39 protein-coding genes (1 of these 39 running past the window's edge) are annotated in these 57,671 nt (G+C 43.5%); 20 read left to right on the forward strand and 19 right to left on the reverse strand.

Annotated elements, in window-relative coordinates; translation table 11 throughout:
* The first annotated feature begins 87 nt into the window (after positions 1-87).
* From N483_RS03095 to N483_RS03115, 5 genes are all read left to right on the forward strand, one after another.
* Complete coding sequence (locus N483_RS03095; RefSeq protein WP_023398939.1) at positions 88-846, forward strand: class I SAM-dependent methyltransferase; 759 nt, start codon at positions 88-90, stop codon at positions 844-846.
* Positions 843-2,108, forward strand: coding sequence for an MFS transporter (locus tag N483_RS03100; protein ID WP_023398940.1), 1,266 nt, complete (start codon positions 843-845; stop codon positions 2,106-2,108). Before N483_RS03095 ends, N483_RS03100 begins: the two co-directional genes overlap by 4 nt.
* Positions 2,095-3,393, forward strand: coding sequence for a CapA family protein (locus tag N483_RS03105; protein ID WP_023398941.1), 1,299 nt, complete (start codon positions 2,095-2,097; stop codon positions 3,391-3,393). The genes N483_RS03100 and N483_RS03105 overlap by 14 nt, the downstream gene beginning before the upstream one ends.
* Before the next feature lie 141 nt (positions 3,394-3,534).
* A complete protein-coding gene (locus N483_RS03110) occupies positions 3,535-4,629 on the forward strand; it encodes an efflux RND transporter periplasmic adaptor subunit (protein WP_023398942.1) in 1,095 nt (364 codons plus the stop codon).
* Positions 4,626-7,715, forward strand: coding sequence for an efflux RND transporter permease subunit (locus tag N483_RS03115; RefSeq protein WP_023398943.1), 3,090 nt, complete (start codon positions 4,626-4,628; stop codon positions 7,713-7,715). The genes N483_RS03110 and N483_RS03115 overlap by 4 nt, the downstream gene beginning before the upstream one ends.
* A 164-nt stretch (positions 7,716-7,879) precedes the next feature.
* Here the strand turns inward: N483_RS03115 and N483_RS03120 are convergent, their stop codons facing one another.
* Positions 7,880-8,074 carry a hypothetical protein gene (locus N483_RS03120; protein WP_023398944.1) on the reverse strand — a complete coding sequence of 65 codons (195 nt, stop codon included), beginning with the start codon at positions 8,072-8,074 and terminating at the stop codon, positions 7,880-7,882.
* A gap of 824 nt (positions 8,075-8,898) precedes the next feature.
* Here N483_RS03120 and glmU point away from each other — a divergent pair.
* The 7 genes from glmU to thpR all read left to right on the forward strand — a co-directional run bounded on the left by glmU (position 8,899) and on the right by thpR (position 19,541).
* Entirely contained in the window at positions 8,899-10,260 is a 1,362-nt protein-coding gene (glmU, locus tag N483_RS03125) for a bifunctional UDP-N-acetylglucosamine diphosphorylase/glucosamine-1-phosphate N-acetyltransferase GlmU (protein WP_023398945.1), read from the forward strand.
* A gap of 134 nt (positions 10,261-10,394) precedes the next feature.
* On the forward strand, positions 10,395-11,639 hold the full coding sequence (locus N483_RS03130) for an HlyD family secretion protein (RefSeq protein WP_023398946.1): 1,245 nt from the start codon (positions 10,395-10,397) through the stop codon (positions 11,637-11,639).
* A 28-nt stretch (positions 11,640-11,667) separates the two neighbouring features.
* Positions 11,668-13,797 carry a peptidase domain-containing ABC transporter gene (locus tag N483_RS03135; RefSeq protein WP_023398947.1) on the forward strand — a complete coding sequence of 710 codons (2,130 nt, stop codon included), beginning with the start codon at positions 11,668-11,670 and terminating at the stop codon, positions 13,795-13,797.
* A 200-nt stretch (positions 13,798-13,997) separates the two neighbouring features.
* Positions 13,998-15,218 (forward strand): lanthionine synthetase C family protein, encoded by a 1,221-nt coding sequence (locus N483_RS03140; RefSeq protein WP_023398948.1) that lies wholly within the window; start codon positions 13,998-14,000, stop codon positions 15,216-15,218.
* Positions 15,219-15,228: 10 nt separating this feature from the next.
* A complete protein-coding gene (locus N483_RS03145; protein WP_023398949.1) occupies positions 15,229-18,375 on the forward strand; it encodes a lantibiotic dehydratase in 3,147 nt (1,048 codons plus the stop codon).
* A gap of 116 nt (positions 18,376-18,491) precedes the next feature.
* Entirely contained in the window at positions 18,492-19,013 is a 522-nt protein-coding gene (locus N483_RS03150; protein WP_023398950.1) for a hypothetical protein, read from the forward strand.
* Positions 19,014-19,541 carry an RNA 2',3'-cyclic phosphodiesterase gene (gene thpR / locus N483_RS03155; protein WP_023398951.1) on the forward strand — a complete coding sequence of 176 codons (528 nt, stop codon included), beginning with the start codon at positions 19,014-19,016 and terminating at the stop codon, positions 19,539-19,541. It abuts the gene before it with no gap.
* On the opposite strand, the gene N483_RS03160 is transcribed toward thpR, so the two are convergent.
* The 3 genes from N483_RS03160 to N483_RS03170 are packed head-to-tail and all read right to left on the reverse strand — an operon-like array spanning position 19,531 to position 22,149.
* A complete protein-coding gene (locus N483_RS03160) occupies positions 19,531-20,181 on the reverse strand; it encodes a pesticin C-terminus-like muramidase (protein WP_023398952.1) in 651 nt (216 codons plus the stop codon). The two genes, thpR and N483_RS03160, sit on opposite strands and share 11 nt — an antisense overlap.
* Complete coding sequence (locus tag N483_RS03165) at positions 20,160-20,843, reverse strand: hypothetical protein (protein WP_023398953.1); 684 nt, start codon at positions 20,841-20,843, stop codon at positions 20,160-20,162. The genes N483_RS03160 and N483_RS03165 overlap by 22 nt, the downstream gene beginning before the upstream one ends.
* Before the next feature lie 22 nt (positions 20,844-20,865).
* Complete coding sequence (locus tag N483_RS03170; protein ID WP_023398954.1) at positions 20,866-22,149, reverse strand: LysM peptidoglycan-binding domain-containing protein; 1,284 nt, start codon at positions 22,147-22,149, stop codon at positions 20,866-20,868.
* 177 nt (positions 22,150-22,326) lie between these two features.
* Between N483_RS03170 and N483_RS03175 the strand changes: the two genes are divergently transcribed.
* Positions 22,327-22,623 carry a DUF6482 family protein gene (locus tag N483_RS03175; RefSeq protein WP_023398955.1) on the forward strand — a complete coding sequence of 99 codons (297 nt, stop codon included), beginning with the start codon at positions 22,327-22,329 and terminating at the stop codon, positions 22,621-22,623.
* A 33-nt stretch (positions 22,624-22,656) separates the two neighbouring features.
* Here the strand turns inward: N483_RS03175 and N483_RS03180 are convergent, their stop codons facing one another.
* The 4 genes from N483_RS03180 to N483_RS03195 all read right to left on the reverse strand — a co-directional run bounded on the left by N483_RS03180 (position 22,657) and on the right by N483_RS03195 (position 28,333).
* On the reverse strand, positions 22,657-24,648 hold the full coding sequence (locus tag N483_RS03180) for a hypothetical protein (protein ID WP_023398956.1): 1,992 nt from the start codon (positions 24,646-24,648) through the stop codon (positions 22,657-22,659).
* A gap of 158 nt (positions 24,649-24,806) precedes the next feature.
* The gene (locus N483_RS03185) at positions 24,807-25,556 is read right to left on the reverse strand and encodes a LytR/AlgR family response regulator transcription factor (protein WP_036975918.1); all 750 of its coding nucleotides are present in this window, start codon (positions 25,554-25,556) and stop codon (positions 24,807-24,809) included.
* Positions 25,557-25,645: 89 nt separating this feature from the next.
* Positions 25,646-26,950 (reverse strand): sensor histidine kinase, encoded by a 1,305-nt coding sequence (locus N483_RS03190; protein ID WP_023398958.1) that lies wholly within the window; start codon positions 26,948-26,950, stop codon positions 25,646-25,648.
* Positions 26,951-26,953: 3 nt separating this feature from the next.
* Positions 26,954-28,333: a sigma-54-dependent transcriptional regulator gene (locus tag N483_RS03195; protein ID WP_023398959.1), complete on the reverse strand. Its 1,380-nt coding sequence runs from the start codon at positions 28,331-28,333 to the stop codon at positions 26,954-26,956.
* 211 nt (positions 28,334-28,544) lie between these two features.
* On the opposite strand from N483_RS03195, the gene N483_RS03200 reads away from it, so the two are divergent.
* Genes N483_RS03200 through N483_RS03210 form a run of 3 tightly spaced genes read left to right on the forward strand, consistent with a single transcriptional unit; the run spans position 28,545 to position 32,960 of the window.
* Positions 28,545-29,807, forward strand: coding sequence for an efflux RND transporter periplasmic adaptor subunit (locus N483_RS03200; RefSeq protein ID WP_023398960.1), 1,263 nt, complete (start codon positions 28,545-28,547; stop codon positions 29,805-29,807).
* Between the two features lie 24 nt (positions 29,808-29,831).
* On the forward strand, positions 29,832-30,533 hold the full coding sequence (locus N483_RS03205; protein WP_023398961.1) for an ABC transporter ATP-binding protein: 702 nt from the start codon (positions 29,832-29,834) through the stop codon (positions 30,531-30,533).
* Positions 30,534-30,548: 15 nt separating this feature from the next.
* Positions 30,549-32,960: an ABC transporter permease gene (locus N483_RS03210; RefSeq protein WP_023398962.1), complete on the forward strand. Its 2,412-nt coding sequence runs from the start codon at positions 30,549-30,551 to the stop codon at positions 32,958-32,960.
* 36 nt (positions 32,961-32,996) lie between these two features.
* Here N483_RS03210 and N483_RS03215 read toward each other — a convergent pair whose 3' ends face one another.
* On the reverse strand, positions 32,997-33,893 hold the full coding sequence (locus N483_RS03215; RefSeq protein ID WP_036975935.1) for an aspartyl protease family protein: 897 nt from the start codon (positions 33,891-33,893) through the stop codon (positions 32,997-32,999).
* A gap of 259 nt (positions 33,894-34,152) precedes the next feature.
* On the opposite strand from N483_RS03215, the gene N483_RS03220 reads away from it, so the two are divergent.
* Together N483_RS03220 and glmS are read left to right on the forward strand one after the other, a co-directional pair.
* Positions 34,153-34,929 (forward strand): DeoR/GlpR family DNA-binding transcription regulator, encoded by a 777-nt coding sequence (locus N483_RS03220; RefSeq protein ID WP_023398964.1) that lies wholly within the window; start codon positions 34,153-34,155, stop codon positions 34,927-34,929.
* A 30-nt stretch (positions 34,930-34,959) separates the two neighbouring features.
* On the forward strand, positions 34,960-36,780 hold the full coding sequence (glmS, locus tag N483_RS03225; RefSeq protein ID WP_023398965.1) for a glutamine--fructose-6-phosphate transaminase (isomerizing): 1,821 nt from the start codon (positions 34,960-34,962) through the stop codon (positions 36,778-36,780).
* 340 nt (positions 36,781-37,120) lie between these two features.
* Here the strand turns inward: glmS and N483_RS03230 are convergent, their stop codons facing one another.
* From N483_RS03230 to pabB, 10 genes are all read right to left on the reverse strand, one after another.
* Complete coding sequence (locus N483_RS03230) at positions 37,121-37,900, reverse strand: class I SAM-dependent methyltransferase (protein ID WP_023398966.1); 780 nt, start codon at positions 37,898-37,900, stop codon at positions 37,121-37,123.
* A 301-nt stretch (positions 37,901-38,201) separates the two neighbouring features.
* Complete coding sequence (locus tag N483_RS26845) at positions 38,202-38,375, reverse strand: hypothetical protein (protein ID WP_023398967.1); 174 nt, start codon at positions 38,373-38,375, stop codon at positions 38,202-38,204.
* An 11-nt stretch (positions 38,376-38,386) separates the two neighbouring features.
* Positions 38,387-38,941 carry a DUF6932 family protein gene (locus N483_RS03235; protein ID WP_023398968.1) on the reverse strand — a complete coding sequence of 185 codons (555 nt, stop codon included), beginning with the start codon at positions 38,939-38,941 and terminating at the stop codon, positions 38,387-38,389.
* 509 nt (positions 38,942-39,450) lie between these two features.
* Entirely contained in the window at positions 39,451-40,770 is a 1,320-nt protein-coding gene (locus tag N483_RS03240; protein ID WP_023398969.1) for an MATE family efflux transporter, read from the reverse strand.
* 301 nt (positions 40,771-41,071) lie between these two features.
* Positions 41,072-46,666, reverse strand: coding sequence for a beta-ketoacyl synthase N-terminal-like domain-containing protein (locus N483_RS03245; protein ID WP_023398970.1), 5,595 nt, complete (start codon positions 46,664-46,666; stop codon positions 41,072-41,074).
* Between the two features lie 37 nt (positions 46,667-46,703).
* The gene (locus N483_RS03250) at positions 46,704-47,027 is read right to left on the reverse strand and encodes a hypothetical protein (protein WP_155250751.1); all 324 of its coding nucleotides are present in this window, start codon (positions 47,025-47,027) and stop codon (positions 46,704-46,706) included.
* A 30-nt stretch (positions 47,028-47,057) separates the two neighbouring features.
* The gene (locus N483_RS03255) at positions 47,058-48,659 is read right to left on the reverse strand and encodes an AMP-binding protein (RefSeq protein WP_023398972.1); all 1,602 of its coding nucleotides are present in this window, start codon (positions 48,657-48,659) and stop codon (positions 47,058-47,060) included.
* 279 nt (positions 48,660-48,938) lie between these two features.
* Positions 48,939-49,673: an SDR family oxidoreductase gene (locus N483_RS03260; RefSeq protein WP_023398973.1), complete on the reverse strand. Its 735-nt coding sequence runs from the start codon at positions 49,671-49,673 to the stop codon at positions 48,939-48,941.
* 157 nt (positions 49,674-49,830) lie between these two features.
* Entirely contained in the window at positions 49,831-50,664 is an 834-nt protein-coding gene (locus tag N483_RS03265) for an aminotransferase class IV (RefSeq protein WP_023398974.1), read from the reverse strand.
* A 167-nt stretch (positions 50,665-50,831) separates the two neighbouring features.
* Positions 50,832-52,979 carry an aminodeoxychorismate synthase component I gene (gene pabB, locus N483_RS03270; RefSeq protein WP_023398975.1) on the reverse strand — a complete coding sequence of 716 codons (2,148 nt, stop codon included), beginning with the start codon at positions 52,977-52,979 and terminating at the stop codon, positions 50,832-50,834.
* A 1,399-nt stretch (positions 52,980-54,378) separates the two neighbouring features.
* On the opposite strand from pabB, the gene N483_RS03275 reads away from it, so the two are divergent.
* Positions 54,379-55,875 (forward strand): cytochrome-c peroxidase, encoded by a 1,497-nt coding sequence (locus N483_RS03275; protein WP_023398976.1) that lies wholly within the window; start codon positions 54,379-54,381, stop codon positions 55,873-55,875.
* A 353-nt stretch (positions 55,876-56,228) separates the two neighbouring features.
* Positions 56,229-57,671 carry the 5' end (the start) of an efflux RND transporter permease subunit gene (locus N483_RS03280; protein ID WP_023398977.1) on the forward strand. 1,656 nt of this gene lie beyond the right edge of the window, so 1,443 of the gene's 3,099 nt are visible here — the first part of the coding sequence; its start codon is at positions 56,229-56,231; its stop codon lies off the right edge, out of view.

The raw sequence follows: 57,671 nt of genomic DNA on the forward strand, positions 1-57,671 counted from the left end.
CGCGTAATCATCATCGACTAATTGTTATTATTGTAGTGGCCTGAGGTGTTGAACACCTCAGCCCTATCTTTTATTAAGGAGGAAAATATGATTGAGGAAAAAGCACAAGGTGATTGGGGCAGTATGCTCAACGAGTATTACCAACTTACCAGACACCCGTTGCCAGGCGAGTTAGATTTCTGGAAAGGGCAGATCAGCAAAGGGGATTCGGTGATTGAAATTGGTGCAGGGCAAGGTTTCATCACAAAACATTTAGTTGAACAGCAACCGAGTAAGCTTTTACTGGTTGAACCTTGTGAGTCATCAGCTCGTTATCTAGAGCCACTCTCAAAGCAAACTAAGTTCATTGATATTTCATATGACCTATTTGAAACATGTGAAAACTTGCGTGTATCAGATTGCATCTTATTTCCCTATGACTCGTTGCCAATGGTAAGTTTTGACTCTTATGATCAGTTTTTTGCCAAAATCAGAGATAATTTAACGGATAGCGGTAAATTTGTATTTCATATAAGTACTAAAAAGTGGAACGAAGAGTACATTAGCAAGTTTGAAAAGACATACCGTACCACAAAAACATTTCCTTCTGGCCGTAACGTAACCATTCTTGCGTGGGCTGAAAAGCATTCAGATACTGGCTACACCAAATTCTTCTGCTTTATTGATAGTGAAACCCATGAGTCTGAATACTATCAGATGACTACCAATATCATTGATGAGCAGTTTGTTCAGTCAATGTGTGACAAGCATCAACTGTCTATTTCTAATGTACAAACATCATTTGATGGCTTGCCTGGAGAGGATGATTTGGTGATCACCCTAACCAAACAAAGAGCGGCATCATGAATGCAGATATCATCAAAAAGAAAAACTTTTTCTTGTTGTGGCAAGGCAGCTTGGTCAGCTTTATCGGCAGTCAATTACATTTGATAGCCTCACTGGCGTGGCTGAAGTCACACCCTGAATATACCTCTGCGATCCCACTTTATTTAATCGCGGCATCGTTACCGATTGCATTAATGGGGTTATTTGGCGGCGCTTTGGTGGATCGTGGCTCAAGTAGAAAGATGGTTATTTTTGGCGATCTTATATCGGGTGTACTGGCCGTGCTACTGGGCGCACTGTTTATATTTTCGGACTTGTTTGACAAACAATGGTTATTGATGGCGTTAATCTTAATTACGATTGGGATTGGGGTTTGCCAGTCTTTACACAAACCAGCCACGTTAAAGCTTATCAAACTCACTGTTACGAAGGATGAGTTGTGTGATGGGCATGCTTGGTATGAGTTTTCAAATCGCATTTCTGCTCCTATCGGTCATGCAATTGGTGGCTTTTTTATTACGGTTGTGAGTTTTGGTGCGCTGTACCTAGCGAATGGACTTAGTTTCATTGCATCAGCCTGGAGTGAATCAAAGATATCGCGCTCGCTAGAGCAAGACAACAAAGCCAATGAGCAGAAAAAGTTGAGTCTGAAAGACGTTTTTTCAGGGATTGGTGAAATATTAAATAACCCACAGTACAGTGGAATTAAATCTATTATTTTATTGGTTTTTATGTTGAATATATTTGTTGCGCCTATACCCGCGTTAATGCCATTTTTGGCGGTAGATATATTAGGCATGGAAATTAATTGGATTGGTTATCTATTCTTTATCTTAGGTCTTGGTTTATTTTTTGGTGTGTTAATTTCTAGCAAAGTATATAACAAAAAGATTCTTGGTTTTTGTATTGAGGATTTGCAGATACTCATTATGTGTGGCGCGTTTTTATTGTTGTATGCTGCAAGCAATTCGGTCGGTGTTGGGCTTGGGTTATTTTTAGTTGGTATGATATCTAGCTCGTTAAGTATTCACCTAACAACCCGCTTACAAGAAATGATCCCTGTGGATGCAACTGGTGTGGTGATGGGGTTTATCGTTTCTATGGCATACATCTGTACGCCTCTGGCACTGCTGGGGGTTGCGATAGCCCTTAAGTTAGTTGCACCTCAGGCGCTTACTTTATTCTTTTTATTTTCTGCGTGCTGTTTAAGTGTGTACATCATAATCAAAACAGTGACAAACCGAACGGATTGGATTGGGAGATCTGAGAATGTCAAAAATTAATGTCATTGCTGCTGGTGACTGTTTTATCAACAGAGATCTGCCCAAAAGCACTGAGTTTGAGCACTTGGCTGAGTTTTTTAAACAAGCTGATGTGCGGTTTTGTAACTTTGAGTCCACCTTATGTGACACGACGAATATACTGTTTCCTGCAGCCAGCTCCGGCGGGACATGGGCTCAAACTCATTACCGTACTTTAGATAATTTATCTGCGCTAGGCATTAATACCTTGTCTTTAGCCAATAACCACATTATGGATTATTCGCATGCAGGGTTGCAGATGACGACAAAGCACCTTGTCGAGCGGGGATTTAAGGTGGCCGGTGCGGGAAATAATCTCAGAGAAGCTGCTGCGCCGACCTACCTTGAAACACTAGGGGGGCGAGTGGCGATGGTTGCTGCTACGACAACTTTTCATGACCATAATCGCGCCGGTGAACAAACGCCAGATCTGTCAGGGCGTCCAGGTTTAAACCCTCTGAGAGTGGAAACCGTACATCAAATATCTGCCGATGCATTAGCCGTGTTGAAACAGATAGCGCAATCTACAGATATTAACGCCGAATTGGCTTATGCGGCGCAAAAAGGCAGCCTCATTAGTGACGATCCGGATCAGGTCTTTTATTTTGGTGACTATGATTTTCAGCAAGGAGCAGAAAGTAAAAGTATCCATACACTCAATGCCCAAGATGTCGAGCGTATCTTCCAGTCAATTGACGAGGCAAAGAGTCAGAGTGATCTAGTTATGGTGAGCTTGCACTCTCACCAGATGAAGTTGGGCGATGCACACACTCCCCCAGAGTTTTTGCAGCATTTTGCTCGCCAGTGCATTGAGCGAGGCGCGCACATTTTTCTTGGCCACGGCCCGCACCACAACCGAGGTATGGAAGTGTATCAGGGCTGTCCGATCTTCTATGGATTAGGCAATTTTATTTTCCACAACTTGACCGTGACCAAGCAACCTTGGGAGATGTATGAGCTACTTGGCTTAAAACATGAGAATCGCGTGACAGATGTACTGAATCGGCTCGATGGCAATGGTAGCAAAGGGTATAAAAAGCACCGTGAATATTGGACTTCATTCTTACCTGTTTGTGAATTTGAACATGGCAAGATGACGAGTCTTAAGATTTATCCGTGTGATCTGGGCGAAGGGGAACACAGGCATACTCTGGGTACACCGAGGTTGAGTTCAAGCCTAGCGAGTTTAGAAACATTTGTGCAGCTTTCTCGCCAGCTGGGAACAGAATTACAGTTTGGCGACGATCACCTAATTTATTCAATATAAATATCAATAGTAAAGGTGGCGTTGCTGCGCCATCTTTTTATATCTGAGCGATGCCATTCCTGTTAAATATTTCAGTTACTTCATATGTTTATTTTATGTTAAATTTTAAGTGTGCTGGGAAGATAAGACTGAGGGAATATCATGACTCAACGACCACTTACACATTTATTCAGTTTATTGATACTAAGTGTGTTGATTTCTTTTAATGCTTATGCAGAAAAGCTGGTGATGGTCGCAGAGGTAAAGGATTGGCAACAGGGAGCTGCAATACCACTTTGGTGCCATGCCCGAGCACTTCATAAATTCCACATTACCAGTCACAGCGAAGCGCAGCTCAAGTGGATTAAGCCCAATGGTAGTTATGTCGAGCAGGGAGAGGTCATTGCACTGCAAGACGCTTATTACCTTGCTAAACAAAAAGAGCTTCTAGAATTAGATTTACAAACAGCCAAGTTAACCTATCAACTCGAACAAAGCGAGTATCAACGGCTTCAGAATTTAAGCCGAGATCATACTTCTGAACAGCAACTGATGCTCAGAGCAAACAAGGTTAAAGCTGCACAGTTGGCAAAACATCGACTTGAATCACAAATATCAGTGGCCACACATAAACTTGAAAAACTTAGCCATACTGCGCCTATTTCAGGGCAGATCATCCAAATTGATGCACAGCCAGGGCAATTTCTTAGCCAAGGGGAGCTGTTAGCTATCATTGAGCCGCAACAAGCCCAAGAGCTGAGTTGCGATATGCCGATGCACGCATATCAGGCAATAGGAGGAAGCCAAGGTTTAAAGTACGCGATGTTTAACGCTGAAGGACTGAATGCGATGCACTTTCTGCGTGGCAGTAAAATATCGTCCGAAGACAAGCAAGTGGTGAATTTTGTGCTCGGATACGATATGTCGGCTGAGGTTGGATTGCTGGTAGGGGAAAGTATAAAAGTTGACGTCAGCATGGAGCAGGATAGTTTAACTCAAATCCCGCACGATGCATTACAAATAGACTCATCAAATCAATTTGTTTGGCGTTTAACCAACAGTGCCCATGTTGAACGGATCAAAGCTGAGGTGGTGTTTCACCTGCGCGATCAGGTGGTTGTCAGATCTGCGCTCCAAGTGGGGGAAAAAGTCGTGACGGTAGGAAAACAAGGCTTGACTGAGCAAGATCTTGTAAAGGTATCTGAATGGAATTCAGGGACCTTAACTCAGGCTCGATGGGAAACTGACCAGCTATGACAACACCACGGTCCTTTATCCAATCTGAGCAGGTGAACCGAGTCATTTTGTGTTTGGCACTGATGTCTATTGTGATTGCTGGCTATCAGGTTTTTTCGCTTAAAAGCGCTTTGCTCCCACCTATTGAAAAACCCCGGATAACTTTGCATACCAGCTGGCAGGGGAAGGGGGCCGATGAAATAGAGCAAACGCTGGTGACGCCTTTGGAACAACAATTGCGAAGTTTAAATGGTTTGAGTCGGATCGAGTCTGTGGTTTCAGAAAGCTTTGCTGCCACTGAGCTATTTTTTCATCCTGGGAGCGATTTGGATCAATTGTATCTCGAGGTCTTATCGCAAATTAATCAGGTGCCAAATTGGCCAACGCAAGTGCTACCTCCACGTGTGATCAACCAGTCATCTGGCGCGAATTTGACCCTCGCTTCGGCTATGTTGTATGGCGAACAGAATCACACCAAACAAGACTATATTCATGTGATGGAGAAAATTATAGAGCCGGCACTGGCTAAGGTTCAGGGGGTTGCACGTATTGAAACCGGCTTTAATAGTACTGAGCAACGCATTGATATTCGATTTCAGCCGAAGCAATTAACCCAACTGGGCTTAACTACTGAAGACATTGCCGCGGCATTGACTGCATTAAAAGATCAATCAGGTGGTCAAATGGTAATTGGTTCCCATGACTACAGTTTGCATTTTAACGGGCAAGTACCGTTAGAAGAACTGGGTAATGTGAATATCGCTGTACGTCAGGGGCATGTGATCCAGTTACACGAAATTGCAAAGATAGTACGCCAGCCTGCATCGCCATGGGGTTATGCGGCGTTTAAAGGCAAGCGGGCATTTTATTTTACCCTTGAGCCTAGTGCCAATATTGACTCATTGGCCACCATGGCAGAAGTAAAAGCGGTTTTTGAGCAGCTCAATGACGGTGTTTTGCCACGCTATGGCATGCAATTGTCCTTGAGCCGTGATGACGCAAAATCTATTAATTCTGCTTTGCTTCAAGTCTATGGCAACTTATTACTTGGCATTGCGCTGGCAGGTATGATGTTGGTGTTATTCTTTGGTGATTTAAGGTCTGTCGGCTTGATAATGCTTGCCGTGCCAGTGTGTTTATCTCTGGTTATATTGGGGATGAAAATAGGAGATTTTAGTCTCAATGTAATCTCTTTGGCTGGCATGGCATTGTCAACCGGTTTGCTATTGGATGCAGCCATAATTGTAATTGAGAATATAAATCGTCATCTAGGCTCAGGCAAGGCTGTTCATATGGCAATCGCACAGGGGACTCGAGAAGTTCGAGGTGCCATTGTTTCCTCGACGCTATCAAGTATTCTGGTGTTCATACCTATGGTAATGATGGAGTCGGTAGAAGCACAATTGTTTGTTGATTTGGCTTTTACTGTGTCCAATGCGCTGTTGGCTTCAGTTATCGTTGCGCTGGTGGTGTTGCCTGCGGTGGCTCGATATTCGTTACGTCCGCGACCCGCGCTCAATACGACTCACAATATGGTCAATGTACGATGGCATAGTGCGCCAGTAAATCACTCAGGGGTGCGCTACGGTGTATTGTTAGTGGGGTTACCCTTGGCCACAGTGCTGAGTGTGATGTGGCTGCCTGATTTTGATGTCCTCCCAAGCCCCAAACAAAAGAAAGTCAACGCCGTGGTGGTGTTTGAAGCGCCGCTATCAAGCCAAGCTGCTGAGCTGCAAATCGCGCAAAAAATTCAAGCGCGTTTGTTGCACGCGCAACAAAAAAAGCTCGCGCCACAATACGGTGCATATGGCATGTTTTGTAATACTCAGCTTTGTCAGTTGTACTTCTATCCCAGTGATGATTGGGATATGAGTCGTTTTAGGCACTGGCTAAAAACAGATATTTTGGCCGATTTACCTGGCACTGTCAGTTATGTAATGCAGGCTAAGTTATTGAATTTCGCCTTACCGGATAACCGCACTATTGAACTGCAATTGTCCGGAGCTGCATTGCCTGAATTGCAATCGATGGGACAAACTTTACTGTCACAGCTTAGAAGTTTATATCCGCTTGCCAAAATAACAGAGAAGTCGCCTTTGTCTAATCATATGACACGCATTGAGTTTACAGTGCGACCGAACGCGCTTGCTCGTTTAGGTTTAACCAGAGCGACACTGAATAATTATTTGGTCACGCTGACTGATGGAATGTATTTAGGTCATTATTATACGCAAGGTGCATCCTTACCTATGTATTTGAGTGGCGAACAGGTTAAGGATGTCGATAGCTTATTAAACACCGCCATTTTGGTGCCCGATCATGGCTTGGTATACCTGCATCAGTTAGTCACAACACAAATGGTTAAGGTACCGTCTGAGTGGCTTAGGGTGAATGGCGAACAGGCTGTTGCGTTGGCAATAGAGCCGCCCGAAGGGGTGGCCGTTGGCCCATTTGTGGAACAAATTAAGGCGAGTGTAAAAACGCAGTTAAAGCAGCTTGATCCGCAGCAGACGGTATTGGTCGCGTTCCAAGGGAGTGCAGATAACCTCAGTATATTTCTGCGAGAATTTTTGTTGCTAATTTTGTGTGCGTTGGCCGTGTTAAGCGTGTTGCTGTGGTTAACACTTAAATCTTGGCAGCTTGCGTTAGCTGTTTTATTGAGTTTACCTATGGCTTTATTTGGTGGTGTTTTGGCACTCAATGGGGTCGATATTATCTATGGGCAAAGCCTAGATATGATCACCATGATTGGCTTTATTATCTTGCTTGGTCTGGTCATCAATAATGCAATATTGATTGCAGAGCAAGTGCGTATTGGCCGCGCAAATGGTTTAGCGCAATCACAATCGATTATATGTGCGATTAAAAACCGTAGACGACCAATATATATGAGTACGGGAACCAGTATTCTCGGTATGCTGCCATTGTTACTTAGCCCTGCTGAGGGCGCTGAAATTTATCGCGGGTTAGGTGCTGTGATTGTCGGGGGAATGACGATTAATGCAATACTTGGCATGCAGTTTATGGCAGCCCTGTTATCGATGCCTTGGTTTGCCAATGCAAATATTGATGAAACAGTGAATATTAAACAGGTGGTACAACAATAATTTCTGATAAAAAGAGTAAAAGTAGTACCGAATGTGTGCTGTGCGGGGTTAAATGCTGTTTGAATTCGCTCGTGTAAATGGCAGGCGGTTTGGAGCGTGCTTCAAACCGCGACTGCAAGGGTGCGGCCGGCTAGGTGCGGCCGGCTGGCCTAATGCGACGACAATTAGTGTGCAGGACATGCACCGTTGCCGAGAGAAAAACACAAATCATCACCGTGAATCTTGTTAACACGACAAGCGCCACCACCACCAAATGACGGACAATCTGTTCCGCCACCAATTTGATCTGTGACATTAATGGGTAGGCTAGCTTTTTTAGAAAGGGCTTTGAGCTGATGCTTTTTCAATGTTAGTTTCATTGTTGTATTCCTGCTATTGGTTATTAATTAACCTAACTGTATATGAGGTGTATCAGGAATTTAACTGACCGTTCTTACAGGTATAAAAGACGCCTATTTTTTCCATATACACAGGCAAACATAGGGTGGTGATTTGAGTGATGACAATGAGATAAAAAGGCCTTGCTTCCTTGCGAAGCCTATTAGGACACTCAGTACTAAATTATCAGCTTTGCCATGATGCAAAGCTGAGACGAAATAGCTTCCTTACTCATTCAATCCTTGAATGACATATCGCGAGAGCTTGTGTCCTTGTCTTAAGTTGACGCTCTTTTCTTATTATTATGCTGCTCTTTTGTTGCTATATGCTGTGCTCCTAGGGTGGCAGCAGCAGATTACAGCAATCTAAGATGTCTGCATTTGCTATAACAGAACCTCTGTTATTTCAATGAGGTAAATAATACTGAGTTTTTAATTTGAAAAAAGCCGTTAGTTATTACAGGTGTACAAAGCACATGATTTGATCAATAAAGTTAGGGCCATCACGTGGTTATCTATGAAGAATTGATAAAGCTGTAAGAGCTGAGTCTCACGTAATATCAGGCCATGCGCATTTTGCATGGTTGATAGAATGTGTGGCGATTTTGCTCACCATTTTATATCAATTCTTTGACGTAACTTATCTTTATGACTATCAATCTTGATAAATCGAGTTAAAATATCGGCAATAATTTCTGAACGATATTTCACCCTGCGATTGAGTTTGGTTGGGCACACGGAGTGACAACCTTAAAGTGAGAGGTATGAGTGAAGAAATCTTAAGTTCAAAAAAGGATTCACCACTGATGGCATTAAATACAGTTATTCTAGCTGCGGGTAAAGGCACTCGTATGCGCTCTAAGTTACCTAAAGTTTTACATTCTATTGCTGGCAAGCCGATGGTTCAGCATGTAATAGACAATGCAACAGCGCTTGGTGCTAAGGCTACCAACCTAGTTTATGGTCATGGTGGTGAGCAGCTAAAAGCACGTTTATCTCATAATCAGGTGAACTGGGTATTGCAAGAAGAGCAATTAGGTACGGGTCACGCAGTGGCTGTTGCCAAAGAGTATATTGGTGATGATGACACAGTGCTGGTTTTGTATGGTGACGTACCACTGACGAAGCAGTCTACTTTAGAGAAGCTGTTGGCTGTGACGCCCAAAGCCGGTTTAGCTGTGCTGACGGTGACGCTAGATAACCCAACCGGTTATGGACGAATGGTCCGAGAAAACGGCAAGTTAGTCGGTATTGTAGAGCAAAAAGATGCTTCACAAGAACAACTTAAGATCCAAGAGATCAACACTGGGATTATGGCTGCCAATGGTGGGCTGTTGAAAAAATGGCTTGGTCAGCTATCTAACAATAATGCTCAAGGTGAGTATTACCTCACAGATATTGTGGCAATGGCACATCATGAAGGCGTTGAGATCAACTCAGCACAGCCAGATGATGAGATGGAAGTTGAAGGTGCTAATAATCGTGTTCAGTTGGCTGCTTTAGAACGTGCGTATCAGGCGCGCCAAGCAATCGAGTTGATGATTAACGGGGCCAGTTTGGCTGATCCGGCACGCATTGATGTACGTGGTGAAGTGACTACAGGTGAAGACGTCGAAATTGACGTGAATGTCATTTTTGAAGGTAAAGTGGTCATTGGTAATGAAGTGCGCATCGGTCCTAACTGTGTGTTAAAAGACTGTACGATTGGCGATGGTGTAGAAATTAAAGCCAACTCAGTTGTCGAGGAAGCACAGGTCAAAGCCAATTGCACACTTGGTCCATTTGCGCGATTACGCCCTGGTGCTGTGATGGAAGAAAATGCCCATGTTGGTAATTTTGTCGAGATGAAAAAGTCGCGACTTGGGTCGGGGTCAAAAGCTAACCACTTTACTTACCTTGGCGATACACAAGTTGGCGAGAAAGTGAATATTGGTGCAGGTACAATTACCTGCAATTATGATGGTGTGAATAAATCACAAACAATCATTGGCGATGGCGCATTTATTGGTTCGAACTCGTCCTTGGTTGCCCCTGTTACTATTGGTGCGCAAGCTACTGTTGCTGCAGGCTCCGTGATAACAACCAAGGTGCAAGACGAACAGTTGGCTGTTGCGCGAAGTAAGCAACGAAATATTTCTGGTTGGCAAAGGCCGGTAAAGAAATCGTAGCGATAAGATAGAAAGGGGAATTTATTTCCCTTTTTTTGTACCAGATTCCTTTCTGGATTCTAAAGTGATACATTAGCTTAGGGGTTAATTAATATTTAACAATAAAAACAATTAATTCGGGTGTACAAGTTATTATGGAAAATCTCTTTCGCAAAGAAGTACTTGAGAACAAGCGACACCGATTAGAAGGAGCTGTGAGCTTAGTTCAGCCACCTGTGTTTAAAACACTCACCTTTCTGATCTTATTTGTAGTGATCGTCAGCATTATTTACCTAACTTTAGGAAGTTATGCCCGTAAAGAGCGGGTTACTGGCGTTTTAGAACCCAATACTGGGGTATTGAGCATGGTTGCTTCACAGGAAGGGATCATTGCAGAAGTCTTGGTTGAAGAGGGACAGCTTGTTGCTGCCAATCAGCCCATCGTGCGTATTGCATCTGCCAAACACAGCACTCAAGCACTAGAACTCAATCAAACGCTACTCAATCAATATTCATTTCAATTGAAAAATATTGAGCGTTTAATAGCCCAACAAGAGCAACAATACCGCCTTGATTTGACCGAGTTAGAGCAGCAAAAAACAACAGCACAAAAACGCCTAGTTGAATTGAACCATCAGTCGCAGACATTTACTAAGCGATTGGAGTTAAATGAGCAAATGGTGGGTCAAATCAGTACCTTGAAAGGCACTGGATATATTTCAGAGCTGGAACTGCAAAGACAAAAAGACACCTTATTATCGCTGCAACAGCAATCATCTAGTATTCGCTCTGAAAAATTGAGTCTACAGGCGCAAATAGAGCAATACGATACGCAATTAGAAAAACTGCCGTTGCAACATGCTGAACGTATTAATCAGTTGAATTCTCAGCGTGCCGACATGGAAATCCAACTTTCATCAGTCGAGCAGCAGCGTTTAGGTGAACTAAGAGCACCAAAAGCGGGTGTCGTGACAGGGTTATTAGCCAAAGTGGGTAAAAATGTAGTCACCGGAGAGCGTTTGCTCAGTGTGATCCCTGAAAACAGTCAGATGCAAGCGGTTATTTATGTGCCTACTTCAGCCTTTGGTTTTATAGAGTCGGGACAAGAAGCTAAATTACGTTATCACGCCTTTCCATATGAAAAGTTTGGAATTTATGGTGGGGAAATAAAACAAATTAGTAACTCATTGATTTTACCTGAAGAAGCCATTATTCCAGGCATGATAAGTGAGCCAGCTTATCGTGTCATAGTGACGCTATCTGAGCAAAGTATACAGGCATATGGTAAGTCGACACCACTGCGAGCTGGCATGATGCTGGACGCAGATATCATTATCGAAGAGCGATCACTGCTACGTTGGTTGTTTGATCCGGTATTTAGTATTAAAGGACAGCTATAGCTGCAATAACGATAATAAAAGGCTTTATATGCACCAGGAAGATAACTCACCGGTACAAAAATTACAGTTTTGGTCAAGGAATTCGCTGCCGGTCATTTTGCAATCAGAGGCGGCAGAGTGTGGCTTGGCAAGTCTGGCAATGGTTGCTGCGTATCACGGTTACCACAGTGATCTAACAACACTGAGACAAAAGTTCAGTATTTCTATTGAAGGCGCAACGCTGCTCGATATCATGCATTTTGCAGAGCAACTGGAACTCAGTTCTCGACCTTTGCGTATTGAATTAGAAGACCTCGATGCACTGCAAACACCGTGTATTTTACATTGGGATATGAACCACTTTGTGGTGCTTAAAAAAGCCAATGAAAAGCGCATTGTGATCCATGACCCCGCGTCGGGCGAAAAAACTTTTACTCTTGAAGAGGCGTCAAAGCACTTCACGGGTGTTGCGCTTGAACTGACACCGACAAAGAGCTTTGAAAAACAAGAAAAGAAACCCAGTTTAAGGTTTGCCGACTTCTGGAGTCGGATCACCGGCCTAAAACGCTCTCTATTATTGATATTTTTGCTGTCAATTTTGTTGCAGGTATTTACCCTTGCCGCCCCCTATTATATTCAGCTCGTCATCGATGATGTGGTTTTGACAGGAGATACCAACCTCTTAACGGTGTTGGCGACAGGCTTTTTCCTCGTACTGGTGTTTGAAATTGCCACCAATGCGCTGCGTGGTTTTACGCTGCTGCACTTCGGTAACCAAATGAATATTCAGTTGGGTGCCAACTTATTTCATCACTTAGTACGTTTACCTATCTCTTATTTTGAGAAACGGCATATGGGGGATGTGGTATCACGTTTTGGTTCACTGCAACAGGTAAAACAGATCCTGACGACAGGTGTAATCGAAGCCATTATAGATGGCTTAATGGCCATTATCACATTGGCGATGATCTTCTTTTACAGTCCCACATTGTCGGTGGTTGTACTGACCGCCGTGATTGCCTATGCGCTTGTACGGATCGCCATGTATAAGCCATTTAGAAATATCAGTGAGCAAGAGATCATGGCGCGAGCGGAGGAAAACTCCAACTTCATGGAAACCGTGCGCGGGATCCAAACAATCAAGCTATTTGGCTCTGAAGTGAAGCGTGAAGGACAGTGGCAAAACCGCTATGCCAATGCAATTAACCAAAGTATTCGTCTGGGCAATTTCCAAATTGGTTACGATGCCATTAACCGTGCACTCTTTGGTATTGAAAACATCCTTGTGGTTTATTTGGCTGCACACCTAGTATTAGAAGGGGGATTTAGTACCGGGATGCTTTTTGCGTTTATGTCGTATAAACGTCAATTTATGGACAAGACCGCCAATCTCATCGAAAAGCTTATCGAGTTTAAAATGGTTGGGTTGCACTTTGACCGTATCGCAGATATCGCCTTGACTGACAAAGAAACCTTGCAGCCTGAGCAACTTAAAAAACATGCCGTCGAAGGTAAAATTGAGCTGAAAAATATTTGTTTTGCATACTCAGATGCAACACCTGACGTCTTACACAAGTTAAGTTTAGATATCGCACCTGGTGAGTCAGTGGCCATCACCGGCCCGTCTGGCTGTGGTAAATCAACGCTGCTTAAAATTATGCTTGGCTTGAATCAGGCTAAAAGTGGTGATGTCTTGATTGACGATGTGCCGATTGAGCAAATAGGGGCGCGTCAATATCGTCAGCAGATCGCAGCGGTGATGCAAGATGATGAGTTACTGTCAGGTTCGGTCGCAGACAATATTGCGTTCTTTGATACGCCAATTGATATGGAACGTGTCGTGTACTGTGCGCAACTTGCCGCAATTCATGATGATATCAGTCAAATGCCGATGGGTTATGACAGCTTGATCGGTGATATGGGGTCATCGCTATCCGGTGGTCAAAAGCAACGTATTATTTTAGCGCGTGCATTGTATAAGCAACCCAAAATTCTCTTTATGGATGAGGCGACAAGTCACCTAGATACGTCTTTAGAGTCAGATATCAACGAAGCGGTTAGTCGCCTAGATATGACTCGGGTGATCATTGCGCACCGAAAAGAGACGATTGCTTCAGCAGATAGGGAAATCCGACTGCAAAAAGTACACGCTGAAGAGCTTGAGGCACAAAACGAGTAGCCTGTTTTTACGAAGATCACCTATACCCAGCTAGCATAGTGTATAGGTGACAACCACAGGCTGAAGGAAACATATATAGATACAATATAAGCGATATAAATGAGGATAATAGGAACACTCTCTATTGAGCTACCTCATGATTTAAGTTAGCTTTTATTGATACAAGAAAAAAAATAAAGCTTTATTAATTAAGGAAGACCATGTCAGAGCAACTACTAATTACAGACAGCCAACGGCAAGAAATTGGCGACATCATCACTGTCCTAGCGCAAGAAGTCAGCCGCAATATTCAAACAGATACTGAATTAAAAAACGGCCTACTGAGCGGACTTGCTGGACAACTTTTATTTCTATTTAAAGCACATCAATTGGATCCAAATTCCGTTGATGAAGCGCTTTTTTCAGAGAAGCTAGAATTATTACAAGAGCAATTAGCTGAGCAAAGCTTCGAGTTAAGCACAGGCCTTGCAGGTCAAGCTTGGGTACTTGAGTATTTGAATCAAGCAGATCAAGATGATTATGATTCAGAGTTGCTGGAAGATGTCGATGAGCTGTTTACACAAGCGCTTGACTACAACCCGTGGCCGGGTGAAATTGAAATGGTGCTGGGCTTGTCTGGTTACGCACCTTATGCTGCTAGACGCAGTAAGTATTCAGACCAAACTAAATTGTTCGACATTATTGTGTCGGGGCTTGAGAGCACCGCGACGTATTTTGACAACGGTCACATCGCTTGGTCACAACCGAAAGAGTCAGTATATCGATTTGATACGGATGACAAAGAAAAGCCTGAGTTCAACTTAGGGCTGGCGCATGGTGTACCAGGGATGATCGCGGCGTTATTGCCGGCATTGAAAATCCCATCACTACAAGCACGTGTTACTAAATTGGTTTCAGGCGCATGTGATTGGCTATTGGAAAACCAAACTGGGCACAATCATGCCCCTTCATGTTATGGCTCATGTGCTGGTGAAGACGAGCCGAACTCTCGTCTAGGTTGGTGTTATGGAGACATCACAATTGCCTTGATACTGGCAAGAGCGGGCCAGGCGTTAGATCGCCCAAGTTATGTTGATAGCGCGCTGGAAATTGCCCTACATGCAGCTAAACGAGATGCTAAGAGCGGCTATATCAATGATGCAGGGTTGTGTCATGGGTTTGTTGGCCTTGCACTTATTTTCCAAATTGTAAATCAATACATGCCAAACCCACAGTTATTTAAAACGACCCAATACTGGGTTGACTACAGCTTAAATGAGTATCGCGAACGCGGGCTCGAAGCTTTGTACTCGTATAACGGTCTGAGCAAAGAGCACGAGGTTGACTACGGCTTTTTAATGGGCTTTGCGGGTATTGGGTGTGGGCTGATTAGTTTGTTAGATGACGATGTTAGTTGGACAGACTGTTTGTTGATGGTATAGGAGTACAGATATGTCTAGCAAACAATTAAAAAGTGATAATTTTTTTGTAATACGTACACCGCGTTTAGCCTTGGAGCAGCTGGTGGCATTTGGCGATGAAAACCAAGACACAAACACGCTGTTAAGTGCATGGTTGGCGACACCTGGGGTTGAAGAAGCGATTTATCTGGCCAGTCCATCACTGCTGGAGCGCATCGATCAATGGCGCACTAAACCTGACTCTAAACAGGGTAAAAAAGTCGCCCATGCACTGATTAAATACATGGTGCGCATGTGTTCGCGCCCTACACCATTTGGCTTATTCTCAGGCATTCATCAAGGGAAAGTAGATAGTCAAACCACGCTAACACCAGCAAAACACACTAAAGATACACGCAAAACCCGGCTTGATATGTTTTATTTGTCGGCGTTAAAAGAGCATTTTATTAAACATGCTTCACGTTCAGATCATCTGACCTATAAGCCAAACTCATCACATTACTTTATTGCCGAGCAGTGCCGTTATATCGAAACTTATTTGTCTGATGACACCATGCAGTATCGATTAAGCGCCGTTGAAAGTGATGAGTACTTTAAGTTTGCACTGGAATTGGCTAAACCGGGTTTGAGCTTCAATGCGCTTGTTTCGCATTTTCTTGCGCACTATCAAGAAGCGGATCAAGAAGAGGTCGAAAACTATATTCAAGATCTGATCGATGAAGGCGTGTTGCTTGCTGATATTCCACTGCCTTTGACGGGCGATTCTCCGGATCAAGCGTTACTTAAATCAATTGAAGGCATTAAAGAGTTGGATGCGGCGGACAAGCTGGCAACGGCACTGAGTCAAATAGAGCAACTTGATAACGCACGAAGTGGTGAGATCGCACCGTACAAGCAGCTGCTGTCTCACCTTGAAAACCTGCCGGTGAAGGCACAAGAAAACAAACTATTCCAAAGTGATATCTATCGCGCGTTTGAGCAATGCCAAATTTCTGAAATGGAACTCAAGCGTGTACAAAAACAATTGGAAGTGATCGCAGGGTTGACTATCACCAGTGCCGGATCTGGTTTAAGTCAGTTTATGACGCAATTTAACAGCCGCTTTGAAGGCCAGTTTGTGCCTCTAGATGTGATTTTGGACGATGAATCAGGCATAGGTATTTCTACCGAAACAGGCTACGAAGCACCGTTGGTCGCGGGGTTAAACTTAGCACGCAATGGTTCTAATCAGGCGACAGCGCCTGAAGTGAGCATGATTGACAGCATTGTTGAACGCGCGCTGAGTTTACCTGAAAACCGTGGCAAAGACTGTGTGGTGTTGAAGAGCAAAGAGCTCAAAGGGAAAATAAATAACAAAGACGCTGTAAAGAGTTTTCCATACTCTTTTGGCACTATGCTGAGCCTATATCAAGATGACAGAGGCAATCCTGTCTATAAATTTAATGGCTGTTATGGCCCATCCGCAGCAAACTTATTGGGCCGGTTCTGTCACCTTGACCCGCAATTAAAAGAGTCGGTCACCGAACATTTAACCCATGAACAGTCCCACAGTGAAGATGTCATTTTTGCAGAAGTTGTGCATATGCCTGAAGGGCGACCTGGTAACGTGATAGCCCGACCACATTTGAGGCAATATGAAATTGTATTTATGGCTGACAGCGCGTTGAGTGACGAATTCCAAATCCCACTCAGTGATTTGCATGTGTGGGTTGAAGGTCAAAAAGTGAAGCTGTGGAGCAAGCGTTTAAATAAGCAAGTTATCCCGCGTTTATCGAGTGCACATAATTACTCGGCACGCAGCTTAAGTGCCTATAAGTTCCTATGTATGTTGCAACACCAAGAAGGGCGCGCGCCGCACTTTAGTATGCCATCGAGTACAGAGCGCGCTTCATTTGTACCTAGAGTGATGTTAGATAACCTGATCCTCAGTGAGAAGACTTGGCGTATCGAGCGCACAGAGTTGGAAGCGGTCAATAAAAAAGGCCAGTTCAATCGCCAGCAGCTTGACGACTTAATGCAAAAATACCAGTTGGATGCGCAAGTGAGCTTTGCCATGGCTGACAATGTATTGCAGCTGGATTTACGCAATCCGGATATGTTTGCCATTTTATTAGGAGAAAGCAAGGGCCAGACGACAGTCGAGTTAAAAGAAGTACTAACCAGTGCTTATCGCTCTCGCGTAGTGGACAGCGCAGGTCACCATTATAACAATGAAGTGATAGTGCCGTTTTTCAACGAACATGCTGTGGTGCACAGTCATTTCTCAGATGATCCTATTGCAAATATTACTGCGGAGCCGATTAAGCGTCGTTTCAGTGCAGGCTCTGAGTGGCTAAGCTTAAAGATATATTCAGGTAACTCTTTGGTCGAACAGTTATTGACGGATGAGTTATTGCCTTTGATTGAACAAAATGCTGGGCTCTATGACAAGTGGTTCTTTATTCGATACGGTGATCCTGATTGGCATATTCGTCTGCGTTTCCACGGTGATCCGCAACTATTGTGTGGCCAACTGTTACCGCGCTTAAATGCACTACTAGATCCAAAAATTGAATCAGGAGAGCTTCACAAGGTTGAGTTAATGACCTACGAGCGAGAAGTTGAGCGTTACGGTGGTCCTGAATCAATGGGTTTGGTTGAGTCGCTGTTTATGTTTGATAGCCGATTAATCGCTCAATCATGTGCATTGGTAGAAGAATATGGTGAAGACATTCGTTGGCGTGTTGCGCTGGCATGCACCCATCGACTGCTGAATATGTTTGAGTATACAGATGAAGCGCGTTTTGCTTTGGTGAGTCAGCTGCGCGAGGGCTTCGGCCGAGAGTTCAACGAAACCAGTGCATTGCGTAAGCAGCTGGGTAGCCGTTATCGTGAATACCAAGAGAAGCTAGACGATGACTTTATCAAGCTAGTACCTGAGCAGGCGAATCAATGTGATGAGGCGCAATCTGCGATATTGAACATTTTAGAACAGTGGCAAAATAGCGCAGCGCCAGTGATTGAAGTTTTGAATCGCCAGATCACAGAAAAGCAACTGAATTGTACTCGGGATTCATTGCTGAATTCACTCTTGCATATGCACAACAATCGCATGTTCAAGGCGTATGGTAGAGAGCAGGAGCTGGTAATACACGACCTGTTACGCCGTAAGTACTTTTCAGCAGATAAAAAAGCATAATTGCGGACATGAATGAAAAAGCGCTCACTTGAGCGCTTTTTTTGTGCTTTGCATAGAGGCACACTAAAGTTAAAGCCTTGCAGAATAAATTACAGTCTAAAAAAATGAGGAATAAAATGATGAAAACTCTGCGTTGGTTGTTATGTTTAGCATGTATATACAACCCATCTGTCTGGGCCGGCGAGCTGGCAAGCGAGCTCAAAGTATTTAAGCCTTATTTGGGGACTTGGCAAGCCAGTTTCAGTATGTCAGCAGATGCGCCTGCAGTGGAAGATATCAGTCGTTGGGAGCGCGCACTCAATGGAACGGCTATCAGAACACTACACTCAATCAATTCAGGTGACTATGGTGGCGAGTCTTTGATTTTTTGGGATAAACAAAAACAGTCTTTGGTGTTTTACTACTTTACCACAGCAGGGTTTTATACTTCCGGACGTATTGAAGTGATCAACAAGTACGAGTTTGCAGCTTATGAGCAGGTTGTTGGTAACCAAAATGGTATTACCGAAGTCAAATCTACCAGTCGTTATAAAGATGGCAAATTTACTGTTGCAACTCAATATTTTAAACAAGGGAAATGGACACAACCAGAAACCCGTACTTATCAGCCCAGTGATAAAAGCGTGGTATTTAAATAAGTGGCTACTAAGCGATTATTTTTTGGTATTGGCTTGGCAAAAAGCGACGCCTTAGATATTCAGAGCTGGCTGGCTCAGCATGTGAGTGCGAATAAAGCGCCAACATTGATGCGTAACTGGCATCTGACTTTGGCTTTTTTGGGCCAAGTTGATAGTCAGCGAGAAGACGCGATGGTGGAGTTCGCAAAGACACTCGCTGCGCCGCCCTTTCAACTGCACTTCTCTCAAACCGGCTACTGGTCACACAATGGGATATTTTATTTGCGGCCCGATCACACTAATGCGCATCACTTATTACAGTTAGCTGAGCCATTGCGACTTTGCGCGGAGCGGCAGGGGTTGTATCGCAACCCTTATCCGTTTTCACCGCACATTACCTTATTTAGAGGTGTTAAACCGACGCCTCAGGTAAACAGCCCGCTCATGCCTTTTTCTATTGCCGTGACGCAGTTTCACCTTTATCACTCGCATTCACAGGCTGATGGCTTGCATTATTCGCCGATCCACACATTTAAACTTAGCGCTTAAGCCAAGACAGCGCCTTGGTAAGAATATAGTGACTTAGCTTTTGCAGCATGCCGGTATGGCCACATTGTTTAAATAAGCGCTCTGTGGCTTGGTTGCGGGCAGTACTGACATGTTTTCGTCGACATTCTTTGGCGGCATCTTGCCAGTTTTCGCTGCGAATGGCGTGCAATAAATTGGGCCATGCACGACTCAAGTTAGGAGTACCTAAATTGTACGCCATGTCGAGCAGCGCGAGCTGAGCATTGGTTGGCATACGGCGAAAGGGAATATAGCCGTTTTTTGCACTAAAGAGCGTTTCTAATTCAGCTTCAAACTCGGCAATTTTTTTCTCCAACAGTTTGATGCATTCTTCATGTGGTAAGTAGAGTTTGCAATGTGGTTCGTACCAGCTTGCCAGCCGTCCTGACTGGAGCCGTGTAATGTTTTCAAATTCTTGGCACTTAACTGCCCGACTTGCGGCTTTGTGCGTGGCTTTTTCTCGCAATGCCAATTTATTGAGCTGGTTGGCGCTGGTGATATGAAAGCCAGCTCCTAGGGTGACATTGCCCCGCGTATCAAGGTATAAATGGGCAATGACTCCTTCGTACAAACAAATGTGTTTGGCCGCTTTTCTACGGTTTACTGTATGGCGTTGGAACAACTCTCAACCTTTTTAACGTCTGACTCTTTGTTGACTATGTAGCATTGCTCTAGTAGAGAGCAATAGCAAGTATTTACTTCAATGTCATGGGCTATGTCGCCAATTTTCTCCCATAAGCTGTTGTTGAACTGGCTTCTTACCATAGAAAACAGCACCAAATCATTGCCATCAGCAAGTAGGGCATTGTTTGGGTTGCTGGTCACATACCAGCCAAACTGCTTCATGTAGTTGATGTCGGCATTGTCAGCTTGTGCTTCTTTCAGTGCTGACTGGTACGCCTTGAGGCTACAACAATCGTTTAGCAACTCGACCAAGCTATCGTATTGTGTGTCGCGGTAGGTAAATAACATGGATTTGATCAGTGCGGGGCCCGTTCCGGAGTTTGTGACTTTCACTTTCATATGCGCACGCTCTGCTTCAATATCGTAATCACTGTAGCTGACCTGCAGCCAAGGCCAGGTTTCTGCGTACAATTGCCTCTCAGCAGCAGTGACTTGCTCTTGTGCGGCTTTGGCTTGCATGTAGGTTGCGTAAAAGGAAGCAGCAGAGATTAAAATGGCACATAGCGCTAAAATACTGTTCATCTTTGAGCGTGACAAACGCAACTTCAGTTTGGGCTTAGTGCAGGGTGGTTCTGGTATTTGTTCTGGATGAGAAGACATTATTCATTTCCTTTTGATGCGATCAGGGAGCAGCCAAGAAGATGGTCAGCTGCTTGCCAATCTGCAATGTCGAGTTTGATAGTTCATTCCATTGCTTTAGCTTGTTTACTGAGACGTTAAATTGCTTAGCAATACGCCATAGACTGTCTCCGGATTTAACAGTATAGGTGTAATGTTGATCTGCCAATACCGGCAATACGAGGCGCTGTCCGATGCGTATGGTATCTGAGCGCAGTTGATTGAATGACTTTAACTGACTGACGCTGAGTTCATAATTGGCGGCAATGACACTGAGGCTATCACCACGGCGAACTGTGTACGTTTGCCACTGGTTACTAGGCATGGTCGGCAGGTTTTGCGCATAAGCGGCCCACTCTGCGGTTTTGTCTATGGGCATGATCAATCGATTGGGCCCACCGAGCAAGGCCGGAAAACGTGCGTAGCCGGTGTTCAATTTTGCCAACATAGACCAGTTTGGATCTCTGTCTAAAATTGTCGCAGCTGGCAAAGAAACGACGCTGATCGCCGGTTGGTTTGCAATGGCTGGAAAGGGCATAAGCTGTTGTTTAAGTAATTGTGTTGCAGCGATGAGCTTTGGCACGTAATGACGCGTTTGACGTGGCAGTTTGAGGGCAAAAAAGTCGGTTGATTTTCCCGCTTTACGATTGTTTTCAATGGCCCTTAAAACACGTCCTTCGCCGGTGTTATAGGCGGCAATGGCGTGGTACCAATTACCATCAAAACGCTTGTGTAAATAGGTCAAAAAATCCAGTGCAGCATTGGTTGAATCAATGAGATCTTGGCGTCCATCGTACCAAGGGTTTATTTCGATACCATAATGTTTTGCAATCAAAGGCGTGAGTTGCCAAAGGCCTGAAGCGTGTTTGTGTGAGTAGGCCTGCATGTCAAAGTCGGTTTCGATCAAAGGCATCAGCGCTAGTTCAATGGGGAGTCCACGCTTTTCGATTTCAGTGACAATATAGTACAACAGCGGATCTGCGCGCTGACTGATGGTATCCATGTAGTTGGGATGTTGGAGGTACCAATTTACCCGTGTCAGTACTCGAGGGTGACTTGAAGGAGCGAAACTGATTTGTTGGCGGATCCGCTGCCAAACATCTTCAACCTGCATTGGCGCAATGGGAAACGCTGAAGTTACAGTCTCTTTGCTCTGTTCTGGTAAAGGCGATGGCTCGATATGTAATTCTGGCAGAGAGTTTTGGCTAAGATCTGTCGAGTCTTCTTGGGTAGATTGGCAGGCCGTCAGAGATAGGACCCAAGCAATAAGTAGCGATCGTTTAAGCATGGTAGCGCCGTATTGTTGTTATTCTTCTGGCACTATTTTATAAGTTAGTGAAATAAATACACAAGTTAAAAAAATTGGTACACCAAGCTTAATTTACATAGTTTCTGTTTATTTTTTGAACTAAACTGGGTGTGAGTGCGTTTAAGTAAGTAGTTCCATTTAGCAAGAGGTGTTTTTATGGATCGCACAGAATTGAAAGAGCAATTTGAGCATAGTTATATGGATCCCATTATTCTGAGCTATGCAGACTCCAATCATTATTTGGCTGGTGGTTTAGATGTATTAGGTAATTATCATCTGATCACGGACAAACAGGGTAAAGTGGTGACCTACAATTCACTGCGTGAAGCTGAGGTTGAACTGGCACATCTCGGTGCCACAGAAGCCACCCTCGACATGGAAACCGCCTATGATGAAATGGTCGGTAGCGTCAGTGATGGCCACTGCCGTTTTAAGTTACCCTTAGTGCATTGACCTGAGTCCCTTGATGGGGCGCTATGCCCCAGTCTACAACTGTCCCAGTAACGAAATGGTGACAACAGGATCGACACGTTCATCAAAACGCCGTGTGCCTATGTACGAACCATGTCGATTGTTGGCGTAAAAGTTTTGCACATAGCTGTATTTGGCCGTGTTAAGCGCGGTCAAGGAGATATGCATCCGTAAATCAGTGAACAGTTGATATTCTGCAAATGCGTTTACTTCTACTTGGTCTTTTTCTATGTATATTTCGTCAACGTAATAATTGGTCTCTTTTTCTGGGATGTACATATCAAGTCCCCAGCTATATTGCTGCATATCTTGACGAAACTCGATATTCGCGCTTTGGGGTGTGAGGCCGTCAACAGGCCGGTTTCCTGCGAGTGGGTCATCATATTGCGCATGCGCAAAATCATAGCTGACGCTCAATTGACTCCCTTCAAGCCAGTGCTCTGTTTGCCAAGTTGCACTGAGAGAGGCGCCAAACTGACTCGCATGTCCCGCATTGCCTATCATAGTGTCGCCATCGGGTAATTGCAGGTATTCATGTATGTCTTTTTGCCACTGGTGAAATACATTGAAATTCATCACTAGGGTATCGGCTAGGCGGATATTGAACTGGGCCGCCACCTCACTGTATTGGCTTGGCCTCAGTTGCAGGTTGCCAGATTGTGTGCGGTCAAATTCAGCATCTTGGCTCTGCACAAAGTCATCAAAATCGAGCTGATCTACGTGATGCTGAGCAGTAAAAATAACATCCCAATTCGATTGAGGGTCGTAACTTAACCTTGCTACAGGTTTGATAAAACCCAAATAGGTTTTACTGCCTTGCTGAGCGCTACTGGATAACGTTGTACGCTCCGTATTTAAGCGAGTATACAATTGCCACTGTTCGCTTAGTTCTGTGGTGATAGCTGCATAAGGTTGATAGCGTAACTCGGTGACTTGGCCTTGCTCAAATCCACTGTCGTAATAGGTTATTGCATGCAACTGATTGCGGCTGATTTCAATGCCCATTTCTGGTGCATAGCGCATGTTAGGCGCGCTAAAATTAAATTGTACTACTTGCTCTTGCTGAACCTTGTGTTGCTGATATAAATCTGCAATTGGGCCGTGCTGATATGTTACCTCGTTGGCATCGGTCATATTACGATTGTGCAGCGCAATAAACTGCCATTGACTATGTTGGCCACTGTGTTGCCAATTAACACTCATTTCATACTCAGATTCAGATAGATAGCTATCAAACAGCCAGGGAAGTTGCTGAGCACTAGTGCGGCGTTGTGCTATTTGTGTGCCGTCATTGGTCGCTTTAATTGACAGTGCTAGCCGAGTGTCTTCGAGATTGCGCTGACTGGTTAATGAAACTTGTCGGCTATTGAGTTTCTCAAAGAAATCTTCATGGCCTTGCTCAAGCGTCATGCCAACTTTATCGCGTTCATCATACAGTGAGGTTGATTGATAGCGGTCATCTTGATAGTGCATATTGACCTGATGCTGCCATGCGTCTGCGGGTAACGAAATTTGAGCTGCCAACTCACTGGGTCGATAAGCCTGATAAGCTGAAGTGAGTTTACTGCGCGCTTGCCAGTGTGCGCTGAGTTTGGGCGCACGGGTGATCACATTAACCAATTGATTAAATTGATTTGCAGTGCCAAAGGGGTGACCGCTGTTGTATAGATGGATAGCGGCAATTTGGTCGCTTGGCAGCTGTCTTAAAATATTGGTGAGCGACTCAGACTTAGAAACAGCAGCTGCGCCATTGATCAGCACATTGCCTGCGGCAGCACTGAGCCCGCGTTGTGAGTTCGATTGCGATAAAGTAAAGCCAGGTAGCTGGTTGATTTTATCTAGTGCATTTTGTCCATATAGATTGTCGAGTGCCGAGTCTGTGAATTGTACAACGGCAAATTGCTCACTGTTAAGAGGCGGTACTTCTGCTGCGGCTGAGGCACCAAAATAGCATACACCTAGGCAGTAAAAACTGAGCGAGATGGCCCGATAGTTACGAAATGTCATGGTTGATTGAGTCCCTTGTCAACTTACTTGCTGACGATATTTGAATAAATCAATCTATGCTAATCAATAACCTAGGGATAGTTGGTCGCTTTTTGGGACGAATGGATAGGTATTGTTCACTCGTCCCAAGTGGCGCGGGACGAGTGCTGTGCTGGCTGCTACGCGACATGTTTGAGTTTGGCTTTGAGCGCGGGCTTAAATGCTTTACTCAGCGCAACGGTTTGACCGCTTTTGAGTAACACCAGTCCGCTGCCTGAGGGCTTGATTTGAATACGTTCAATGTAGTTCAAGTTGACCAGATGAGAGCGGTGGGTGCGGACAAATTGAGAGTTGGGTAGTTGCTGCTCAACTTGCTTTAATGTGATGCGCTTAAGGAAATGCTGATGCTCAGTATGCAGCTCAACATAATTGCTGGCAGAGTTAATATGGGTGATATCATCATAACTTAATAATGCGGTTTTGCTGCCAGCATCTACTTCAAACACGTCGTGTTGTTCGGTTAATTCTGTGCGTAAGAAAGTATGCCAAAGATAGCTGATCACACCTAATACCAATGGGTGTGACGGCGCGAAATAAAGCATGGTATAAGGGATCGGATCGCACAGTACCAAGAAGTCAAAAATGGCTTGATAGGTCATAGAAATACACAGCATCAGTGAGATAATCGCGATCCATCTTTGTTTCGTTAAAAGCTTTGCACTGTGGTATTGGCTGAGTAAACGAAATACGATAGGCGTCAGCACATACCAGATCCCCCATTCTTGCAAAGCCCATCCCGGTCGATTGTTGATCTCCTCAGCGGGTGGCATAGCCCAATCGTAGAGTACATAGGTCGCCGTCATGAAGAAGATGAATGCACTCCAACCTGCACAGGAGATCAGCCATTCCTTTTTAAGTTGTTCAGTCATCATGTAACCCTAAATCAGAAACGCGGTAGTAGTTTACTAGAATAATTCTATTTGCCTATATAATTGTGATGATATTTTAAGCAGGTTGCTTAACCGAACACACAACGAAAACAGGCGCCTTTTGGACGATTTAAATAAATGAGCTCACCGCCATGTTGAACCATTATCTGTCTCGATAAGCTGAGACCAATACCTGAGCCTTGCTGTTTGGTTGAAAAAAACGGCACAAACATCATTTTGCTGGCTTGTTCACTGACGCCCGGACCATTGTCACAGATATCGACACACAGTTGACCTTGTTCGTTAACTAAGCTTGTTAGCTGGATTTTGGGAGTACTATTAGCGGTTGTGGTCATCGCTTCAATGGCATTTTTACCAAGGTTGATGAGTACTTGTTCAATTTGTTTTACGTCGAGTGTGCACATAGTGTGTGCTGCACACGCTACTTCAAATTGCACACCGGGGTGCTGAGCAGTAAATAACTGTTTTATCGAATTTAGCAGGTCGTTCAGATTTGTGGGTTGCAACTTGGGCGCAGGTAAATTACTTAAGTGTCTAAACTCTTGTATAAATTCACTTAAATGTGCGCTTCTGGACGCCAAAGTCGTCAAAGCAAGGGATAAGTCTTGTTTGTCGTCTAGCTCGTCAAATGTCTGTCCTTCGGGGAGCAAGGTTAAGCAAGTTTGCGCCATCGATGCTAAAGGTGTGATTGAGTTTGCGACCTCGTGTGTCAACACTTTGGTTAATTGTTTATACGCTTGCTGCTCTTTGGCATTGAGTTGCTCAGTAATAGGTTGCAGTGTCACCACTTTGTATTCTTGATACTGCACTCGTAAGGTGCTTACTTGTATATACAGGGTGTCTGGCTGCTCTTTACGTTGCCACGTAAAGGTGCCATGTTGGTTTGTTGTGGCTTCAGAAATGAATTTATACGCCTCGGCACTTCCTGCATTCAGTGATTGTAAATGGTTGATTTTAATACCAAGTTGCTTGCTCGCAGCGGAGCTTTGCTCAATCACTTGCTCATGCTCATTACAGATTAACATCGGCAGATCCATATGATTGAATACCGCGTTGATAAACTGTACCTGTCGCTCAGCATCTATTTGTGCGGCTTGCATATGCGCTCGAGCCTGTTCGTAACTTTTGCGTAGTGGGTGAGCCAGTGGCAAACCGAGTGTGTGATCGCCATTGGCTAAAGCGCGAAACAATTGCTCAGGATAGCGCAATGTTTGTTGAAAGAGGCGACTGATCCAACCTATTTGCATAATGGTAATAAGTAGCATGACCGCCGTAACCGCACTGACTCCATAATGAGTAATGGATAGATACAGTAAAGCGCCACTCAACAGTAAACTGACAGTGCCAAGCATAGCCTTAAAGTGTATATCCATGGGTTACAGCCCGTACTTTTCTAGGCGGCGGTACATTGCGCCTCGCGTCAGTCCCAGCGCTTTAGCTGCGTGACTGACATTACCTTGGTGGTGCTTCAGTGCCGCACGTATGGTGCGCTGCTCAATAATTTCTAAATCAAAGGTATCAGATTGCAGAGCCTCATTTTGTGCATCATTCGTTTGCTTCTCAGCAACCAGCACGTGATGAATGGCAAGCTCGCTGCCTTCGGATAAGATCACGGCGCGCTCGATAGTATGGGCGAGTTCACGCACATTGCCGGGCCAGTGATATGCGCATAGTGAACGCATAGCACTGGGAGGCAGGGTTAAATCACGGCGGTACTTTTGCTGATAGATATCGACATAGTGCTGCACGAGCAGAGGAATATCTGCTTGACGCTCTCTTAGCGGTGGAAGGCGGATCTCAATGGTGTTGATTCGATATAACAGATCTTGGCGAAACTGCCCATTTGCAACGGCTTCTGGGAGTGCTTCATTGGTTGCACATATAAGGCGAATATCAGTATCGATGACCTTATTACTACCAATCGGGGTGATCTGTCTGTTTTGGATAGCAGCAAGCAATTTAACTTGCTGTGCGAGAGGCATATTAGCGACTTCATCTAAAAATAAGCTGCCGCCGTGAGCCAGTTCAAAACGACCAACACGATCTGCTTTTGCATCGGTAAATGCCCCTTTCTTATGGCCAAATAGCTCACTTTCAAATAAGTTTTCCGAAACGGCACCCATATCAAGGCTAATAAATGGCATGTGCGCGCGTGGACTTTGGGCATGAATGGCGTGTGCCGTGAGCTCTTTACCTGTGCCACTTTCCCCTGTAATTAAGATATTTGCATCGGTTTTCGCTGCTTTCTCTAAAGTATCAAACACTTGCAGCATGGCATCACTTTGGCCCAAAAATTCACTTTGGGGAGAACTGAGGGCCTGACTGAGTCCTTGTGTTTGTCGTGATAATTGGTTGAGTGCTTTTTTGTCTTGCGCATGTGCGAGCGCGGTGGCAATAACCGTCAGGAGTTGATCGTTTTGCCATGGCTTGGCAACAAAGTCGGTTGCGCCATTTTTGATGGCTTCGACGGCGAGCTGCACGTCACTATATGCGGTCATCAGTACCACGGCTATGCTCTGATCTTGGGCGTGGATTTTTTTTAGCCAGTAGAACCCCTCTTGGCCACTGATGGCATCTCGATCAAAGTTCATATCGAGTAAAATAACATCAACAGGATGACTATCAAGCAGTGATGCAACGTCAAACGGATTATTTGTCGTGATGATTTTTTTATGGTGCTTTTTCAGCAGTAATTTTGCTGCAAGTAAGACGTCTGTGTTGTCGTCGACGATAAGAATGGTGCCGTGCTTGTCCATGCGATGAGCTCGTTATAGTTATTTTTTGACCGTTAGAGCTTAACGTAAAACCCGTTTAACTGTCCAATTATGGACATCAACCTGTTCTGTTTTCGGACACTTATTAAAAAGAGTATTTAAATCAAACCCATAATTTATTGATTTATAAAGAATTAATTTTTGGCATTAAACTTGTTTTAACTAAGGTATCTAAGCCAAAGGAGCTGATACCATGGACAAAAAAATTACTACACCGACACGCCGCAGATTTTTAAAACCTGTGCTCGCAACGGCTGTTGCTCTACTGATAGGGTTTGGTGCATACAGCATGAGTCAATCGGCGCAACAACAAGGACTGTCTCAAACTGTGAACATGGCTGGCCTGACGATCAATAAAGTTGTCAGCGGAGGATTCAAAGATGCGTTGAGTGTGCGTGGGCAGGTGGTCCCCAAAACGACCATTTTTTTAGATACTGTTTCCGGTGGTCGTGTTGAAGCGCGCTTGCTAGAGCAAGGTGCCTATGTTGAGCAAGGGCAGCCTTTGGTACAGCTCTCCAATACCAATTTGCAGTTGGACGTAATGAGCCGTGAAGCGCAGGTGACTGAGCAATTAAACTTTTTGCGCAATACGCAAATGACCATGACCACCAATGCGCTTAATTTAAAGCGTGATTTATTGGATATTGAATTGGAGATCAGCCACTTAAAAAGAAAGCTAACGCAATCAGAAACCCTTTTGAGTAAAGGTTTGATCAGCCAAGAGGAAGTCGATGAAGTGCGTGAAAACCTACAATATAACCGTGATATTCATGCGCTAACCATAGAGCGCCAGAAACAGGAAAGCAGCATTCGCAAAGTGCAACTGGCACAGCTGGAGGACAGTGCAAAAATGTTACAAGAAAATTTACAGTTCGCGCGTAAAAACCTCGAAAGTTTGCAGGTCACAGCGCCAGTGTCAGGTTATTTAAGCGAGTTGGATGTGCAGGTTGGCGAGTCCAAACAAGCGGGTGCGCGCCTTGGTCAGATAGACATTCCAGGCGAGTTCAAGCTGGCGGTCAGTTTGGATGAATTTTATCTCAATCAGGTGTCGTTAGGCATGGCTATCGAGATTGCACATGGCGACCACATGTTGCGCGCAACAGTAAGCAAAATTGATAGTCGCGTCACGAATGCACAATTTCAAATTGAGGCTGAATTGCCGTCTGGGACACAGGATATCAAACGTGGCCAGGGGCTTGATGCACAACTGATGTTTAGTACTGAGCAAAGCCAAACGACCTTGCTGCCGCGAGGGGCTTTTTTTAGCACCAGCGGCGGTCACTGGGTGTTTGTGCTCAATGAGAATGGCACCCAAGCGCAGCGTCGCAACGTAAGGTTGGGCAAAAAGAATCAACACTATTACCAAGTATTATCAGGCCTTGCACCGGGAGAGCAAGTGATCACCTCTCATTATGGCAACTTTGATAAAGCCCATGTTTTAAATCTAAGTAACTAATAAAAAGCATTAAAGGACAGGAAAATGATTAAGCTCTCACAATTAAATCGCGTATTTAGAACCCATGAAGTTGAGACAACTGCACTCGACAGTATTAATTTAACCGTCAGTGATGGTGAATTTGTGGCCATTATGGGCCCTTCTGGTTGTGGAAAGTCTACCTTATTATCGATTTTAGGTCTGCTAGATGGTCCCTCAAGTGGTAGCTATCTGTTTGACGGCACAGAAGTGTCGGGCTATTCCGAGCAACAGATGGCAAGCTTGCGAAAAGCTTCAATCGGATTTGTCTTCCAAAGCTTTAACCTGATCGATGAGTTGACGGTGTTTGAGAATGTGGCGCTGCCACTACAATACCAAAATGTATCAAAAGCAGAAAGAAATCAGCGTGTTGAAGAGATTTTAAAACGTGTAGGTATTGATCATCGAGCCGAGCATTTACCGCAACAGCTATCAGGCGGTCAACAACAGCGCGTCGCTGTCGCCCGGGCATTGGTGATCAACCCGAAACTGATTTTAGCCGATGAGCCAACCGGAAACTTAGATTCGAAAAACTCTCAAGAAGTGATGGCGATGCTTCGTGAGTTAAATCGAGAAGGCACAACCGTGATCATGGTGACTCACTCTGAGAAAGAAGGAGACTATGCAGATAGGGTGGTCCGGTTATTAGACGGTCGGATCTTGGTGGATAAAGCCAGTCAAGTAACTCAACCAAGCCATGTTGCGTAAGTAATAGGAGGCATTATGTTTTCAAGTTATATCACCACTGCTGTGCGTGCATTTGCCAAGCATAAACAACATTTTGCGCTAAATGTGCTGGGGCTGAGTCTAGGCTTGGCTGCCGCCATTATGGTGACTCTATTTGCAGTCTATGAGTTCTCGTTTGACCGCACGCAGCCAAATGCCGAGCGGGTGTATCGGGTTCATACCGATTATCGCAGTTGGGGTTTGCAATTAGTCGGGACGGCAGGCACTGATACGCCATTTTTGATGAAGCAGCAAACTCAGGTTGAAGATGTCTTGTTGCTTGCCGATGCCGACAGTTTAGAGTTTTATAATGCGCCGTTGGCTTTGACTGTTAAAATCGCGGATAGACAAGTGCAGCTGCCAGATTTTTATTCTGTCAGCAACAATCTGCTCGATTTTGTGACTCTAAATGTGTTGTCGGGATCAGTGCAAGATGCCATTTCATTGCCGGACCAATTAGCACTGAGTCAAAGTACGGCGATCAGCTTATTTGGCCGCACGAATATAGTGGGCGAACAGCTGAACCATGGCTCAGGCAGTTATACTGTCGCTGCTGTATTTGAAGATTTACCAGACAATACGCATTTTTATTTTCAGACGCTGACAGCGCTGCCCAAACACGCCGATCCGGACGTTCATGGCTATGTGTATATGCGCTTGGCACCGAACGCTGATGCGGCGTTGATTGAAACAGAACTTAATCGCACCTTTACCGAGCGCCAGCAAGGTCGTAGAAAAACTTTATCACTGCAAATGATACCGCTGCTGGATGTGCACTTTAATAGCCGTGGCCCATTTGAAATGAAGCAAGGTGGCTCGAAACAAGTTATGTGGGTGAGCGTGGCACTGGCCGTGGTCTTGTTATTGGTGGCGAGCACCAACTTTATTAACCTAAATATCGCTGCTGCGGCCAAACGTGCCAAAGAGGTTGGTGTGAGAAAAGCCTTGGGCGCGAGTCGTTTGCAACTTGTTCAGCAGTTTTTGACTGAAGCCGTACTGGTTGCGAGTGTCGCTGGTTTAATTGCGTTTGCACTAGTGGAGATTGCACTGCCCAGCGTAAACCAACTGTTGAATAGGCAATTGAGCTTAGACTTTTCTATGTGGTTTTTAAGTGGCGTTATTGTGGTGATTTTACTGGTTGGCGTGCTATCTGGCTTATATCCTGCGCTGTTTATTTCTTCTTATAGTGCAAAAAGGGTATTGAGTGGCGATCTGCAACGCGGGAAAACCGCAATCTGGGTACGTAAACTGACGCTATATTTACAAAGTGTGTTGTCAATTGCGTTGATCATCGCAGCGGTGACCATCTACAAACAAATGGCGTTAGTGAATGATTTGGAAGTAGGTTATGGTAAAACAGAGCGATTATTGGTCAAAGATCTACCTGCGGAGTTAGTTTTCAAAACCGACAATAACCGTCTATTTGAGACCATTCGCAGCATACCTGGCGTTTCTCAGGCAACTGCCAGTAATACCAATCTAACCGTTGATATGAATGGTGAATTGCACTTAACTTGGCCAAATGGTGAGCAAGTAGAAGGCACACAACCGACCGTTTCAACCGGATTTTATGCAGCTGAAACACTAGGCCTGACGATTTTGGCTGGGCGTGACTTTTCTCCTCAGTATGGCACGGATTGGGCGCACACAGATGAGCAAGGCATTACTCGTTATGCAATATTGATCTCTGAAAGTATGATGCGACTTGCAGGTTACACGGATCCACAAGAGGTCATAGGTAAACAAGCAACAGCGCGCCGAGGCCGCACTCAAGTGAACATAGTGGGTGTTGTTGCCGACGTGAAGCTGGGCTCAGCGAAACAAACTCAGCTGCCGATATCATTTCGCGCTGGTGTAATTAGTCACTCGTCTGCAAATATCGTGGTCAAACTGGATGGCTCGGTGGCGGCATCTGATGTGGCGCAGCAATTGCGAACAGTAGTGACTGAACAATTGAAGCTTCATGAGGTATCTGTCACCCGCATAGAAGATGAATATCAGCAAGCACACATTAGTGAGCATCGTGTACAGCAGCTAGTTTTGTTCTTTAGCTCGTTGGCGGTATTTTTAACTTGTTTGGGTGTGCTGGGACTTGCATCGTTTTCTGCGCTTCGCAGGCAAAAAGAGGTTGCAGTTCGAAAGGTGCTTGGCGCTTCTCGCATTAGTATTGTTAATTTGCTTGCGAAAGAATATCTAGCATTAATCGTGGCGGCAATGGTGTTGTCATTCCCGTTAAGTTATTGGTTCTTGGACGGGTGGCTGAATCATTTTAATGAGCGTATAACACAGGCTATTTGGGTATATCTGTTCAGTGCAAGTTTTGTGGCGATGAGCACTTGGCTAACTGTTGCAACGCTGGCATTTCGAGCCGCAAGTATAAGACCATCTTTGATTTTACGTTACGAGTAATGGTAAAAAGCCAGCGCCGGGGCGCTGGCTTTTTTATTATGATTCTTTTGGCACACCGATATGTAAGTTGCCGTTTTTCAAATCCATTGTCATCACAAAATGCTTAAACACATCGTAGCCGATAATGCCTTTGACTTTAGCGCCTTTAACATGGCTGCTTGAGTGACTATACTGGCTGGAAACCTTTACTTTACTGCCCTTCTCTGGAAAAGCGACTTTAACGTTTGAGAGCGTATAAGGACCAAATTTTACTTCTTTTGCTTTTACAACTTCCATTGACTCTACGCTATTAACACCTGCAAAATCTACTTGCTCATTTTCAGTGTCTAGCCAGCCAAATTCTTTCGCAAAGCGGCGCTCAATGATAATGCCACCTGAAAAACCAGTATCGAGTAACATCCAAGCTGATTCACCTTCTAATTCCACTTTAACGATGGGCTGATCGAATCCTTTTTGCATTTTGAAGCCGATATTTTCAAACTTTTTTAAGTCGAGGTGATCGTGTGTAAGCAGCCTTATACGTCGGTTTGGGTAATCAATTTGGGTATTGAATAACTTAAAAAAACCGCGACCAAATAGGAGCGATTTTTCTGGTCCGCCTAAATTTATTTCTGCAATATTTTCTAGCTGAGTATCAATACCAAAAAACGACACAGGTACTTTTTGATATACCTTGTTGCGTTTGACATCGAATGCCCCTTGGATATTCATATTGCCACTGTGGGTATAGGTAAGTTTATTCGCCTCAATAAAGCTTTGATTGATTGAATTGCCTGAAGCTCCGGTATCCAGCACCGCGTAACTTTCAATGCCTGATACTGTTACAGGCACGGTGACCAGACCATTTTGATAGGTAAAGTCTAACCAAGGTGTCACTGCTGAGTGAGAGAACGCACTAAACAATAGCCCAAGTGAGAGTAATGTAAATTTCATTTGATGATGCTTATATAAATATTTAGTTATTTTCATTATTGCTATTTTAGGTACTGCTGTGACGTGTATCAATGTATTTTTGTGCTTACTGGGGAGCTGTTTCATTGGCATTCAATTCCATTTAAATGTGCTGTGTGATCGCAGTTAAGGACAGCTTCATAAAATTGTAAATTATTTAAGCAAATTTAAACTTGAATAATCTTCAATGTTTCGTCTAGAATACACGTAAATTTCGAAACGAAACTTATGTGAAAGATAAATGACCAAACGTAACACTCAACAGCGCCGACACACCATTGTCAGTCGTGTAAATAACGAGGGTGAAGTCAGTGTAGAGGCTTTGGCTGCTGAGTTTGAAACTTCAGAAGTTACGATTCGAAAGGATTTAACCGCTCTTGAAAAAAGTGGCTTACTACTGCGTCGCTACGGCGGGGCGGTGGCACTGCCTAAAGAGATTGTTGCCACAGATATAGATAAGCAAGATCCATTGCGTAAAGTCGCCATTGCAAAAGCCGCAGCGGCGTTGATCCGCGACCACAATCGAATCATTATTGATAGTGGTAGAACAACTGCTGCGATGATCCCTGAACTGGCGAAAAAGCGCGGTTTGGTGGTAATGACCAATGCCATCAACATTGCTAACCGCTTATTGTCACTTGAAAATGAACCCACTCTTTTGATGACCGGAGGCACATGGGACCCACATTCGGAGTCCTTCCAAGGTCAAGTTGCCGAACAAGTGCTACGCTCTTATGACTTTGATCAGCTATTTATTGGTGCCGATGGCATTGATGTGGCGCGCGGTACCACCACATTTAATGAGTTGATTGGATTGAGCAAGGTAATGGCAGAGACCGCAAGAGAAGTCATTGTGCTGGTTGAATCTGAAAAGATTGGTCGCAAAATTCCAAATTTAGAGCTGCCTTGGCAGCAAGTCACAACCTTGATCACCGACAACACCTTGGCACCTGAGATGCGCCAAGCGATCGAGGCTCATGGCGTAAACGTGATCTGTGCAGAGATCACACAAAAATAAACACACTAACGTGCAACAAATGGAGAGATTATGTGTGGCATCGTAGGAGCTGTGGCAGAGCGCCCAGTTAACCGAATTCTAATTGAAGGTTTAAAACGTCTTGAGTACCGTGGCTATGATTCAGCGGGCGTTGCGCTGAGCAATGTGGGTGTACTTAATACGGTAAAAGCAGTTGGTAAAGTTGCAAATTTAGCTGCAGCGCTAGAGCGCGCAGAAGTAAAAGGCACAACGGGTATTGCGCACACACGTTGGGCAACACATGGTGGTGTAACCGAAGCGAACGCTCACCCACATTTATCAAATGAGCAAATTGCGCTGGTACATAATGGCATCATTGAAAACCATGAAGCGCTGCGCCATGCGTTAACAGAAGATGGTTATGCTTTCTTATCGGATACAGATACGGAAGTTATGGTGCACCTGATCCACCAATTACGCCAGCAACATGGCAGCTTACTTGAGTCAGTTCAAGCGGCAACAAAACAGCTAGAAGGGGCTTACGGTACAGTTGTATTCGATAAAGAAAACGACAATGAAATCATCGTTGCACGTTCAGGCAGCCCGTTAGTGATTGGTTTAGGCCTTGGCGAGAACTTTATCGCTTCGGATCAGTTAGCACTTTTACCAGTGACACGCAGCTTTATCTTCTTAGAAGAGGGTGATGTTGCACGTATTACGCGTGATACGGTTGAAATCTTTGATATTGAAGGCAACCCAGTTGAACGTGAAGTGGTTGAGTCTAACATCACGCAAGACGCTTCTGGTAAAGGCGAATACCGCCACTACATGCTAAAAGAAATTTACGAACAGCCACTGGCCGTGCGTAACACTCTTGAAGGCCGCCTTGAAAACGATCGCGTTGCAATCGATGCGTTTGGCGACAGCGCGAATCAGATTTTTAAAGATGTAAAACATGTTCAAATCATCGCGTGTGGTACGTCATACCACTCAGGTATGGTTGCGCGCTACTGGCTTGAGCAACTTGCAGGTGTGAGTTGTAATGTCGAAATTGCATCAGAGTTCCGTTATCGTGAGTCGTTTGTTCACGAAAATAGCCTACTTGTTACTATTTCTCAGTCTGGTGAAACGGCGGATACGTTAGCGGCATTACGTTTAGCTAAAGAGCAGGGCTACATGGCGTCAATGACCATTTGTAACGTACCAGGCTCTTCATTGGTGCGTGAGTCTGACTTGGCATTTATGACCAAGGCAGGCGCGGAGATTGGCGTTGCATCTACCAAGGCTTTCACGACGCAACTTGTTGGCTTATTGATGCTAACAGCATCGATCGCGCAAGAAAAAGGTCGTGACCAAAGTGTGATTGTTAATGCTATTAAGACTTTACCAAACAAGCTAGAAGAAGCGCTGAGCATGGCTGAAGGCATTGAAGCACTGGCGGAAGAGTTTGCAGACAAGCACCACTCTCTATTCCTTGGCCGTGGCTCACAATACCCAATCGCAATGGAAGGGGCACTTAAGTTAAAAGAGATCTCTTATATTCACGCAGAAGCGTATGCAGCGGGTGAATTAAAGCACGGTCCACTTGCACTGATTGACGCGGATATGCCAATCATTGTTGTGGCACCTAACAATGAATTGCTTGAAAAGCTTAAATCAAACGTTGAAGAAGTACGCGCTCGCGGCGGTATTATCTATGTATTTGCAGACAAAGATTCCGCGTTTGCTTCTGATGACACAATGCGTGTAATGAACGTGAACCACGTTGAAGACATCATTGCACCAGTTGTCTATACAATCCCACTACAGCTGTTGTCATACTATGTTGCCGTGATCAAAGGCACGGATGTTGACCAACCGCGCAACCTAGCTAAATCTGTAACGGTTGAGTAATTAGGTTTTTAGGGGTTTGAAAAGGCGCGTAAGCGCCTTTTTTGTTGCTATGCATTAATTACATATTCTCACACTTAAACGAGCATAGGCCGATATTTCAAATTTTCCGAAATAGCTAGCAAACTAACCGTTTTTTAATCTTTTGATATTTATAGCAAAAGCTCAGAGAGCACATTAGTGAAGTAGGTTGCAAATCGCTACCTTGATTGGCTGCGCTTTGAAGTATGACTTTTCATGGGTGTTAGCGACAAAGTTTGTGTAATTATGGCTGTCGGGTTGAGTGACTATCGCTATCAGGCTTAACTGAGCCTAGTAGCGATACGGTGAGGCGTAAAGAAAGCTACTTTTCAGCAAGGACCAAAATGCCTTTGGTGGTTGGGGATATTGCCTGTTTTGTCTCTCGGTCTACTAGGAGGACTCGACTAAAGCCGTTATTTAGCAGCATCTCATGCATTTCTTCAGGCTCCCAGTAATGGAGAGCGTCTTTTAAAGTAAATGACTTTTCCTGATCTTGCGTTTTTAATACGTAATGAATATCTGAGGTGTGTTGTTGTATTTGGGTGTCAATTGAGTTTTTGATTTGGATTGACAAGTCGATGCCTTCAAAGCTTGAGGCATGCTCAATATCATGCAAGTAGTCCCCTTGAGCCAACAAGTTAATTGGATAATAGTAGTCAAAAATAAATATCCCTTTGGGCTTTAAATGATCAGATATGTTTTGCAAAACAGTGGGGACAAGCTCTGGATCTACGTAACATAAAACGGAGTTGTGTGCATAAGCGCCGTCAAACTGGGTATCAGATTTAAACGATGCGATGTTATCAACTATGAAAGTTGGGTTGGCACGTCCTTCCAGTTTACTCACTGCTCTTGAAATAGCTGACTCGCTCAAGTCAACACCCGTGATATCGTAATTAAATTCAGAGAGGATGAGTGCATGGCGACCATATCCACAGCCTACATCAAGCAATTTTGTCGTCGGCTTACTGTTAACAAACTTAGAAAAAAGGTGGTGTAAATAATCACACTGCTGTTGCGTGTTCAGTTGGGGAGACAGAATGTGCTCTTGGACATCATCTATGTTGTTAATCTCATCTATAAGCTTAGTTTTATTAAGCATTTAATTACCCTTTTTATTTTAAAGAGAACTTATACTCTACTAAAACCAATGATGTTTTTATATTGGTTCGGTTGCTGTGTTGGTTTTAGTGTGTTTTAAATTTAATATAATTTAACTTTGTTTTTTACTGTAATATTTAACCGTGTTTTAGCTGTTTAATAAATTTGACGGCTAATGGGTGTAGGTGGTTTCTTCGTAGTTTTAAAAGAAGGGTATGTAAGAAAATAGCACTATCACATTTTGTTTTTATATGAATGTGATAGTGCAGCTATTTACACCAAAATTAGTGTAAAGTCAGACTCTATACGTTTAGAGTGTTAACACTTAGGTCAAGCATGTCAGAACGTTGATTATCTTTTTGTGCTTCGTTGTTGATCTCTACGTTCTTAACTGATTTTAGTTCACCGCCCCATGCTTCTACAGCGTTTTCTTGTGAAACTAAAGTGCTTGTATCTTTACCAAAACAAAATGACATATTTAACTCCTTTAATTATTAATATTATTTAAATTGCTATGGGTAATGCTAACAATACCCCTCAAGCAATCATATTCTCTAGAGTGAGAATTTAGTATCGTCCACTTTGACGCTATATTAATAGCTGTATCCAGTGGACCAAGAAGTCCATGAAAATGAACTTGAATCCTGTACTTTTTAGATATTGATTCTTTATCAAATAAATGGGCATTACTTTCTAAGTAACCTTCTAACTCTTGCCTATTATTAATTCTTTCTTTTGGATGCCAGAAGATCAAAATGTCTAAATCATCTGGATCAGGCTTTGTTGAAATAAAGGACCCACCTATAAAAATGCGCGCAATATGGATTTCACTGTTTTGCAAATCGCTTATCAAGATACATAAATTATCTGATAACTTTTTTCTTAGAGTATTATGTGAAAATAACAACTCTAGACTTTGCCATGAAATTTCGTAAGGAGAGCTGTACTTTAATACTCCGTCTTCGTTATGTATTAAAGAAGGTAGCAATCCTTTTTTATTGAAACTAAGTTCCTCAAAGGGAACCTCATTAAAATATTCCATACACCACTTTATTATTAATAATGTTGTTTGCTCACTTATTTATTCCAAAGATTAATTCAATAATTTTAAGCTGTAAAGTGTGTTTTATAATTATTTTTAATTTGATTTAAAATAATTATATTCAAGCTGTAAATATTGACAGTGATTTTTTATTTGTCTGATTTTATTGCAGTTTTGTGTCATTTTTAGCTCGGTGTGTGGGCTTTTTTTGACCGTTATATTTATATTTTTTAAATTGGTGTTGTTGGTTTTTCACTCTGTTTTGGTTGGCTTATTAAGAAGTGATGAGTTCATTGAAAGGAGGTAAGGTTTGTTTATAAATTTGGTGCTGGAATACCTTGGCCTATTTAATTGTAAGCCAAGGAATATACTTATCTGAACTTTGAGGTTTGTCTACACAGTTAATTTGTTTTTATTTATTTGAGGTCGAACTAAATAAGAAGACGTATTTACTCAAACTCAACAGCGAAGCAATACGTCTAAAAAGAGTTTATTAGCCAGTACGTTGCCTATATTTGGATCGTACTCCAGCGCCCTTGATGCCATATTTTGACAAAAATACCCGCTTGAATTGCGCGATACGCGATATTCAAACACCAAATTGCCAATAGCCCCATGCCAAAGTGATGGCTGGCTATCCAAGCTGCCGGTAAGAACACCAGCCACTGGATACTAAAGGATATTTTTAATACCTGTTTACTGGCACCTGCACCAAGCAGTGAATTAAGCAAGATCACGCCGACCGCATCAACAGCCAATAGCAAAGATATGAGTTGTAAAGGCAGCCTAGCCATGTCGACTAAATGTTGCTCATGGACAAAGGCGGATAACACGAGGTCGGGAAACAGCACCATGGGTAAGCTCATAGAGCACATAAACAGTACCCCTATCATTGCAGTATCCCACCCCCAGCGCTTCGCCTTTTCAGGTGCGTCTTGGCCTAATGCCTGTCCAACTAAAGAGGCTGCAGCTATGCCAAAGCCGATACAGGGTATGATCATAACCAGCGTAACATTGACCAACACATTCGCTACTGCCAATTCGTCAGTGCCTAAGGTTCCGATGATAATGAACATCACTGTTAAACCAATTGCCCGAAAAAGCTGTTGCAGCCCTTGTGGCAACGAAAAATTTATAATTTGTTGGAGCTGCGTCTTGGTTGGCAGCTGCTGGAAAAAACCAGCTGGTTTCGAGTGCTTAAACCCGAGATAAAAGCAGTAAATGGTGCCAATAAGCAGAGATAGGGAGGTTGCCACACCAGCCCCTGTCACGCCCATTTTTGGAAAACCCAAGTTGCCAAAAATCAATAAATAGTTGAGTACGACATTGCAGACAAGCATTAAAAACAATGAGTTCATGAACAATTTCGGACGTTTAATACCGCTCCAGTAGCCTCTAAATGACAAGGTCATGGCAACAGCTGTGATGGCTAAAACGCGCACCTGCAAATAGTCATTGCCCAGCAAGATGACATTGGGATCATCATGTAATAATGGGAAAAACAATGGAACCGTATTATACAGAGCAATAGACAATGGAATACCAATAACACCACTGATAAGCAGCGCACTATTGAGTGGGATGGCGGTTTCAGAGTCATTGCCTTTACCGTGCAAACGAGAAGAAATTGTCAGTACTCCACTGGTGAGCCCGATCAGTAGGGCAAAGGACACAAAGTTAACTTGAGAAGCAATACCGACGGCCGCTAAGGCGTCCGTGCCTAGTGTGCCCACCATGGCCATATCAATCACAACCATGACATTTTGAGACACCATGCCTGCAATGATAGGAATTGCAAAGCAAACGATTGTTTTTACTCGATCTAGCAAAACGATCTCCAGCTATCACCCGAGTTTGTTTTTAGGGTGATTTATAACATGCCTGACGCGGAGCAATCCGAGCAGGGTGGTTAGTACGAAATAGCGCTATCGCACCTAAAATAATCGAGGGCGAAAAATAACCTTTACTGTCTTGTGGTTATCACGCGCTCGCCAAAAGTGTGTGCTAGAAGCCGCTGTTTTTTTAACACCTAAAAGCCCACAGAAAAAGCTATTTTTTGCCCGTTTGTTAAATCAACCCACCAAGCAAGACAGACATTGTCTTATCAGTGATGGGTTGATGGTTTTGCAGTTAACTTGCTACTTTTTCTTCTTCTGCTGATCTCCAAGAGCGGTAAACTTCATTGCTGAGCGCGAGAGATTCCATTTTGTAAATCCCTACTACTTCGCCGTTAACTAGCAGATCACTTTGCCAATTAATGATGCGGTTACCGCCGACCTCAAGCACATTCATATCGCCATTGGTGATAAAGATAGACTCGTGTTTTTGTAGTGCTCTATGTAAGCGAATTTCAAGCGATTTCAAGATCCCCACCCCCTCTTTGAGAGCGGCTGATGCATTGGAAGCGCTATCTTGTGCGGTGCTTTGAGATGACAGCAACTTGCCCATTGAGCGCTGATGCTGTCTGCACCCTTCAATGAGGTGCGTCACATCAATGACGCCTGCACTATTGTCGTTGAAAATAGTGTCCGAATGATTTGGCATAAACCATACACCGGACTGATCCCAGGCAGATGTCGCAGTGCTGATAAATACGTTATCACCATTGTGTTTATTCACGGTGCTGCGATCACATGGACTGGCATCATCAGCCAAGGCAGAGTCAGACAACGGCGCATCAGCAGAAGAGGAAATCTGTTGAATGGTAACCTTGGCCTGACAAATATTTTTATCAAACTGGGTTACTCGAGTTGAGAAGGATTTTGACCCGGTGATCTGGTCATCATTCACCTCGGTACAGAATAACTCTGCGCTATCGTGTTCGCAAAAAGCATCAAATTGAATGGTCAAAGCCTGAGTATAATACTCAGATGCATTTGTGCGGTTCAGCTCTGAGGCTTTAATTAATTGCATCGTTGACTCAATTAATTGCACGCCTGTTATATGGTCGAGCGGGTGATCATTAAAAAATGGGTGGTCCTCGCAAACGATGGTGTCAGCTCGCAATGTATTGGCGTCGTCAAGATCAGGTTTGACGTTCTTGATGATGATGTTGCCAGTGTGCTGTTTAAGATTGTGGCTGATCTCTTGCAGGGCTTTATAGGCATTTTCATCATACTCTGGCACTTGTGTGACTGCGCGCTCGCTCTGTATAGTCGTTTGTGCAGTCGCTTTGTTTAGCAACTCGGATATCTCATTGATGGTTGATAGTGGTAACAGCTGAGCTGGTTCTAACGACAGCGCTGGAAACGCTTGGATAATGTCGTTTGTGAGCTTGAGTCGAGTAATGGAATCCACGCCTAACTCAGTCAGGTCGAGAGACGGATCCAACGCTTTAATGGCGTGATCTGTATGACGGGAGACCATCTCTTTTATGGTGTGGCTGAGGCCGTTTTGGGCTGAGCTCTGCTGCTTGGCTGATGACTTAACCACTGACTTTTTGGTCACAGTGACACCAGTTTTGCCGGTTTTTTCTTGAAGCAGTTGGACTATGTCATCGATGGTTTGCAAGACCAATATCTCAGTGACCTCTATCGAACAGTCTGGGTACATCTTGATCAATTGATTGGTTATCTTTAAACGCAGAATTGAATCAACACCAAGTTGGCCCAAGTCCACAGATGTGTTGATATTTTGAATTGGCAGTTCGGTACTCTCTGAAACGGCACTCAGAACATTCTGCGTGATGTCATCAGTGACCGCTACTCGGGCTGCCTGTGGTAAAGGCTTCTGGGTGTGCGAAGCATTAACAGCATCTGGCTGCATTGAGCTGAGCTTGGGTAAATCTGGTAGCCAATAACGACTTTGCGTAAATGGATACGACGGCAAGTTGATGCGTTTAGGGCGCGTGTTTTTATGCAGTGAGTGCCATGAAGAAGGGGTTGCACCGCGTACCCAGAAGCTCGCGACTTTATGCAGCGCTTTGACTTCAAACCAATGATTAAAGGCCGTTGTTAGTCCTTCATCTGAATCCCAATTGAGCGACTCTAGCTCTTTATCTACCGCCCCTCGGTAGAAGTTACCGCGCTTCGATGTGCCGGATAAAAATTGATATAAGGCATCCATTAATTTAATTGGCGTATCGACGATGATGGCCAGGCGCTCTTGCATGTCATGGCGGCCTACTTGCAAGGTATAGGCAATATCAAGCAGTGTTTGCTGGCTATTAAAGGTGTCATTGATACTTTGTCTGATCAAATGACTATGCAATCCACTGGCAACCTCCATCAGCTGCTCAGGGGTTTTAGCCGACAGTAAAATTAACTGTGCAGCAGCTTCATGGTTGCTGCTTGCCACGACGTTATCTGCTATTGGCTCTTCAACGACTACGTGGGCATTGACACCGCCAAAACCGAATGAGCTGATCCCTGCACGCAAGGGGATCGGCTCACCGCTCGCATCTGTCAAACGCTGCCAAGGTTGCGTTTTATCAACCACGTAAAATGGGCTTTGTTGCAGTGAAATCGATGGATTAAGTTGGTTGAAATGCAGTACACCGGGCAGCGTCTGGTGCTTCATTGATAGCAACACCTTGATTAACCCCGCGATCCCAGCGGCAGACTCACAATGGCCAATATTGGTTTTTGCAGTGCCTAGGCCACAATATTGATGTGGCAAAGTGTCAGATAAAGCGTTAAATGCTTCTTTTAATGCTTCAGTTTCAATTGGATCACCTAAAGGCGTGCCTGTACCGTGGGCTTCTATATAGCTCACAGATTCCGGGGCTATATTTGCAGCTTGGTAGGCTGACTTTATCAGCTGAGTTTGGCTGTCGAGATTCGGCGCGCGCAACGAGTTAGATTTGCCATCATGATTGGTCACAGCGGACCTAATAACGCCATAGATTGTATCATTGTCCTTGATTGCCTGATGGTAAGGCTTGAGTAAGACAGCGCCGTATCCTTCTGCACGCACAAATCCATTGGCCTTTTCATCAAACGTTTTACATGAACCATCAGCCGACAACATGCCAGCGCTGTGGGCTGCTTTGTAGACGCGCGGTGTTAAAATTAGATTTATCCCCCCGGCGACAGCAAGGTTACAGGTGCCGTTTTTAATTGACTCCACGGCGTGATGTACAGCAACCAAAGAGCTTGAGCAAGCTGTATTGATGACTTCACTTGGACCGTTAAAGTCAAACCACCTTGAAGCGCGATTAGCTATCATGCTCATGTGTACACCTGAGTCTAGATAGGCTCCATATTTTTCGGTAAGTTCAGGCTGCGCCAAGGTCAACTCTAGATAATCATTGTTATGGGCACCGATAAATAGCCCGACATTTTGATCGGCTAATTGCTTGGGGTTGTGTCCTGCACTTTCGAACACGCTCCATGTCATCTCCATCACTTTACGCTGCTGCGGATCCATACTATTGGCTTCAAGAGGAGAAATGCCAAAAAACTCCGCATCAAAGGTATCTATGTCGTATAAAAAGCCGCCTCGGTTTGGAAAACCATTGAGTTCAGACGCTTTTTTATCTCGAGAGAACGCTTGTCTGTTTGTTGGTATGGCTGAAATACTGTCGTTTTGGTGGATCAAGTTGTCCCAAAAGAGATCGAGATCGGTTGCGCCGCCAGGGAAGTGGCCACTCATACCAACAATGGCTATCGCGTCTTTGTCCTGTTCGTTATATTTGTGCTGATCTGCCTCTTGATGCTGGCCTTCAACGACATCGTTTTGCACCTCTGTTGATTGACTAAGTGAGCTTAGCGCTTCGTGCAAGTGGCCAGCAAGCTGGCTAAAGCTCGGGTATTTAAACAGCATGACCGGAGCAAATGCGGTTTTAAAGACTTCTTCAATTTTTTTCGCAATGACGACGTATTGAATTGAATCCAACATAATGGCGCTTAAGTCATCAACATTGGCAAGATCCTGTTGAGTTAGGTTTAGCTCTGATGCAAAAACTGTATTTTTCAAAGTCTCTATGATAGCTGCGATGTTAGCACTGTCAGGCGCTGTTGCAGTATTTGTTGCTGTCGTTTGGTGCGCTGTATCGCAATAATATGCAGGCAGTGTATCGGCTTTGCGCAAGTTTCGACATGCCTGTTTTTGGATTTTTCCGCTGCCCGTTCTGGGGATTGTCTTTTCAGGAACTAAATGAATTTCATGGGCTCTGATACTGTGATTTTGAGCTATGGCCTGTTTAATATCGGCGACGATGGCGTGATAGTCTGCTTGGCTTAATCCATCCTTGACCTCTTGTACCACAATGACTTTCTCTTCGTTATCGATCACTTGTGAAAAGACAATCATGGCAAGCTTTAGGTAGTCTACGTGGCGTTTAATTGAAGCTTCAATATCAATAGGGTGGTGGTTTTTACCATTGATAATGATGACGTCTTTTTCCCTGCCAACTACATAGAGGTAGCCGTCTTCTACAAAGCCTAAATCACCTGTTCTAAGGAAGTTTTGATCTGAATTAGCCACTTTTGCACTGAAGGTCGAGCTTGATTCATCTGGTCTATTGAGATACCCAGCAGCAATAGACGGTGAATGCACTAATATTTCGCCTACCATGCCTTTTTTACATGGTGTCAGCGTGCCTTTTTCGACAATCATCACAGACGTGTCACCACTTACCTTGCCGCAACTGGCCACAGTTTTAGCCTTATTGGCGCGCTCAGTGGGTTGGACTTTGTCTTGTTCCAAAGACTCTATGTCTAACGACATAAAACGTTCTTTGCTGTTGATGTCGCCGGACACGACTGAGCAAACTTCAGAGAGACCATAACAACAAGTCACGGCATTGGGGTTGAGGCCGAGGCATTCAAAGCGTGTATTGAAATTCACATAGCTATCATAGTTAAAAGGCTCGCCCCCGCAGACAATGGCCTTGAGGGATGCCAAAGGCTTTTGCTCTGATGATAAAAATGCATCGATGTTTACTTTGTTCACGCAGTAATCAAGGGCAAAGTTAGGTGCTGCGGTGTGGGTTGCCTGGTACAGTGAAATACGTTCAAACCACAAATTTGGCTGCAACAAGAAGTATTTGGCATCAAATATGACGCTAAAAGCGCCTCTTGATAGCGGCGCTAAAATACCAAACACTAAGCCAAAGCTATGAAACTGAGGCATCCATGAAGTGATCCGACTATCTCCGTTGATCTCCCATTGCTGCGCGCCGATATTTATTTGTGACTCTAAACTCTGATGGGGAATTTGCACCCCTTTTGGTTGAGAATTTGATCCAGAGCTATAGAGTAAAATTGCGAGATCGTCGGGTTGCTTAGGACGCTCGAGAGTGATTTTTTGATCATCGCAATTGAGCTGATTGATGTCTAATACCTGTGTATCTTTTAGCTTTTCAGATTCAGCAAGTTGTTGAGATATTTCCGTATTGGTAAGAATGCAAGTTGCTGCTGAATCAGCAATGATACGGTCTAGAGTTTCGGATAGCTTGTCTTTTTGTGTCAAGTCACCAAGGGGGATTGGGATGATGGCTAGGTTCGCATACCAACACGCCAAAAGGCTGTAGACATACTCCATCCCCTGCGGAAATAGAATAATGATTTTTTGCTGTGATCCCAACATACTGGATAACACACTTCCAAGTCGCTGAGTGTGTTCGATTAAGTTGGCTCCTGTGATGACGTCTAAGGTGTTGTCATCTGCTGGTGTAGCAAAGAGCTCTTTTTTCTTAAACGGAGCGATAAAGTCGATCACAGACTCCCAAAGAGGAGCACCACATGTGTCAATGAGTTGTTTTTTTTCTTGTTCTTGTTTCATTATTTATCCTTAAAATACGACATGTGGGGCGGTGTTTTTAAGACCCCAAAGGTGCGCAATTTTTAACTTGGTAAGTGCTAAATAACATCCGAGTGCGGGTGGGCATATTTACCGGAATACTTATCGACTGTGTCGAGCGATATCGTGGCTTCTTGTTAAAGTGATGAGTCGCTATTTCCGAAGTTGAGTCATTTTTATTTTTGCCTTGCCCATGTGCGGATACGCCGGGAGATATACCCTGAATAGCGTTAAAAAGACGTATCACGGCATCCATGGTTGCTAGCATCGCTATGCGAAACAGTACAAGCGCGCTTTGACCTCGCTGTTGTTTCAAATACCAATGTTTTAGTTGGCTATACATGGATACCATTACCTACGCCTATCTACTCACTTAAGCTTGTAACTTATGACGTTGTATTTTTCCTGACGGCGTACGCGGGAACGCATCAATGAATGTGATGGTTTCGGGGCAATACTGTGCGTCGATTGTCATTTTTATATGTTCTTTGAGACTGATTTCTAATTCGAAGCGGTCAATTTCAGCAGACTTATCCAAAATGACATGTGCGTGGATCGATGATTTTGCTCGATCTTGTACCACCGCACATTCCGCAACAATGTCATGGGTAGACAGTGCATTTTCCAACTCCAGCAAATTAAGACGTCCAGAATCTGTGATAACTTCGTTTTCAGCTCTACCATGAAACCAGTAATGCCCTTGTTCATCTCTGAGCACACAATCATCGGTGACATTCCAGCCATTGATCACGTAATTCTTTTGTCGCTCGTCTGAGAGGTAGCGACAACCTAGTGGACCGCGAACTGCGAGTAACCCAACGGTATTGATGGGCAACTCATGTCCATTTTTGTCAACGACCTTAGCTTCGTAACCGTAAATTGGCTTGCCTATTCGGCCGCGCTGTATGTCATCGATATCAGGACCTAAGAAGAGAAACAGCATCTCAGTACTGCCAATGCCATGGAAAAGCGCAATACCAGTCTTATCTTTCCATGACTGCCAAATGGAAGGCATAACGTGCTCACCGCTGGCAGTACAAAACCTCAAACTGGAAATGTCGTAATTGTCACATTGCGCTTCCATGGCTTGGTAGGCCTGTGGTGAGGTAAACATTAAAGTTGGGCGATGACGTTCGATATTCTCTAGTAACTCAATAGGCGTTGGGCCTTCCAATAACACTGTTGAAGCCCGGCAGTAGAGCGCGGAAAGTAAAAGTGAACCTAGGCCAAATCCAAACGCCAGCGAAGGGCTGCCTATTAAGCGGTCATTTTCAGTGATTTTAAAAACTCGCTGTCCCGCAGCCTGACATGCGATCAACATGTCGCGATGATAATGAATGACCGCTTTGGAGTTGTCGGCGGTAGTTCCTGAAGAAAAGCCTATCAAGCAACAGTCATCGGCAGCTGTCTCTACATTGTGGAACTCGGTAGGTTGATGATTTAATTGTTCATGATCTGACAGCTTGGCATCGAACGCGGTGACTTCACAGAGCATGTCGGTCATGTTTTGAACCGTGGTGAAACGTTCTTCATACCTGTCATCACATAAAGCGACTTTAATCTCAGCTTTATGAACCACTTTGACAATTCTTTCTGGCTCCAGAGTCGGTATGACGGCCACTGTCACCGCGCCAGCTTTTACAATACCCAACCAACAGGCAACCATCATGATGTTGTTTGGTGAGTACAGTAATACTCGATTACCTGGCTTTACGCCTAGTTCATTTACCAAGTAGTTGGCGACTTGGTTGGATTTATCAAGCAGTGTTTGGTAAGTATAAGATTCATCGGCAGTAATGACTGCCACCTTATCACCATAGCCTTCTGCAACTGCATTATCCAGCATTTCAGTCACACAGTTGAGGTTCTCAGGTAAATCGAATTTATCTAAGTTGATGATATCAGGTAGGTCTTTTTCATCAGGGCTATTCTCTTGAATAAAGTTATCACGATAGGCCAGCTCTTTATTGTTCATTATTATGTTCCAGTCCAAAAGTTTGTTTGTTCTTAATTTTTCTCTTGCACATCACAGGTTAATAAAATGTATTTTTATTTGTGGTACTGACTTATCCTGCACAGTGCTGGTTAGCAAAATGTGTTGCAATGTTTGTTTGGTAAAATAAGTGTATTTGCATGTAGCATTGGTTAATGTGGTGTGTTTTGCACAATGGCGGATAGCCGCCTGAGTGAACCTGTAATAGCCACTTAACCAAATTAAAATCAATATATTACAATTGCTTAGTCTTATTTGGTGTTACCCGTTTCGGATCATTGCGTATACTTCGTCGGGGGATACCCGTTTCATATCAAATACCTTTTTACTCATCCCTGCGAGGATATCAGGGGTATCAGCTTCTATACCCTGCAATGCCTCTAGTACGAGCTCATTTGCACTCATCTTGCCTGTGCCTCGCCCTTTGGTCATCTCTGTATCGACCAAGGGTGGAACAACCTCATAAACTTTGATTGAGGTGCTTTCTAATTGGTAGCGCAGCGCTTTAGTGAACATGCGAAATGCGGCCTTTGAGGCGCAATAAACGGGTGCAGACTGTTTTGGAACGGCTGCCAGTAGGGATGTAACATTGACAATTGCCGCCTCGCGCTGTTGCAAAAGTACAGGCAGCATGCGGTCGATCAGCTTCATTTGTGATGTCACATTGGTATTCATTTCTTCATCGATCAAGTCAATGTGGCTCTCTAGCTGCGTAAAGTTGTAGTTCCTTTGAATGCCTGCATTATTGATAAGCACATCGAGATCTGGATGGTGAGTGTGAATATACTCAACTAACTTTTGTTGCTCTTCATCTTTGGTGAGATCACATTGAAAGTAATCAATATTAGGAAGTTCTTTTTTTATTGTTTTTAGTTTACTTAGATTGCGACCGCAGATGACTATGTTATTCGAGCGTTTAGCAAGTTCTCGTGTAAATTCCAAGCCAATACCAGAGCCTCCTCCGGTGATTAATACTTTTTTTCCTGATAAATCCATGATGACTACCTAATACTTTCCTTACTATTTTCTTTGTATTTAAAATCTTTTCTTTCAGCACATCTAACAGGTGTTATTTAAATGGCCTATAAGACGATTTATTATCAAAGTAAGATTTAAGTTATACTCGGCTGATATTGGGTTCAGAGAGTTGGTTTTATTTTTTTATTAATTCAAGAAATTGTTCGAGACCATCTGAAGGTATTTCTTGAAACTTCTTCTGTAGCTGTTTGATACTGCTGTGCTGCGCATCATAGGTAACGTTATTTATACTAGTGACTGCGCGAAGGCCAATCATGGCGTTACTAATAAAGCAGTATTCGTATTTTTCAATTTCATTTATTTTTATTTCGGACTCTATGACCTTGTAATTAGCAGCAGCTGCGCTCTCTATTAGCAATTTCCGGGTGATACCGGGTAAAATTCCTGTTTGTATCGATGGGGTTACAAGGTTATTGCCGTTACCAAAAAATATATTCCACGTTGCACCCTCAGTTACTATGCCATCGCACAACATAAGTGCATCTTGCGCGCCCGCATTTTGGGCTTCAACTCGCGCTTTTAGATTGGCAATGATGTTTGATGTTTTTTGTAACGGACACGTGCGCAGTGCTTCAATAGTTGCGACCTGGATAGGTGTAGCATTGATACGTTCAACTTTTCTCCCAGTGACCAAGATATTGAATTTCTGAAAATCCCCTGGGTTTGATAGGGAAAAGTTTGCTGGAAAAATAGTTACGCGAACACCGCCATAGTAGTCTGCGTCTTGCTGGTCCAAAAAAGCCAAAATATTTTTTAATATTTCTTCTTCATTCGGACTTTTTCCAAAGATTGCCAATGAGTCACCGAGCAAGCGCTGCAAGTGGAACGACAGGCCTTTTACTTTTCTGTCTTCGACTAAAAAGCTAGTGAAACAAGCATAACCATATAAAGCCAGAGACAGGGTATCTGGATCTGGATGCAATGTGTTTTCATTTAGTATTGTTGTCATAAAATGCCTGCTAATAGCTGCTACGAGACAGTGCCATGTTTTATTTTTTAATGATTTCTTAAGTTTCTGGTTAATCCTATTACCTAACGATTTTGGGATACATTAAAAATTTATCCGCCTAAAACCGTTAGGCAATGAACCTCAAAACGACGCAATATGCTGTACTTCTATTCGACAGCTTCCAAAGCTTCTTCTAAATTGAAAATCTTCAATTTATTGCCATTCACTTCGCTGCGAATATTGTCACTTGCTCCACCGAAAAATTGCCATAGAGGTTTTAGCAATGCTTCTGTTTTGAGCATGATCTCATTAAATTCGGCATCAGGTTGAGATAGGTATGTGATAGCACCACCTGCACCAAAACGCACTTTGTCTCCGTCATAGGACAAGGTTCTGATACCAATATTGAGATCTGCTACTCGGTTGTAGCCTAAGTAGCCAATTGCACCACAGTAGACACCGCGAGCACTTTTTTCCAAGTCATCAATGATTTCCATGGTTCTTAATTTGGGAGCTCCGGTGATCGAACCGCCGGGGTAAGTTACCCTAATTAAATCCATTAAACTTTGATCATCTGCTAAATCTGATTCCACCGTGCTGACCATCTGGTGTACGGTTTTATAACTCTCAATGCCCATTAATACGGGGACTTTCACAGAGTTTTGCTTTGAAACACGGTTTAAATCATTACGCATCAAATCGACAATCATAAGATTTTCTGCGCGATCTTTTCGTGATTCTGACAACTGTTTGGCTAACGCCTTGTCTCGCTCTGGATTTGATGAGCGCTTGCAGGTACCTTTGATAGGTTTTGCTTGCACACGTCCTTCAGACGATACAGATAAAAACCTCTCTGGTGACGTACTCAAAATGGACGTGCTGTCACTTTGAATAAAGGCACCAAATGGGGCTGCATTGCCTTTACGCATATTTTTGTACAGATCATAGGGGTTAAAATCTGCTTTAAATGAAAAGTGGTTTGTTAAGCATACTTCGTAAGAGTCACCTTCAACAATGGAGTCCTGAGAACGTTTGATTGCCGATATGTACTCGTCGTAACTGGCATCCATTTCTAGCTCTAATTCATCCATCAAAACTTTTGAAGTGGATAATTCTTTATGCCTGCTTAATTCAACTTTGTTTATTTTTCCTTCCATGGTTTCTAACCAAAGTTGAGCTATATGGCGTTCATCAGGCGCGGTGTTGGCCACCAAATAGACTTCATTTGTGTGATGATCGAATCCAATGAATTGGTCAACATGCATCCAAATCATGTCTGGGATGTTATTTTCAAACTGTTTGCTCGCACCAAAAAGGGCTTTCATTTCATAGCTAAAATAGCCAACTAGGCCACCTACAAAACTGAAAGGTAAGGCTTCTGTACCTTCAACCTTTGTCGATGACAGCAGTTTGTCCATCTCTTTTAGCTTGGTATGGCCTTGCGCAAAGTCTTTATCATCTTCATTAATTTTATAATTGATGATTTGATCTTTATTAACACAGCCCATAAAAGAAAAACGAGACTTTGAATCAGATACAGATTGGCTATCTAACCAAAAACTGTGTTTTTCTTTTGCAAAAAGTGCAGAAAAAATGTCTTCATGCGCACTTTTTAAACGCAATTTTTTACTGATTATTTGTTTTGTTTCTGATTTTATTTCAGGCTTTGATTCTGTTTTTTCAATGTTATTTAAATCTAGTTTAGCCGGGACTTGAATACGCGCTTTTTTATTATGTTCGTGCGCCAAGTCTCTAAAGTTGGTGATCAACTGATGACCGTTTTCAGTAAGAATAGATTCTGGATGAAATTGCACGCCCCACTTAGGTAGTGTTTTATGCCTCAGACCCATAATAATGCCGCAGTCCGTTGAAGCCGTTTGGATTAAATCTCCATTTTTTGGCAGCTCAACCATCAATGAGTGGTAACGTACGACCTCAAAGTTTGGCGATATATTGGCAAACATAGGGTCATTTTCATGAACAACATTTGAAGTTCGACCATGGTATGGCACTGGGCAATGCAGAATTCGACCGCCGTGTTGGTGTGCAATACCTTGAAAGCCGAGGCAAACACCAAACACCGGAATGTCATTTTGAGCTACCGCATTTCGTGATATTTGAAAATCAGTTTGTTTGGTAACACTACCGGGCCCTGGTGATACTACAATACAATCAAAATCCATTGACTGAGATACTTCATCCCAAGAATATTGGTCATTGCGTATTACCGTTGGCATTTCACCAAAAGTTTCCCCAATATAATCAGCAAGGTTATATGTAAAAGAATCATAGTTATCAATAAGAAGACAGTGCAAAATTAGATACTCCTTTATTTACGTTGTTACATTTATTTTTTTATTATTTTAAAGTTATTGTTTTTATTTTATTTTTAGGGGCAGGAGAAATGCCATGTCCTTTCATCACTCCTACACACTAAACAAGTACTATGCACATTCTTAAATACGGTCAAAAAACTCCAATCGAAAAGCTCGCTTTTCAAAAAATATAGAAGCTTGATTAATACCCAGCATTAATTTATTGAACTTACTATTAATGAAAGTCTCTGACACAAATGCAAACTAATAAAAATCAATGGCTTAGCTTTTAAGTCCACACTTTTTCGCTGTAATTTGCCTGAGAATAAGCATTGATATTGTGAAAAATCTTGCAATCATCACTCAGTTAAAACCACCTCATTAGCGCCAATAGCTGACGGTAAAATAGTTGACCAGAAGTACCTTACCTCCTTCAACTGTCACAACTGACAGTTGCAGTTATCGCCCAGATTACTGAAGATTTTGCTTCAATAAAAACGCTGTTCATTACCACTCAGGTGCAGCTTTTTAAGCGATATTAGCTTTGATGCTGCTAAATTAATTTATTCTTTTGTTCAGGATAATAGGAAGATTAATGTAGCACCTACTTGATAAGGATGACAACCCGTAATTTTATTTTTGTATGAAATTTTTAATCTAGAGTTTTTTATTATTTTTGATAATTGTTTTGGAAATGTGGATGTTTGTTGGTTATTTTTTCTTGGCTTGAACTCGATTTTATCTCTATGGTTTTGGCGCTCTACTCCCTGTTTTTGAAGTGGTGATTTCCTATTCTTTAGATGTTTCTATGGCGTGTTTTTACGTCAATATCAATGTTGTTTTTAAGAAGGTCATACATTATTTGAATTGATTTTTTGTTTAATAACCTTTGGTTGTAAGGTGTTGTTTTTGATTGCTTTTTATTTTTTATTTTAGTTTTTATTTTGTGGCTTTTTTTGTATAGTTTTTTCTTTGCTTATTTTAAGTTTTTAAAGTTTATTTTTGTGCTTTTTGATTTTTTGTTTTGTGTGGTTTTGAGATTTTTAAGTTCTGTATTTTTTGTGTGGTTAAAATCAGGTTCTTTGCAGTGAAATAAGGTGTTTTTTTGTTGCTTATTGTTGCGTGTGAGTGGCCTTTATTTTGGCTTTAATAGGTTGGAATAAAAAATTAAAAAGGGAATATCTTAGTATACCTTGTGTCCTTATAGGGGTTGAAAAATTATCCTAAAGCGGTACTATGCATGTTTATTTAACAACGGAGCCATAAATACTTAACCGTCACGCGAAGTTGTTAATGGGGATCTGTGGTTATGCAAGCTTGTTAATGGATATTGTTATATTGCGGATAAATGAAGGATAGCGTTTGTAGGTACTGAAAGGTGCTAATTAAGGAGTTGATTATGATAAAAACTAAAAAACATCAATTTTTAATAATGACACTCAGTGTGTCAGTAGCGACACTATGTGTATCATGTGTATCTGGCTTGTCGGAAAATCCAACGAAAAGCACTGAGTCTAGTGCTGATGCGTTAGTAAGCATAACTCCAGAGCCGGACGTAGATGCATTAGAGCGTTTAGGTAAGCACGTTTTTTTCGATGAGATCTCATCGCCAGATGGACAGTCTTGTGCATCATGCCATGCACCTGAAGCAGGTTGGACATCACCAGATGCTGAAATTAATGCGGGGTCAATTGTCGTACCGGGAGCCGTGTCACATCGCACAGGCAATCGTAAACCTCCTACGGTAGCTTATACCAGTAGCGCTAAGAACTTTGGCGTGTCGCAGTTTGCTTGGGGTCCAGAAGAGTGTGAAAAAGAAAAGTATGGCTGGCTGTGTCAGGGCGGACTGTTTTGGGATGGTCGCGCTACTGGCTTTATGGTCGGTATGGAAGTCTTCGACGGTTCTTCAGATGAAGTAAAAGCTGCCTATAAACGATTCCTCGGGCCACTTGTTGATCAAGCGTTGGGGCCATTTTCCAATGATGTTGAGCACAATGTGCCTGATGGCAATGACAACGACATGCCAGGGGCCGAGTTTGTTTGTCGTCATGTGGCAAAATCAGAGTATGCGCGTTTGTACGAGCAAGCTTGGAAAGAGAAAATCGACTGTGAGCAAACGGGTGTAGATATCAGCTTTAAGCGTATTGGTGTGGCTCTTTCGGCATGGCAGCAATCAGATGAAGTTAACTCCTATAGCTCTAAACGTGACTTTGCAGTGATGAATGACAATGATGATACGCCAGGTGTTTCTCCATATTCAGAATTTACCGATTTAGAAAACCTTGGTAACGATTTGTTCTGGGGATTAAAGACCAAACTTAACCCCACTGGAAAGGATGCACAGTGCGCTGAATGTCACAACAGTGAAGCACGAGACTCCGTCGGTAACGAATTACATAACCAATTCACCGACAATACGTTCAATCACCTTACTTTGCCACCTAACTATGAGGCATCAAATTTTGATCCTGATCGACCGGATGTTGGTCTTTCTGAGCACACAAGTAAGACACCGCTTACAAGTGGTCATGCAGGTCACTTCCGTACGCCTACTGTACGTAATGTTGATATGAGATCAAGCGATGGGTTTACAAAAGCCTTTATGCACAATGGTTATTTTAAAAATTTAGAAGACATTGTTCATTTCTATAATACGTCATTGACGAAAGTCGATCCTATCAAGTGTCCTGCTGGGACGACTGCAAAACAGGCGCGTGAGAGAGACTGTTGGCCTGAGCCTGAAGTGAATACGTCAAACTCAGCGAGTAGTGAAATCATTGATTTGATGGGAGACCTCGGTCTTACCGAAAAAGAAGAAGCGGCACTGGTCGCGTATTTGAAGACCTTGACAGACACCAAAACGGTTCAGCCACCGACACTAGCTGGTCAAGATTAAGCGTGTCTATCACTGACATCAGTCTAAAAACTTGGAGTAAGCACGTTGCACAACAACGTGCATTCCCTAATATAGGTATTTGGCGATCGGTGATTAAAATGAGTTGGATAAACCAGCTTGTATAAAATTCGTCTCTTGTATTTTTGAGAGACAACAAAAACCACCGCAAGGTGGTTAATATAAAAATTGCTGTTAGCCAATTTGATTGATTAGATTTCAAGGAATGAATAACTTAATGAGCTTAGTGACTAAACTCATTGGGTATTCTTCCTTTATATCTCATCAGCTGTTTTGCCTCTCCGAATTAGTTGGATTGGCTTGAACACGAGTTAAGTATAAAGGGACTACCAAAGATGAATTTAACAACAATAACGATGAAAAAGCCGGCTGTAACGGCGGTTTTGATCGCGATTGTCGCTTTAATGGGGATTTTTTCTGTAGCGAAATTGCCCATTCAATTGCTTCCTGATATTGAACGCCCTCAGTTATCAATACAAACGGCGTGGCGCACAGCGTCGCCAAAAGAAATGGAATCAGAGATTGTCGTACCTATTGAACGGGTATTGGAAGGCATGTCTGGATTGGAAGAGTTGAATGTCAGCACCAGTACTGGGGTTGCCAGAATGAACCTGACTTTCTCCATTGGCACTGATATGCAAAAAGTGATGGTCGATGTGATTGGTCGAATGAATCGACTCGATCCACTGCCGCGCGATGCGACCCAACCTCAGATCAGACTCGGTGGTGGTGCGCCAGCACTGACATTTTTCTTTCTTCAGTCTTTACCGGGCAACCCTAAACCGATCAGTGAATATCGTGTTTTTATTGATGATGTTATTCGACCCGTATTAATGGCCATTCCGGGCGTAGGTAATGTCGAAGTGCGCAGCGGTGCCGGTAGCGATCAAGAATTACAAATTACCATAGACCCTCACCGCGCCGCTCAGCTGGGTTTGAGCATTCCAGAGTTGGCTCGATTACTCGGCCGTGCAAACGACGTATCGGGTGGGCTTGTCGATCTTGGACGACGTCAATATACGCTGCGCATGACGGGCCGTTACGATCCCAGTACGCTACCAGATCAAATTATTGATTGGCATGATGGCCAAGCAATTAAACTCGGCGATATTGCCACAATCGAAGTGGCAGACGGCAGGCGTACCAATCTTGCTGTACAAAATGGTAACCCGGCGATCAGTATTCGAATTGATCGCGAGCCCGGCGCTAACGTCCTCACTACACTTAACTTAGTAAAAGCGGCGGTTGATGAGCTTCGCCAAGGTGTTTTAAAAGAAAACCAATTGACCATGGAGCAGTCTTTCGACTCTTCCGTATTTATTTATCGTTCAATCAATTTACTGTCCAGTAACCTTGGGTTTGGCGTGCTATTGTCCATCGGTATTTTATGGCTGTTTTTACGAAAGCTAAGAGCAACCATGATCATTGCCGTGGCGATCCCGTTGTCGTTGCTGGCCACTTTCACTGTGTTAAAGTTGATGGACCGCAGTTTTAATGTGATTTCATTGGCGGGCTTAGCATTTGCAGTGGGTATGGTTGTAGATGCATCAATAGTGGTGCTGGAAAATATTATCCGGCTGCGAGAGCAAGGCAAAGACCGTTTTACGGCTGCTGTTCAAGGTGCAACGCAGGTATGGCCAGCACTTTTAGCCTCTACTGCTACTACAGTCGCCATATTTATACCCGTGCTTTTCTTAGAAGATGTAGAGGGTCAGCTGTTTGGTGACTTGGCTTTAACCATCGCGATTGCCGTGTGTTTTTCTTTGTTGGTTGCGCTG

It is taken from the genome of Pseudoalteromonas luteoviolacea NCIMB 1944, from assembly GCF_001625565.1.
Taxonomy (GTDB): domain Bacteria; phylum Pseudomonadota; class Gammaproteobacteria; order Enterobacterales; family Alteromonadaceae; genus Pseudoalteromonas; species Pseudoalteromonas luteoviolacea_F.

Coding starts and splice junctions, on each gene's coding strand:
- N483_RS03095 (WP_023398939.1), top strand. CDS start 88: ATGATTGAGGAAAAAGCACAAGGTGATTGGGGCAGTATGCTCAACGAG.
- N483_RS03100 (WP_023398940.1), top strand. CDS start 843: ATGAATGCAGATATCATCAAAAAGAAAAACTTTTTCTTGTTGTGGCAA.
- N483_RS03105 (WP_023398941.1), top strand. CDS start 2,095: ATGTCAAAAATTAATGTCATTGCTGCTGGTGACTGTTTTATCAACAGA.
- N483_RS03110 (WP_023398942.1), top strand. CDS start 3,535: ATGACTCAACGACCACTTACACATTTATTCAGTTTATTGATACTAAGT.
- N483_RS03115 (WP_023398943.1), top strand. CDS start 4,626: ATGACAACACCACGGTCCTTTATCCAATCTGAGCAGGTGAACCGAGTC.
- N483_RS03120 (WP_023398944.1), bottom strand. CDS start 8,074: ATGAAACTAACATTGAAAAAGCATCAGCTCAAAGCCCTTTCTAAAAAA.
- glmU (WP_023398945.1), top strand. CDS start 8,899: ATGGCATTAAATACAGTTATTCTAGCTGCGGGTAAAGGCACTCGTATG.
- N483_RS03130 (WP_023398946.1), top strand. CDS start 10,395: ATGGAAAATCTCTTTCGCAAAGAAGTACTTGAGAACAAGCGACACCGA.
- N483_RS03135 (WP_023398947.1), top strand. CDS start 11,668: ATGCACCAGGAAGATAACTCACCGGTACAAAAATTACAGTTTTGGTCA.
- N483_RS03140 (WP_023398948.1), top strand. CDS start 13,998: ATGTCAGAGCAACTACTAATTACAGACAGCCAACGGCAAGAAATTGGC.
- N483_RS03145 (WP_023398949.1), top strand. CDS start 15,229: ATGTCTAGCAAACAATTAAAAAGTGATAATTTTTTTGTAATACGTACA.
- N483_RS03150 (WP_023398950.1), top strand. CDS start 18,492: ATGATGAAAACTCTGCGTTGGTTGTTATGTTTAGCATGTATATACAAC.
- N483_RS03165 (WP_023398953.1), bottom strand. CDS start 20,843: ATGTCTTCTCATCCAGAACAAATACCAGAACCACCCTGCACTAAGCCC.
- N483_RS03170 (WP_023398954.1), bottom strand. CDS start 22,149: ATGCTTAAACGATCGCTACTTATTGCTTGGGTCCTATCTCTGACGGCC.
- N483_RS03175 (WP_023398955.1), top strand. CDS start 22,327: ATGGATCGCACAGAATTGAAAGAGCAATTTGAGCATAGTTATATGGAT.
- N483_RS03180 (WP_023398956.1), bottom strand. CDS start 24,648: ATGACATTTCGTAACTATCGGGCCATCTCGCTCAGTTTTTACTGCCTA.
- N483_RS03185 (WP_036975918.1), bottom strand. CDS start 25,556: ATGACTGAACAACTTAAAAAGGAATGGCTGATCTCCTGTGCAGGTTGG.
- N483_RS03190 (WP_023398958.1), bottom strand. CDS start 26,950: ATGGATATACACTTTAAGGCTATGCTTGGCACTGTCAGTTTACTGTTG.
- N483_RS03195 (WP_023398959.1), bottom strand. CDS start 28,333: ATGGACAAGCACGGCACCATTCTTATCGTCGACGACAACACAGACGTC.
- N483_RS03200 (WP_023398960.1), top strand. CDS start 28,545: ATGGACAAAAAAATTACTACACCGACACGCCGCAGATTTTTAAAACCT.
- N483_RS03205 (WP_023398961.1), top strand. CDS start 29,832: ATGATTAAGCTCTCACAATTAAATCGCGTATTTAGAACCCATGAAGTT.
- N483_RS03210 (WP_023398962.1), top strand. CDS start 30,549: ATGTTTTCAAGTTATATCACCACTGCTGTGCGTGCATTTGCCAAGCAT.
- N483_RS03215 (WP_036975935.1), bottom strand. CDS start 33,893: ATGAAATTTACATTACTCTCACTTGGGCTATTGTTTAGTGCGTTCTCT.
- N483_RS03220 (WP_023398964.1), top strand. CDS start 34,153: ATGACCAAACGTAACACTCAACAGCGCCGACACACCATTGTCAGTCGT.
- glmS (WP_023398965.1), top strand. CDS start 34,960: ATGTGTGGCATCGTAGGAGCTGTGGCAGAGCGCCCAGTTAACCGAATT.
- N483_RS03230 (WP_023398966.1), bottom strand. CDS start 37,900: ATGCTTAATAAAACTAAGCTTATAGATGAGATTAACAACATAGATGAT.
- N483_RS26845 (WP_023398967.1), bottom strand. CDS start 38,375: ATGTCATTTTGTTTTGGTAAAGATACAAGCACTTTAGTTTCACAAGAA.
- N483_RS03235 (WP_023398968.1), bottom strand. CDS start 38,941: ATGGAATATTTTAATGAGGTTCCCTTTGAGGAACTTAGTTTCAATAAA.
- N483_RS03245 (WP_023398970.1), bottom strand. CDS start 46,666: ATGAAACAAGAACAAGAAAAAAAACAACTCATTGACACATGTGGTGCT.
- N483_RS03250 (WP_155250751.1), bottom strand. CDS start 47,027: ATGTATAGCCAACTAAAACATTGGTATTTGAAACAACAGCGAGGTCAA.
- N483_RS03255 (WP_023398972.1), bottom strand. CDS start 48,659: ATGAACAATAAAGAGCTGGCCTATCGTGATAACTTTATTCAAGAGAAT.
- N483_RS03260 (WP_023398973.1), bottom strand. CDS start 49,673: ATGGATTTATCAGGAAAAAAAGTATTAATCACCGGAGGAGGCTCTGGT.
- N483_RS03265 (WP_023398974.1), bottom strand. CDS start 50,664: ATGACAACAATACTAAATGAAAACACATTGCATCCAGATCCAGATACC.
- N483_RS03275 (WP_023398976.1), top strand. CDS start 54,379: ATGATAAAAACTAAAAAACATCAATTTTTAATAATGACACTCAGTGTG.